Raw genomic sequence first — 57435 nt, forward strand, 5'->3', positions numbered from 1 at the left:
CTTTCCGGCCTTTCCGACTTTATCAGATCCGGGCCTCGCCGTTTCCGGTCGAATTTCGGTTCCGATTCCCCGTCGGAGGGGGCTGCCTTTCGGCTCTTCCGACTTTAGCAGAAGATGATCGGTCGAATTAATCGACCGGACTTCCGGTAAATGATCGGAGCGCCTCGCCGTATTGATTTTCCGGCCGAAGCGGAGAAGAGACTAACCGTTGCGGTCGAACCTGTCTAGTTCGTGGCAACCGTTTGAATCTACCTCCCCCTGCCACCCATGTCAATGGGTTTCTGGGGCGAAGAGGAGATTAGCAGGTCAGCGGCCCTGGACGCACATCAGGCGGCGGTCGGCAGACCGGCTTCGCGGTCGGTGGGGGCGAGGTCGCCGGTCTCGCCGGCGCGTATGGCGCGGCCGCCCAGGACGTAGACGTACAGGAGGAAGGCCAGCTCGGCGGTGGCGCCGATGGTGATGCGGGCCCAGGTGGGCAGGCCTGAGGGGGTGACGAAGCCTTCCAGAGCGCCGGATATGAAGAGGACGGCGGCGAGGCCGATGGCGACGCCCAGTGCGGAGCGGCCCTCCTCGGCCAGGGCCGTGCGGCGGGGGCGGGGGCCCGGGTCGATGAGGGTCCAGCCGAGGCGTAGGCCGATGCCTGCGGCGATGAAGACGGCGGTCAGTTCGAGGAGGCCGTGCGGGAGGATCAGGCCGAGGAAGGTGTCGAGGCGGCCTGCCGAGGACATCAGGCCGATGCCTGCGCCCAGGTTGAGCATGTTCTGGAAGAGGATCCAGAGGACAGGGATGCAGGCGAAGGCACCGAGGACGAGGCACAGGGCTACGGCCTGGGCGTTGTTCGTCCATACCTGGGCGGCGAAGGATGCCGCGGGGTGGCTGGAGTAGTACGTCTCGTACTCGCCACCGGGGCGGGTCATGGCGCGGAGGTCCTCCGGGGCGCCGATGGTGGCCTGGACCTCGGGGTGTGTGGCGATCCACCAGCCGAGGAGGGCGGCGACGGCGGTGGAGAGCACCGCGGTGGGGATCCACCAGTGGCGGAGGCGGTAGACCGCCGCCGGGAACCCCGTGGTGAAGAAGCGGGCGGCGTCGCGCCAGGAGGCCTTGCGGGCGCCGGTCACCGCGCTGCGGGCGCGGGCCACCAGGGAGGTGAGGCGGCCGGTCAGCGCGGGGTCGGGGGCGCTGGAGAGGAGGAGGGAGAGGTGGGTGGTGGTGCGTTGGTAGAGGGCTACGAGTTCGTCGGCCTCGGTGCCGGTGAGACGGCGCTTGCGCTGGAGGAGGGATTCGAGGCGGTCCCATTCGGCGCTGTGTGCCGTGATGAAGACATCGAGGTCCATGTGTCGGTCTCGCTCCTCGTAGCGCCGTGAGCTGGTGTGCGGCCAGCTTGGCAGACTGGGCGTGACCGGCGTGGGGCGGGCGGGAGTTGAGAGGAGTGGGGCGCGGTGAGTGAGCTCGTAACGGGTGAAGCAGTGGTGCTGGGGCTGCGGCCGGCGAGGTTGCCGAGTCGGGGGCTGGCGGTGCTGGTGGATCTGGCCGTGGCCTGGGGGACGTATATAGCGGTGTCGCTGGTCCTGGTGGGCGCGATGTCGTCGCTGGACAGTGCCGCGCTGGCGGCGGCATCGGTGGCGGCGTTCATTCTGGTGCAGGTCGGGATACCGATTGTGATCGAGACGCTGAGCCATGGGCGGTCGCTGGGGAAGCTGATCTGCGGGCTGCGGGTGGTGCGGGAGGACGGGGGGCCGATCCGGTTCCGGCATGCGTTGGTGCGGGGTGCCATGGGGGCCATCGAGATCGTGCTGACGATGGGTGTGGTGGCGTCCATCGCGTCGCTGGTGTCGGCGCGGGGGCGTCGGGTGGGGGACGTGTTCGCCGGGACTCTCGTCGTACGGGAGCGGATTCCGGTGGAGGAGCCGGGCGTGGCGTTGCCGCCGCCGGATGCGTGGCTGGCGGCGGAGGTCGAGGGGCTGGATCTGTCGCGGGTGCCGGACCGGTGGTGGCTGACCGTGCGGCAGTACCTCGCGCGGATGGGGCAGCTGGATCCGCAGGTCGGCGGGGCGATGGCCGGGCGGCTTGCCGAGGACCTTCGGGGGTTCACGGGGGTGACGGCGCCGGCGGGGGTGCATCCGGCGGCCTATCTGTCCGCGGTGATGGGTGAGCGGCAGGCACGCGAGGCACAGCGGGCGTTCGGGGCGTCTTGGCCGGTACCGGGTGAGGGGGACTCGGCGGCTCCGGCGGGGGTCACGGCAGCGGTCTCGGCGGGGGCGTCCTCGGTGCGCGCAGGTGATGCAGCTGGCGGGGGGCGGTGGGCGGCGCCCGGAGGCAGCGCGTCGGCGGCCGACGGACCGCCGGTGGCCGGGGGCGGGGCCGGGCGTATGGAGCCGGTGGCGGGAACGGGCGGGGCCGACGGGGCCGGTGAGGCATCGCGTACGGGGTTTGCGCCGCCTGCCTGAGGGGGCGGCGGGGCACCGGGGACGGGCTCGTACGAGGGTTTTACGGGAACGCCGACGGTGGGGATTCGAGGGATTCGAGTTCGATGCCGGGGGCGGAGAGGACGACGTCGCCGGCGATGTGGACGGTGTGCTGTTCACCGGTTTCCAGGTCGTTGACCTGGTATTCGTCGGCGATCAGCGGGGCGTTGTCAGTGGCGTGTGGTGTGCTGGATCGCAGGGCCCAGGACTGGTCGAGCGTGCGGGGGGCGAGGACGGGGGGCGTGAAGGCCACGAGGCGGGTGCGGACGGCTCCGGCGCCGAGGGCGGGGCGGAGCAGCCGGGCGGTGGCGACGAGGAATGCGGGGGACGCGCCGGTGAAGGCGTGGGCGGGAACGTTGCCTTCGGTGGCGTGTTCGCCGGTGGGGTCGGTGCGCACCCAGGTGACGCCTTCCAGGGCGGCGCCGCGGACCTGCCAGGCGGAAGCGTGGAGTTCGAGGCGGAGGGGTCGGCCGAGCTCGTCGAGGGTGAGGTCGACGGAGCCGGCGTGATCGCCGGAGGGGGTGGTGATCTGCGAGACATAGCGCCAGCCGGAGGGGCCGGTGGCGCAGTGGAAGTGCTCTTCACCGAGGGGGGTGTGATCGTGCGGGTCGTGGAGGGAGTAGTGGCCGCGGGGCATGGGGCTTGCAGTCCTTCGGGCGGGCCGGTGGGGGATGAGCTCGGTGGGCCTGGGGCGGGCCCCTTACGGACCAGGCCCCCGCCGCGAGAGGCGAGGGCCTGGCTTCCGGGGTTCACCGGCTGCTGGTGGTTGCCAGTCGCTGATCGCTGGGGATCAGCGGTCGGCTCAGTAGCGGTAGTGGTCGGGCTTGTACGGGCCCTCGACCTGGACACCGATGTAGGCGGCCTGCTCCGGGCGCAGCTCGGTGAGCTTGACGCCGAGGGCGTTGAGGTGGAGGCGGGCGACCTTCTCGTCGAGGTGCTTGGGGAGCACGTAGACGTCGGTCGGGTACTCCTCGGGCTTGGTGAACAGCTCGATCTGGGCCAGGGTCTGGTCCGCGAAGGAGTTGGACATCACGAACGAGGGGTGGCCGGTGGCGTTGCCGAGGTTGAGCAGGCGGCCCTCGGACAGCACGATCAGGACCTTGCCGTCCGGGTGGGTCCAGGTGTGGACCTGGGGCTTGACCTCGTCCTTGACGATGCCGGGGAGCGTGGCCAGGCCGGCCATGTCGATCTCATTGTCGAAGTGACCGATGTTGCCGACGATCGCCTGGTGCTTCATCCGCGCCATGTGCGACGCCATGATGATGTCCTTGTTGCCGGTCGTGGTCACGAAGATGTCGGCGGTCTCGACGACGTCCTCGAGGGTGGTGACCTGGTAGCCGTCCATCGCCGCCTGCAGGGCGCAGATCGGGTCGATCTCGGTGATGATCACCCGGGCACCCTGGCCGCGCAGGGACTCCGCGCAGCCCTTGCCGACATCGCCGTAGCCGCAGACCACGGCGGTCTTGCCGCCGATCAGGACATCGGTGGCGCGGTTGATGCCGTCGATCAGGGAGTGCCGGCAGCCGTACTTGTTGTCGAACTTCGACTTGGTCACGGCGTCATTCACGTTGATCGCCGGGAAGAGGAGGTCGCCGTCACGGTGCATCTCGTACAGACGGTGCACACCGGTGGTGGTCTCCTCCGTCACACCACGGATCTCCGAGGCCAGCTTCGTCCACTTCTCGGGGCTCTCCGCCAGGGTGCGGGTGAGCAGCTCCAGGATGGAGCGGTGCTCGTCGCTCTCGGCGGTCTCGATGGCGGGGACCTTGCCGGCCTTCTCGTACTCGACGCCCTTGTGGACCAGGAGCGTGGCGTCGCCGCCGTCGTCCAGGATCATGTTCGGGCCGCCGGTGGGCGAGTTGGGCCAGGTCAGCGCCTGCTCCGTGCACCACCAGTACTCCTCCAGGCTCTCGCCCTTCCAGGCGAAGACCGGGATGCCCTGGGGAGCTTCGGGGGTGCCGTTCGGGCCCACCGCGATGGCCGCCGCGGCGTGGTCCTGGGTGGAGAAGATGTTGCACGACGCCCAGCGGACCTCGGCGCCGAGCGCCACCAGGGTCTCGATCAGGACGGCCGTCTGCACGGTCATGTGCAGCGAACCGGTCACCCGGGCGCCGGCCAGCGGCTGGGTGGCGGCGTACTCCTTACGGATCGCCATCAGACCGGGCATCTCATGCTCGGCGAGGGTGATCTCCTTACGGCCGAAGGCGGCAAGGGACAGGTCGGCGACCTTGAAGTCCTGGCCGGTGGCTGCTGTCGTCATGCGGGCTGCTCCTCGAGCGTCGCGTGGTTTTGGGGCTGGGCAGTCTGCGGCGCGGGCAGGCAGGAGCGTACGCGGAAGCGCACACACCTCTCCCCCTGGCCGCAGCGCAGTCCGTCGGAGGCCCTCTCTCCCTCGGCCGGTCCGCGGGGCGGGCCGCCCGACCGCCATCAGCAGCGACGTCTGGCACTGGTCACGAATCTACACCGATCGGCCCAGTGAACCCCAGCCCGGATGGGCCGATGAGGGCCGCTTCCGTGCGGTCTCGGCCATGGCGGGGGGCGCCGCGGGTTCCCGGTGTCGCCGCGGTACGTGGCATGGAGACGGGGCCTGGGGGCTTTGACTGCGGTTCCGCGTGCTGCAGGATGCCCGGAGCGCGGGAGCACGAGAACGCCTGTACGGCCGCGCGTACGTTCGTAAGGAGAAACACGTGACGACGAGTCCAGCCGATCCCCCCGAGGGCGCGGGGAAGAGCGGGCAGGGGCTGAAGCTGCTCGCAGTGACCGCCTGCCCCACCGGTATCGCCCACACGTATATGGCCGCGGAGAAGCTGACGCAGGCCGCGCAATCCCTCGGGCATGAGATCAAGGTGGAGACCCAGGGCTCCATCGGGGCTGAGAATGTTCTCTCTGACAACGATGTCAGAGAGGCGGATGCGGTGATCATCGCCGCGGACAAGGATGTGGACCGCGGGCGGTTCGCCGGCAAGCGGGTCCTGGCCGTCGGGGTCGCCGAGGGCATCCACCATCCCGAGCAGCTGATCGAGCGGGTGCGGAGTGCGCCGGTGTACGAGGGAGGCGGTGCGGCGGCCCCGGAGAGCGGTGGCGGCGGCAAGGAGCGAAGCGTCGGGTACAAGGCGCTGATGAACGGGGTCAGTTACATGATCCCGTTCGTGGTGGTCGGCGGACTGCTGATCGCGATATCGCTGGCGCTGGGCGGCCATCCGACGCCGGAAGGGCTGCAGATCCCGCCGGGGTCGTTCTGGGCGGACGTCAACAACATCGGGACCATCGGGTTCACGATGATGGTGCCGATCCTGTCCGGCTACATCGCGTACGCGATCGGGGACCGGCCCGCGCTCGTACCGGGCATGATCGGCGGCTGGATCGCCACCCACGGCGAGCTGTACGGGATGAAGGGCGCCGGTGCCGGCTTCATCGGCGGGATCGTGACCGGCTTCCTCGCCGGCTATCTGGTCGTGTGGATCAAGAAGGTCAGGGTCCCCCGGTTCGTCCAGCCGATCATGCCGATCATCGTGATCCCGATCGTGGCGGCGTCGGCGCTCGGGCTCTTCTTCATCTACGTGCTCGGCAAGCCGATCTCGTGGGTGTTCACGCATCTCACGGGCTGGCTCAGCGGAATGACCGGGACCAGCGCGATCGTGCTCGGCGCGATCCTCGGGCTGATGATCGCGTTCGATATGGGCGGACCGGTCAACAAGACGGCGTTTCTGTTCGGTTCGGGGCTGATCGCGTCCGGCAACCAGACGGTGATGGGCATGTGTGCCGCCGCGATTCCGGTCATGCCGCTGGGGCAGGGGCTGGCCACGCTGATCCGCCGGCGGCTGTATACGGAGCAGGAGCGGGAGACCGGGATGGCCTCGCTGTTCATGGGGCTGTTCGGGATTTCCGAGGGCGCGATCCCGTTCGCGGCGGCGCGGCCCGCGCAGGTGATTCCGGCGAACATGCTCGGTGGCGCGGTGGCCGGTGCGATCGCGGGAATGGCCGGGGTGTCGGACGCGGTGCCGCACGGCGGGCCGATCGTGGCGGTGCTGGGCGCGGTCGCCGGGGTGCCGATGTTCTTTGTCGCCGTGCTGGCCGGGGCGGCGGTGACGGCGCTGGCGACGGTCGCGTTGGTGGATCGTGCGGAGCGGCGGAAGGGGCGGGCCACGGCGGCGGTGCCCGCTCGGCCGTTGGTGGCAGAGCCGGTGCCGGCGCCGGCGCCGGCTCCAGCGGGGGTCGGGGCTGGGGCCGTAACGGCGGGGGCCGGGGGCGTAACGGCGGGGGCCAGGGGCGTAACGGCGGGGGCCAGGGCTTCCGGTGGCGGGGCTTCCGGTGCCCCGGCGGGTTCCGGTGCCCCGGCGGGTTCTCGTACCGGGGACGACGACGCGTCCGAAGTCCTCTCCGGGTACCTGACCCGAGAGACCGTCAAGACCCGCCTGGCGGCCGCCGGCAAGGAGGCGGCCATCCGCGAGATGGCTGAACTTGCGGCCAATACGGGCAAGGTGACGGATGCCGCGGAGCTCGTACGGGTCGCGCTGGCCCGGGAGGCGCAGGGGACCACCGGGCTCGGCGAGGAGATCGCGATTCCGCATGCCAAGACGGATGCGGTGACGGCGCCGGTCGTCGCGTTTGCGCGGTCCGCGGAGGGCATCGACTGGGGTTCGCTGGACGGGACCCTGGCCAGGCTGGTGTTTCTGATCGCGGTGCCGGAGGCGGCGGCCGGGGACGAGCATCTGCGGATCCTGGCGATGCTGTCGCGGAAGCTGATGGATACGGACTTCCGGGCGCGGCTCCAGGCGGCGGAGGACGAGGCGGCGGTGCTGCGCGTCCTGGGCGAGATCCACTAGGGGGTGGGCGAACAGATCCCGTAGGGGGTGCGAGGGCCCCCTGCGGGTCCACAACGCGGCGGGGTCTGGGGGGTATTCCCGTGGGGCGCCTGGATGCGGCGGGTCCGGGTGGGGGAATTCCGTGGCTCGCCGCAACGTGGCGCGTCCTTGAGGAGGAACTCCTCGCCCCCGCATAGCCGGCACGTCCAAGAGGTCTCCCCCGCGCCTCCCCGCCTGATCGGCAAGGCGCTGGTCCGGCCCCCGATGGCACCGTGCGCAGTGCGGCGAAGGGCCCCCGCGCTCGCCAGGAGTGCGGGGGCCCATGTGCTTACGGGGCGGGGGTGGTTCAGTGGCCGCCCGGTGTTGCTTCCGGGGCGGGGCCGGCGGCGGCCGTGGCCTCGTTGTAGATGTCGGGCTCGAGGTAGATGACGCGGGCGATCGGTACGGCCTCGCGGATGCGGGCCTCGGCCGCGTCGATGGCCCTGGCGATCTCGGTGGCGGTGTCGTCGTGCTCGACCGCGATCTTGGCGGCGACCAGCAGTTCCTCGGGACCGAGGTGGAGGGTGCGCATGTGGATGACGCGGGTGACGACGTCGCCGTCGACGATCGCCTCGCGGATCTTGGCGACCTGCTCGGGGCCGGCCGCCTCGCCCAGCAGCAGCGACTTGGTCTCGGCGGCCAGGACCAAGGCGATCACGACCAGCAGCGCGCCGATGCACATGGTGCCGACGCCGTCCCAGACGCCGTCGCCGGTGGCGAGGGTGAGGCCGACGCCGCCGAGCGCGAGGACCAGACCGACCAGCGCGCCGAAGTCCTCCAGGAGGACGACCGGCAGCTCGGGGGCCTTGGCGCGGCGGATGAACTGGCCCCAGGTCTGCCGGCCGCGCAGCTCGTTGGACTCCTTGATGGCGGTGCGGAAGGAGAAGCCCTCGGCAATGACGGCGAAGATCAGCACGCCGACCGGCCAGAACCAGTTGTCCAGCGGATGCGGGTCGTGGATCTTCTCGTAGCCCTCGTAGAGCGCGAAGACGCCGCCGATGGTGAACAGGACGATGGAGACCAGGAAGCCGTAGATGTAGCGCTCGCGGCCGTAGCCGAAGGGGTGTTCCGCGGTCGCCGCGCGCTGGGCCTTCTTGCCGCCGAGCAGCAGCAGGCCCTGATTGCCGGAGTCCGCGATGGAGTGCACTCCTTCGGCGAGCATCGAGGACGAGCCGCTGAAGGCGAAGGCCACGAACTTCGCTACGGCGATCGCCAGGTTGGCGCCCAGCGCCGCAACGATCGCCTTTGTCCCGCCTGATGCGCTCATGTGTGCCGCGTGTCCCTTCCGTCGACGGAGCGCTACCGCTTTACCGCCCCTTTAATGCCGTGCGGCGGTCATTGTTGCAGCCCGGCGCGGGGGCGGTGCCAGGAGGCCGACATGCGGCCGTCCCGGCGGCGCTCCTAGAGCCTGTCGTCAAACTCCCGCCTGCCCCGCGACGCCTGGCACGCACGCTCGCTGCGTTGTCGGGCTCGCCCCGATACGCCCAGTATCGGGGCGGCCCTCCGCCTTGCGATCGCACGTACCAGACGCCGCGGGGCCCGCCCTTCGGGCGAACGGGAGTTTGACGACAGGCCCTAGGCCACGACCGTAGCGCGGAAGAGGGTGCCCTCTCCGGAGAGGGTGATCCGTTCGCCGGCCGGGACGAAGGCCGATGCGCCGGGGGTGAGGGTCAGGTCCTGTGAGGTGTCGCTCTCCAGGCGGACGGTGCCCGCCGTGCACAGCAGGACCTGTGGCGTACGGGGGTCCAGCGGGCGGGGCGCGGCCCCGGGGGCGAGGGCGAAGCGGGAGAGCCGGAATTCGTCGATCGGGGTCTCGTAGACCTCCTCGCCGTCGACCGCCTCGGGGCGCAGGACGCCCGGGTCGCCGGCTTCGAACCGGACGATGCGCAGCAGTTCGGGGACGTCGACGTGCTTGGGGGTGAGGCCGCAGCGCAGGACGTTGTCGGAGTTGGCCATCAGCTCGACGCCGAGGCCGTTCAGGTAGGCGTGCGGGATGCCGGCGCCGAGGAACAGGGCTTCGCCGGGCTGGAGTTGGACGTGGTTGAGGAGCATGGCGGCGATGACGCCGGGGTCGCCCGGGTAGTGGTGGGCGATGCCGGCGTACGCGGCATAGTCGGCGGCGTGCGGGCCTTCCTGGTCGCCGAGCTGTCCGGCCGCTGCGGCGGCGCGTTCGACGGTGTCGGCCATCGCGCCGTGCTCGGCGCTCAGGACGGCGGTCAGCACCTCGCGCAGCGCGGCTTCCTCGGGGCCGGCGCGCAGGATGTCGACGTACGGCTTGAGGTCGTCGGTGCCCAGGCCGTCCAGGAGGTCGGCGGCCTGGGCCGGGTGCCGGAAGCCGCACAGGCCGTCGAAGGGGGTGAGCGCGACGATCAGCTCGGGCTTGTGGTTGGCGTCCTTGTAGTTGCGGTGGCCGGCGGCTATCGGGACGCCGCGCCGCTCCTCGTCGGCGAAACCTTCCTGCGCCTGGGCGAGGTCGGGGTGGACCTGGAGGGAGAGCGGGGAGCCGGCCGCGAGCAGTTTGAGCAGGAACGGCAGCCGGGGGCCGAAGGCCCGGACGGTGTCGGCGCCCAGTTCGGTCTCGGGGGCGGCGTCGATCACCTCGGCCAGGGAGATGGGGCCGGCGCCGCGGTCGATACGGGAGGGGGCGCCGGGGTGGGCGCCCATCCACATCTCGGCCTGCGGTGCGCCGGTCGGCGCGACGCCGAGGAGCTCCGGGATGGCGGTGGCGGAGCCCCAGGCGTAGGGGCGCACGGTGTTGGCGAGGCGGTCCATGGAGCTGCTGCTTCCTGAGGTGTCGTACGTGCCGGTGGCTGGTCGGGCCGCGTGGCCCACCCCATGATCACTCGGTGTCGGCGAGCGCCAGGTAAACGGCGGCGAAATCCGTGATGGCGAGCAGTTCCGTGGCGCTTTCCAGTTCGGTGCCGCTCTCCGGCTGGAGCTCGGTGAGGGCGGTCTCGCTTTCGTCGGCGAGCTCGTTGGCGGCGCGGGTGGCGGAGTGCGCCCCCGGCTCCCGCCGGTCGCGCAGCAGCAGGATCCTGGCGTGCAGGGCGGCGGGCTGCTCGACGCGGTCGCGGAAGAAGTCGTCCGGATCGGCGCCGGCGGCCAGCGAGCCGGCCAGCAGCGGGCGGTGGGTGGTGAGCGCCTCGGGCAGCTCGGCGGCGAGCGCGGGCAGGCCCGCGAGTCCCGCGAGGACGGTGGCGAAGTGCCGGCCGACGGCTCCGGCGACGGTGCCTTCCGTCCAGATCAGCGGCAGTGCCTCGGCGAGGTCGGCGGCCAGGGTCTTGGCCGGGTTGGTGTAGGTGGCGATGGCCGGGCCGCAGCGTTCGGCGAGCTGGTCGAGGTGGTCGGCGAGGCGGCCGAGCTCCTCGGGGGGCGCGCTGAGCAGGCCGATCCGGTCGGCGAGCGCGAGCAGCGGGATCAGCAGCGACCAGAGGGTGCCGGGGGCGGCCGGGGGCGCGCCCTCGACGTCGAATTCGGCGTCGTACGGGGTGGTGGCTAGCGGGACGGTGAGGCCGCGGGCCTGGGTGACGGCGTCGGCGAGCGGGCCGCCGGCCGGGGTGACGGCGACGACCGCGCAGCCACGGCGGTAGGCCTGCTCGACCAGCTCGGCGAGGCCGGGGTCGGAGCCGTCGGGGCCGGCGAGCAGCAGCAGGTCCAGGGGGCCGGTCCAGCCGGGCAGCGTCCAGCGCAGGGCGCCGGGCAGCGGGGCCACGCCGGTGGGCGGGATGAGGGTGACCGGGGCGCTGCCGCCGCCGAGGGCGCTGAGGAGTTCGGCGATGGTGGAGGCGGCCGGGCCCGGTCCGGCGACGAGGACGGCGCGTGGCCGTCCGTCGGGCGTCAGGTCGGGGATGCCGGCCTCGGCGGCGCTGCGGGCGGCGGTACGGACCCGGGCGCCGGATTCGGCTACGCCGCGCAGCAGTCCGTAACGGTCGGCGCCGGACAGCGCCTCAGGAGTGTCCAGGAGCGACTCGTCGAGCATGGTGTGCGCGGCCTCCGTTCGCCGGTACGGGCGGGGGATCGCCGGGCGGCGCCGGGGCGGGCCCGGCGCTTCCCGGGTCAGGCGGGGCGGCGGGCCTCGTCGACGAGGAGTACGGGGATGCCGTCCCGGACGGGGTAGGCGAGACCGCAGTCGGCGGAGGTGCAGGTCAGCTCGGCGGAGTCAGACACGCGACCCGTAGGGTCTCCGGCCGGGGTGGTGGCGGGAGACGGGTGGGCCGCGGTGCGGTCCTCGAGCGGGGCGTGGCACGCCGGGCAGGCGAGGATCTCGATCAAGCTGGCTTCGACCGGCATGGGGGGCGCTCCTTCGGGGTGACTGCGGCTGTGCCAGCGTACCGCCGTACGGGGGGCGAGGTCCTGCTCGGAGGAGATGTACGGCGGTGGGCGGGGGTGGCGGCGGTGCGGCCGCCACCCCTCTGGGCCCCGGCCATGATCCACCGGACAGGTGCTAGGCGCGGATGATCGACAGGACCTCGTCGCGGACCCGGTCGACGGTGGCGGCGTCGCGGGCTTCGGCGTTCAGGCGGAGCAGGGGCTCGGTGTTGGAGGGGCGGACGTTGAACCACCAGTCGTCGGCGCTGACGGTCAGGCCGTCGAGCTCGTCGATGGTGACGCCCTCCCGCTTCTCGTAGGCGGCCCGGACGGCGGCGAGGCGGCCGGTCTGGTCGTCGACGGTGCTGTTGATCTCGCCGGAGGCCGCGTAGCGGTCGTACTGGGCGACGAGCTGCGAGAGCGGGCCCTGCTGGCCGCCGAGGGCGGCGAGGACGTGCAGGGCGGCGAGCATGCCGGTGTCGGCGTTCCAGAAGTCGCGGAAGTAGTAGTGCGCGGAGTGCTCGCCGCCGAAGATCGCGCCGGTCCTGGCCATCTCCGCCTTGATGAAGGAGTGGCCCACCCGGGTGCGGACCGCCTTGCCGCCGTTCTCCTTGACGACCTCGGGGACCGACCAGGAGGTGATGCAGTTGTGGATGATCGTGCCGCCGGGGTGCTTGGCGAGTTCGCGGGCGGCGACCAGGGCGGTGATCGCGGACGGGGAGACGGGGTCGCCGTTCTCGTCGACGACGAAGCAGCGGTCGGCGTCGCCGTCGAAGGCGATGCCGAGGTCGGCGCCGGTCTCGCGGACCCGGGCCTGGAGGTCGACGATGTTCTTCGGGTCCAGCGGGTTGGCTTCGTGGTTGGGGAAGGAGCCGTCCAACTCGAAGTACAGGGAGTCCAGTTCGAGGGGCAGGCCCTCGAAGACGGTGGGGACGGTGTGGCCGCCCATGCCGTTGCCCGCGTCGACGACGATCTTCAGCGGGCGGATGCCGGTCAGGTCCACGAGGCCGCGCAGATGGGCGGCGTAGTCGGCGAGGACGTCGCGCTGGGTGACGGCTCCGGTGGCGGCCACGGGCTCGGGGGCGCCGGTCTTGGTCCACTCCTCCACGAGCGCGCGGATGTCGGCCAGGCCGGTGTCCTGGCCGACGGGTGCGGCGCCCGCCCGGCACATCTTGATGCCGTTGTACTGAGCCGGGTTGTGGGAGGCGGTGAACATCGCGCCGGGCAGGCTCAGCGCGCCGCTGGCGTAGTAGAGCTCGTCGGTCGAGCAGAGCCCGATCTCGGTGACGTCGGCGCCGCGGGCGGCCGCGCCGCGGGCGAAGGCGCGGGAGAGGCCGGGCGAGGAGGGCCGCATATCGTGCCCGGTGACGATGGCGTCCGCTCCGGTGACCTGGACGAAGGCCGCGCCGAACAGCTCGGCCAGCGTCTCGTCCCACTGGTCGGGGACCACTCCGCGCACGTCGTACGCCTTGACGATCTGCGACAGATCAGTCACAGCCGGCCCTCCTGGGTTGCTGAGTCGCTACGGAGTCCCCAACCTACCCGCCCGTCCTGTGCGGAGGCCGGGAACCGGCCGGTGCCGGGACACGGCGTTCCGGCCGCCGCTCACGGCAGCATCCAGCCCAGTACGGCGGTGCTCTGGGCGACCACGATCAGGCACATCACCAGCAGCAGTCCCAGGCTCCACGGCAGTACCTTGCGCAGCAGATCCCCTTCCCGTCCCGCGAGGCCGACGGCCGCGCAGGCGATCGTCAGGTTCTGCGGCGAGATCATCTTGCCGAGCACGCCGCCGGAGCTGTTGGCCGCGGCGAGGAGTTCGGGGGAGAGTCCGGACTGCTGGGCGGCGGTGACCTGGAGGGCGCCGAAGAGCGCGTTGGCGGAGGTGTCGGAGCCGGAGACGGCGACGCCGAACCAGCCCAGGGCGGGTGAGAGGAAGGCGAGCCCGGCGCCGGCCGCGGCGACGAAGTGGCCGATGGTGGCGGCCTGTCCGGAGAGGTTCATGACGTAGGCGAGGGCCAGCACGGAGGTCACGGTGAGCACGGCGCGGCGCAACTCGTGGACGGTGGCGGCCCATTCCCGTACGGCGGCGCCGGCCCGTACGCCGAGGACCGGGGCGGTGAGGAGGCCGGCCAGCAGCACCAGGGTGCCGCCGGTCGCGATCAGCGGCAGGGAGAAGACATTGCCGCCCACGGGTGTGCCGTCGGGGCCCGCGACGTCCAGGAACGGCCAGTCGAAGGTCCGGGTCGCTTGTGCCAGCAGGTCCTTGACCGGCGGGATCTGGGCGAGCGAGAAGATCACGACGATCAGGGTGTAGGGCGCGTAGGCGCGGAGGACCTCGCGGCGTTCGTCGCGTACGTCCAGGTCCTGGCTGCGGGCGCCGGTGAGCACCGCGGCGCGTACCGGCTCGGCGGCCGGTCTGCGGGCGCTCGGCACGGCGACCAGGGCCGCGGCGCCCGCCAGCGCCGCCCCGATGTCGGCGAGCTGCGCCGAGACGAAGTTGGCGGCGAGGAACTGGACGGCGGCGAAGGCGGCTCCGCAGGCGAGGGCGGGCACCCAGGTCTCGCGCAGGCCGCGCCGCCCGTCGACCAGGACGGTCAGCAGCAGCGGCACGAGCAGTGCCAGCAGCGGGGTCTGACGGCCCACCACGGAGGCGACGGAGTCCAGTGGCAGCCCGGTGACCTGGGCGAGGGTGACGACCGGGGTGCCCATGGCGCCGAAGGCGACCGGTGCGGTGTTGGCGACCAGCGCGACGATCGCGGCCTTGACCGGGTCGAAGCCGAGCGCGACGAGCATCACCGCGCTGATCGCGACCGGTGCCCCGAACCCGGCCAGCGCCTCGAGCAGGGCGCCGAAGCAGAAGGCGATGACGAGGGCCTGGATGCGGGGGTCGGCGGAGAGCCGGGAGAAGGAGCGGCGCAGGACGTCGAAGTGCCGGGTGCGGACCGTCATCCGGTAGATCCACAGGGCGTTGACGACGATCCACAGGATGGGGAAGAGGCCGAAGACGGCGCCCTGGGCGGCACTGGAGAGCGTCTGGCCGGCCGGCATGCCGTAGCCGAGGCAGGCGACCGCGACGGCGGCGGCGAGGCCGATGAGGCCGGCGAGATGGGCGCGCATCCGTACGGCGCCGAGCAGCACGAGGACGGTGAGCAGGGGGAGGGCGGCGACGAGGGCGGACAGGGCGAGCGAGTCGGCTATGGGCTCCAGCTGTTGGACGTACACAGGGCCTCCCGGCGTGGGCGGCTCCCGTCGTCTGTTCCGCGATCTGGGTTGCACGATCTGGGTTCCACGATGCGAAAGCGGATCACGCGGGAGTGGAGGCATGGTCGTGTCCGCGCCAAGCCGGCGTCAATGCTCCGTCATCGACTGATCGCGAAGAGTTTCCGGCGCGGTGCCGGATCGGGCCGGTGCTCAGGAGACGGGCGAGCGGTGCTCAGGAGTCGGGCGAGCCCGGTGCTCAGGAGTCGGGCGAGCGCAGCACCCGCAGATGGCCGCGGCGGGCGACCTCCATGGGCCGGCCGTCGCGCCCGGTGGGACCGCCGGTCTGCGGTCCGTCGGCCCGCTCCTGGGGCCGGGCGGCCTCGCGCACGGCATTGGCGAGCGCTTCGAGGTCGTCGCCGCTGGGCTGGGCGGGGCCGGAGTCGATGGCGAGGCGGACGACTTCCCAGCCGCGGGGCGCGGTCAGCCGCTCGGAGTGCTCGGCGCACAGGTCGTAGCAGTGTGGCTCGGCGTAGGTGGCGAGCGGCCCGAGCACGGCGGTCGAATCCGCATAGACGTACGTCAGCGTTGCGACGGCGGGGCGGCCGCACGCAGTGCGCGAACAGCGACGTACAGGGCTCACGACGTTGGACGGTACCGCACTCTTGACCGGGCCGCGACGACTCTCCCCCGGCTCACCCAACCGTGTCGTCCCGCTTCGTCCGATGCGTCTGACCTGCACCCGCCCTCCCGTCGCCCGCCACCGCCCCGAGTGGAAGCGCTTCGCGCTGCTGCGACATCGCGCCGGAGCGGGCAGGCCGGGACGGGCGGCGCGCGGCACGGAAGACGCCATCAGTCGGCGCAATTCATGTCATTCTGCGGGCGATCCGCGATCCCATAGGGGGAGGCAAACGAACGGAACGCGGAGCGGACCGGTCACTCGGCGACATCGTGCGTCTTGTTGCGCTTCACGGTGCCACCTGGCCCGTGACGGTTACGCTCGATGCTGATGGACAGCCCCGTACCTCCCCGACCGTCGGAGCCGCGGCCGCGCCGCCGCGACCGGCACGGCCGCGGCATGCGCGGCCCGATCGCGCCTCCGCAGGTGCCGCTGTCGGTGAGCCGCGCCGACGCCTTCGTAGATCTTGTCTATGACTCCCGGGACCGCCTGGAGCGGCGCTGGCCGCAGCTCTCGGAGGTCGACTTCATGGTCCTGGAGGTGCCCGGTTTCGGCCCGGACGGATGGCCGGATGCGGACACGGACGGCGAGACCGTACCGCTGGGCCGGGTACTGCCGGCCGGCGGCGGATATCGCGACCGGATCGTGATCTACCGCAGGCCGGTGGAGATCCGCACCAAGAGCCGCGACGAGCGCGCGCTGCTGGTCCATGAGGTGGTGGTCGAGCAGGTCGCCGAACTGCTCGGGCTGGCCCCGGAGTCGGTGGACCCGCGGTACGGCCAGGACTGATCCCGTGCGGCGTGGTCGTCCGGGGCAGGAGCCGTTGGTGGTTTCGCCCGGTGGCCGGGAGTGCTCCCGCGCCGCGGCCGGCGGCCGCGGCGCGGGTACCCCGCGCGTCAGTCGTTGAGCAGCGACAGGTCCTGGCCCGCCGTCGGGACGACGACCGAGCCGCGGTCGTCCGGCAGGGTCTGCACGGTGAAGGCGGGGACTGCGCCCATCGGCTGCGCCAGGGTGCGCGCCGCGTAGACGGGGCCGCTGTCCGGCTGCGGCTCCACCGTCAGCGCGTAGGAGCCCTTGAGCCCCTGCGGGCGCGGCGGGTCGACGGCGAGCGTGCTGCCGCCCTTGACCGTGTACGTCTTGGACACCGGCGTACCGCCGTCGCTCCCGGCCGACGCGGTGACCTTGACCTTCGCGTCCTTGCCCTTCTCGGGGGCGACGAGCGAGAGGGTGGTGCCCTTGGCCCGGTTGTCGGCGACCGTGGCGCGTTTGTCCACGGGGCGGGTCGCCGGGATGAACGCCATCTCCTGATGGACGCCCTTGCCCCGGATCACCCGCAGCGCCGCCGCGACCGGGGCCTTGGAGCCGCCGTCGGCGGGCGTGAGGACCAGCGATCCGGCCTCGCCCTTGGTGAGGTCCTTGAGGTCGACCGCCGTGGTCATCCCGCTCTTGACGTGCAGCGTCTCCACTCCGGCCGGGGTGATCAGGCCGGTCGGGGTGGCGAGCTGCACCTTGAGGTCGGCGTCCGCCTCGCCGGGCGCGATGGCCACCAGGCGGACGGCGGTGGCGTCCTTGGGGATGCCGGGCAGCACCACGGTGGTGGCGGGATCGGCGGCGGGCGGCAGCCAGTCGCTGCCGAGCTTGGCGTCGGAGGCCTGGACGGCGGCGCCGACCCGGCCCTCGCGGGCGACGACATGCAGCGCGGCGTTGGTGGTCGGGCTGCCGGTCAGGGTGGAGAGCAGCCTGGTGACCGTGGTGTGCGCCGGAACGGTGATGCCCTCGGCCGTCGCGCCGCTCAATGCGCCGTCCTTGCCGCGCAGTTCGAGGTCGACCTCGGCGTCGTCCGGGCCGGGGTTGGTCAGATGGACGTAATCCTGGCGGTCCTTGTCGGTGCTCACCCCGGGGAACCAGAACGTGGTGTCCGGGGCGGTGCAGCTCAGCCCGAGCAGTCCGCGGCCGTTGCCGGCGGCGACGGACGTGGTCTGCTGGGCGGTCCAGCCAGGGGCGAGGGTGCCGTCGGCGTCGCCCACGAGGGCGGGCGCATCGGCGGCGTCGGTCGTCGCGGTGGCCGGTTTCCCGGCCTCCTGGAGGGGCGCCACGGGCTTGGTGTCGCGGGGCGGGACGGTCGTGGTGCCGGAGCCGCCCCCGCTGTCCCTGCCCTTGCCCTTGCCGTCCTTCTTGGACTTGCCGGACGTGCTGTCGTCGCTGCCTGCGTCCTGCACCGTCCCGGCCGGCAGCAGCTTCGCGGTGCCCTTCTTGGCGTCCGCGCCCGCCGCCGCCCCCGTGGGGGCGAAGGACGTGTACGTCGTGGTGCCGACCTCCGAGGATGTCGGGGCCGGGCAGAGCAGCGAGGACCGCTGGACGGGCAGCCGGGTGCCGCTCCCTGGCGCCGCCTTGGCCGCGCCGTCCGGGGCGGCGACGGCGGCGACACCGGTGACGGCGGCGAGCGCGGCCGCCGCGCCGATCAGGGACATCATCGTGCGCTTCACTGCTGGTCGCTCCCGTCACGGCGCGGCTCGGGGTAGGAGCCGGGGTACGTCGTGCCGTCGTCGTAGGGCTGCTGCTGGGGCTGCTGGGGCTGCTGCTGGGCGTAGCCGTACGGGTCGTAGGCGCCCGCCTGGTAGGGGTCCGCCGCGTACGGGTCGGGGGCCTGGTACGGGTCGGCCTGCGGGTACGGCGGCTGCGCATGCGGCTGCGCGTACTGCCCGCCCTGGTACGGGTCGGCGGGCGCGTAGGGCTGCTCGCCGGGCTGGGCTGTCTGCCACTGCTCGTACGACGGCTGCTGGGGCACGGCCGCGTACGGGTCACCGGTCTCCTGGCCCGGGACCGCCCCGGCCATCGGGTCGGCGGCCGGTGCCTGCGCCGCGTCCCCCGCCGCCGGAACGGCATCGGCCGAAGTGCCCTCGTGCGCCGCCGGCATGCCGGCCTCCGGCGCGGCCTGCTGACCGGCCGCCTCGGCGGCGGCTCGCAGCCGGCGGGCCCGGCGGCCGTCCCCGGTGGCCTCCTGGGTGGCGGCCACCACGGCGGCGTCCTCGGGCAGGTCGTCGTCGATCTCCCGGCGGCGGCCCGGCAGCGCCATCACCACCAGCACGACGGCCAGCAGGCCCTGTACCCACAGCCAGACGGTGTGGCCGACCGGGTTCTCGTGGGTGAGGTCGAGCCGGCCGCCGCTCGCAGGGAGCTGGAAGCCCTGCGCCCAGCCGTCGACCGTGACGGGCTTGAGCGCGGTGCCGTTCAAGGTGGCCTGCCAGCCCGGGTCGGCGGTGTCCGCGATGCGCAACACCCGGCCGGCGGGGCCGGCGGGCACCTTGTCGGTGTGCGCCTCGACGGGGCCGGAGGGTACGGCGACGGGGGCGGCGGCCTGGCCCGCGCGGGTGCCGTCGGTGGCCCCGCCCGGCACGATGGAGATCCGCGAGACGCGGCGGTCGACCCGCCACAGGGCGCTGCCGTCGTCCTGGCTGAGCCGGGTCAGGCCCGGGGTGGCGTCCAGTACGCGGCCCATCTCCCGGGGCGCGCCGTTGCGCACGAGGATGTAGCGGACGGCGTAGCCGCCGAGCTGGCTGGTCTGGTCGGCGCCGGAGCCCGCCACCAGGTGGGCGACGATGCCGCCGAGCCGCTGGTCCTCGCCGGCCGTGGCGGCCAGGTCGGCGTCGCCCAGCTGGGCGCCGGAGCCGCGGACCAGGGCGTAGTCGACATGGCCGGTGGTGCCGTCGAGCACCAGGGTGCGGGCCCGGTCGACGGTGCCGGACTCCTCGGCGACGAAGGCCGGGACCTGCGCGGGCGCGCGCCGCTCCAGCGGGCCGGCCGCGCCGGTGATCATCCAGCTGACGGCGGCGTAGAGCGGGGCGAGCAGGGCGGCCAGTGCGATCAGCACGGCGACCGGCTGCTTCCAGCCGAAGCCCAGGGTGGCCATCCGGGTGCGGATGCCCTCGGCGCCGACCGCCGCGGCGCACAGCAGCGCCAGCCCGTAGACCAGCATCGCGGGCCCGGTCCAGCCGGAGCCGTTGCCCAGCGCGGCGCACAGCAGTCCGGCGACGGCCACCACCCAGGCGGTACGGACCGCCGTCTGCCGCTCGTCGCGCAGTGTCGCCGCCAGCGCGGCCAGTACGACGCCGGTCAGCAGCAGCCCGCCGACCGCCTTCGGGCCGCCGGGACTCAGGCCGATCAGGTCCAGCACGGAGGCGGAGCCGGCGCCGTAGTCGAGTCCGGCTTCCTGGAAGAAGCGCGCGGGGCTGCCGAACAGCGACAGGGACCAGGGGGCGAGCACCACGACCGGCACGACGGCCACGGCGAGGAATCGCAGCACATAGCCGAACAGGAGGTCGCGGCTGCCGTCCATGGCGCGCCGCACCAGCAGGCCGACGCCGAGCAGGACGGCGACCGGCCACACGACCGGGGTGAAGGCCATGGTGAAGGTGACCAGCAGGGTGTACGCCCAGGTGGCGCGCCAGCTGGGGCGGGTGCCGGGGTTCAGGCGCAGCCCGCTCGCGGCGACCGCGGCGCGGGCCATGAGGGGCAGCAGGATGGCGAGGACGGCGGTGCCCAGCCGGCCGCCCGCGAGCGCGCCGGTGGCGGCGGGCAGGAAGGCGTACGCGATGCTCCCCCAGGCGCGCAGCAGCCGGGAGGTGACCAGCGGCCGGGAGGCGAAGTAGGCGGTGAGGCCGGCCAGCGGGACCGAACAGACCAGCAGCAGGGTGACGGTGAAGCCGGTGCTGCCGAGGAAGAGCGTGGAGACCAGGGCGACGACGGCGAGATAGGGCGGCGCGGAGGCGGCGTCGCCGGTGCCGACCGCATGCCAGCTGTCGAGATACGCCGACCACAGGTCGGACACGCTGCCCGGTGCGGGGAGCATCGCGCCGCCGGTCAGCGCCCCGGAGCCGAGCAGATCGCGGCAGGCGATCAGCGAGACCATGAGAAGGACGAGGAAGAGCACCGGGCCGGGCTTGCGGCCGATCCGCTTGAGCCGCGCGAACTGCTCGATCTCCAGGAAGTCGGCGTCGTCGCCGCCGGGCCCGGACTCGACGGCGCCGTGCCGGCCGGCCGATGCCACGTCCGGCGCGGCGCGGCCCGCGAGGTTGCCCGCGACCTGTTCGACGGTGGCCCGCACGGTCGCGCCGGGCGGCGGGAAGAGCGGCCGCAGCTCGCTCGCCTCCACCGCGGGCCGGCCTCTGCGTTTGCGTGCGGCGAGGATCTTGCCGGGCCGCAGCAGGGTGCCGAAGAGTCCGGCGAGCTCGTCGAGCGCCTGGCCGGGGACCTTGCCGACCAGGTACGCCAGGACCCGCAGGAAGGTGCCGAGCAGCAGCCGCAGCAGGACGTACGGGAGGAGCGCGCCGCGGGTGTTGGCGAGCAGGGTGTAGACGGCGCCGGACTTGTCCACCCGGTGGGGGTTGGCCACGAAGCGGCCGACGCAGTCGATGGGGCGGCGTTCGCGGGCGGCGGCCTCGGCGTGCCGCAGTATCGCGTCGGGCGCGATGAGGACCTGGTGGCCGGCCGCCTGGGCGCGCCAGCACAGGTCGACGTCGTCACGCATCAGCGGCAGCCGGCGGTCGAAGCCGCCCAGCTGCTCGTAGACGTCGCGGCGGATGAGCATCCCGGCGGTGGAGACGGACAGCACGGGACGGATCTGGTCGTGCTGACCCTGGTCCTGTTCGCGGCGGTCCAGGCCGGTCCAACGGCGGCCGCTGCGCGCGATGCTGACGCCCACTTCGAGGAGCTGGCGGCGGTCGTACCAGCTGCGCAGCTTGGGGCCGACGATGGCGGTGGAGGGGCCGGCGTCGGCGACCCGCAGCAGCTCGGCGAGTGCGTCCGGCTCGGGCGCGCAGTCGTCGTGCAGCAGCCACAGCCACTGGACCGGCTCGCCGTGTGGGAGTTCCGGCATGTCGTAGGCGTCGTCGCGCCAGGTGCGGCTGACCGGGTCCCAGCCGCTGGGGCGGCGCAGATAGGCCAGGTCGTCGGGGGTGAGTACGGGGGCCGTACGGACGGCTTCGTCGACGGCGGTGCCGAATCCGGAGCGGCGGGCGAGATGCAGCACCCGCTCGTCCCCGATGGCGTCGGCGAGCAGCTGGGCGGAGTGGTCCGCGCTGCCGGTGTCGGCGCCGATGACGTTCTGCACCGGGCGCTCCTGGCCGAGCAGCCCGGCGAGCGCGTCGGGCAGCCAGCGGGCACCGTCGTGGGAGACGATCACGGCGGTGACGACATGCCGTGGGAACTCTGGGGTGTCAGCTGTGTATGAGGCGGCCTGGGCCGCCGACTGGCTGTGCACGGACATCGAGGTACGGGCCCTCCGGACCCGGGAGTCCGGGGCCCGCGGCGAAGTCGCTCAAGGCCCCCGCCCCCGGAAACACTGCGACGGACTACGAGGCGACGCGCGCGTCCCGTAGGGCGGCGGCGCATCTCGGACGGTGCCCCACACTAATGGTTCCCTCCGGCCCGCCGACCGGGTCCGTACGCAGCAGTCCGCCTCCGGCGCTCAGGGCACTGGAGGCGGAGGGTTCGCTATAGGGGGATATGGGGAGTTGGCGTGGTACGGCGGCGGGCCGTGTGAAGCCGCGCGCCGCGGGCGTTGCGGGCTGCCGTGACATCGTCAGACGGCGGCCTTCTTCAGCCGGCGCCGTTCGCGCTCGGACAGACCGCCCCAGATGCCGAAGCGCTCGTCATTGGCGAGCGCGTATTCAAGGCACTCGGAGCGGACCTCACAGGCGAGGCAGACTTTCTTGGCCTCGCGGGTGGAGCCCCCCTTCTCCGGGAAGAAGGATTCGGGGTCGGTCTGGGCGCACAGTGCGCGCTCCTGCCAGCCGAGCTCCTCGTCCGCCTCCTCGACCAGCAATTCCTGGAACAGCTCGGTCATGTGCGCCCCTCGTCTGTCTTTACGTCCCCGTGATCCAGCCGTGATCGTTTTTGGCTGAACGACACGAGTGAAATTACAAGTGTGCTGATCCGGGCCAGTCAAGCCGAGATCTGCTATTGGGCCTCTTATTCACTCTGTGGAACCAAGCGTATGCGGAAAGTGTTCAAATCATCAAAAACCAGGACACTTCCCCGGGCGTGCCGCCCGGATCTTCCTTCTTGCCGTTCAAGACGCGATCGGACGCCCTCCGCGTTGCACCCCGCGCGCCGAAGCGGGAAAGATCACAGACGGATCACGAGACCGCAACGGCGTTTGGATGCGCGGTTGATGGGCGACATCTCCTGGTCAGCAGCTGCACAAACCTTTCGCCGGACACCGCAACCGGATGAGGTGAAACATCCGCGGCAAACCCGACATCCGGTTGACATCGCGCCGAGAACCCGGTCTCCTTGACCGCATGCCAGCGACTGCCGCGCCCCGACTGACCCGTGCCTACGGGTCGCTCTGCGCTGCGCAGGCTCGCTGTCGCTGTTCCAGCTGTTGAAGCCACTGAGCTCCAGCCACCCCCGCCCGCAGCGCCCATGCTCCCCAGGAGCCCGCGCCCTGTCGGCACCCCTCCCCCAGCGCGACACCCCAGCTCTTGTGCCGAGGAACCCGTAATCCCATGAACAGCGACGTCCAGATCGCCGGCGACCCGCTCGCCATCCCCCACCTGCTGCCGCCCGTCCCCGCCCACCCCACCACCGTCGCCGGCTTCGTGGGCCTGGCCCGCTCCCTCGCCGCCGACCGCGACGCCTGGGCCCCGCTCGTCCGCTACGACGCCACCACCCGCTGGTACCACCGGCTGCGCACGGGCCCTGGCTACGAGGTGTGGCTGCTGAGCTGGGTGCCCGGCCAGGGCAGCGGCCGGCACGACCACGGGCGCTCCTCGGGGGTGCTGACCGTCCTGGAGGGCGAGTTGACCGAGCGCGGAGGGGACTCCCACCGCACGCTGGCGGCGGGCGCCCAGCGGGTCTTCGCACCCGGGTACGTCCACGAGGTCGTCAACGACTCCCTGACGCCGGCCGTCAGCCTGCATGTCTACTTCCCGGGCCTGACCAACATGCCGATGCACCCGAGCCAGGCCGACTCCGTCGGGGCCGCGGCCGCCTCGCAAGAGGTGTCGGCCCCCTGACATGCTGGGGCCATGCGCATTGTGGTTCTGGCCGGCGGTATCGGCGGCGCCCGCTTTCTGCGGGGACTGAAGGCAGCGGTTCCGGACGCGGATATCACCGTCATCGGGAACACCGGTGACGACATCCATCTGTTCGGGCTCAAGGTGTGTCCCGACCTCGACACCGTGATGTACACGCTCGGCGGCGGCATCAACGAGGAGCAGGGCTGGGGCCGCACCGACGAAACCTTCCGGGTGAAGGAGGAGTTGGCCGCCTACGGGGTGGGCCCCGACTGGTTCGGACTCGGCGACCGGGACTTCGCCACGCACATCGTGCGCACCCAGATGCTGAGCGCCGGCTATCCGCTCAGCGCCGTCACCGAGGCGCTGTGCGCCCGCTGGAAGCCCGGCGTGCGGCTGCTGCCGATGTCCGACGACCGGGTCGAGACCCATGTCGCCATCCATGAGGAGGGCGAGCGCAAGGCGGTCCACTTCCAGGAGTACTGGGTGCGGCTGCGCGCCTCGGTGCCCGCGCACGCGGTGGTGCCGGTCGGCGCCGACCAGGCCAAGCCGGCGCCGGGCGTGCTGGAGGCCATCGCCGAGGCCGATGTGGTGCTCTTCCCGCCGTCCAACCCGGTGGTGAGCATCGGCACGATCCTGGCCGTGCCGGGTATCCGGGAGGCCATCGCGGACGCCGGGGTGCCGGTGGTCGGCCTCTCGCCGATCGTCGGGGACGCCCCCGTACGCGGGATGGCCGACAAGGTCCTGGAGGCGGTGGGGGTGGAGGCGACGGCCGCGGCGGTCGCCCAGCACTACGGCTCGGGGCTGCTGGACGGCTGGCTGGTCGACTCCGTCGACGAGGGCGCGGTGGCCGAGGTCGAGTCGGCCGGGATCCGCTGCCGGGCCGTGCCGCTGATGATGACGGATGTGGACGCCACGGCCGCGATGGTGCGCGAGGCGCTGACGCTGGCCGAGGAGGTAAGAGCGTGACCGGCGCCGCCGAGGTGCCCGGCTACCGGGTGTGGGCGCTGCCGGGGATTCCCGAGGTGCGGCCCGGCGACGATCTCGTCAAGCTGATCGCGGCCGCGGTGACCGGCAGCGGACTGCCCCAACTGGTGGACGGAGACGTCCTGTTGGTGACGTCGAAGATCGTCAGCAAGGCGGAGGGCCGGGTGGTGGAGGCCACCGACCGCGAGGCGGCGATCGACCAGGAGACCGTACGGGTGGTGGCGCGCCGTGGCACGCTGCGGATCGTGCAGAACCGGCAGGGCCTAGTGATGGCCGCGGCCGGGGTCGATGCCTCCAACACCCCTTCGGGGACCGTCCTGTTGCTGCCGCAGGACCCGGACGCTTCGGCTCGCGCCCTGCGTGCCGGGCTCCGCGAGGCGCTCGGCGTCGAGGTCGGCGTCGTCATCAGCGACACCTTCGGGCGGCCGTGGCGCGCCGGGCTCACCGATGTCGCCATCGGGGCGGCCGGGGTACGCGTACTGGACGATCTGCGCGGCGGCACGGATGCGTACGGCAATCCGCTCAGCGCGACGGTGGTGGCCACCGCCGACGAACTGGCCGCTGCGGGCGACCTGGTGAAGGGCAAGGCCGCCGGGCTGCCGGTCGCGGTGGTGCGCGGGCTGCCGCATGTCGTCGAGGAGGCGGGCGACGGCGACGGGGCGCGGGCGATGGTGCGGGCCTCCGAGGACGACATGTTCCGCCTGGGCACGTCGGAGGCCGTGCGGGAGGCGGTGACGGCGCGGCGTACGGTACGCGCCTTCACGGACGAACCGGTCGATCCGGGGGCGGTCCGGCGCGCGGTGGCGGCGGCGATCACGGCCCCGGCGCCGCACCACACCACACCGTGGCGGTTCGTCCTGCTGGAGTCGGCTCAGTCGCGGACGCGGCTGCTGGATGCGATGCGGGATGCCTGGATCGCGGATCTGCGCGATGACGGCAAGTCGGAGGAGTCCATCGCCAAGCGGGTGCGGCGCGGCGATGTGCTGCGGAACGCGCCGTATCTGGCGGTGCCGTGCATGGTGATGGACGGCTCGCATACGTATCCGGACGCGCGGCGCAATGCGGCGGAGCGGGAGATGTTCGTGGTCGCCGGCGGCGCCGGAATCCAGAACTTCCTGGTCGCGCTGGCGGGCGAACGGCTCGGCTCCGCCTGGATCTCCTCGACGATGTTCTGCCGGGACACCGTACGGGAGGTGCTCGGGCTGCCCGCCGCATGGGAGCCGATGGGGGCGGTGGCGATCGGGCGTCCGGCGGCGCCGCCGAAGGAGCGGCCGGCGCGGGACGGCGCGGACTTCATCGCGGTGCGCTGAGCGTCACAGCCGGGCGATGTCCCCCACCGGGAAGCGCGGGGCGCGGCGCGGTGGGGTGATGCCGGAGAGCAGGATCAGGCGGGCGGCGCGGTGCCGCTGGCCCTCGTAGGGCGCGAGGAGTTCGAGCATCTGCTCGTCGGTGGTGCCGCGGCGGCCGGTGAGGGCGTAGCCGATGATCTTCGGCAGGTGGAGGTCGCCGACGGTGAGGGCATCGGGGGCGCCGAGGGTCCGCTGCAGCGTTTCGGCGGCGGTCCAGGGGCCGATGCCGGGGAGGGCGGTCAGGCGGCGGGTGGCGTCGGCGAGGTCCATCAGGGCGGCCTCCTCCATGCGGCGGGCGACGCGTACGGCGCGCAGGATCGCGGCGGAGCGCTTGGCGTCGACGCCCGCGCGGTGCCACTCCCAGGAGGGGATCACCGCCCAGGTACGGGCATCCGGCATCACCCGCATCCGGTCCCACGGCCCGGGGGCGGGCTCGCCGTGCCGCGTCAGGAGCAGCCGCCAGGCGCGGTAGGCCTCGTCGGCGGTGACCTTCTGCTCCAGGATCGAGGGGATCAGCGACTCCAGGACCAGGCCGGTCCGGGCGAGCCGGACGCCGGGGTGGCGGCGGCGCGCCTCGTGGACGATGCGGTGCCGGGCGGTGAGCCGGTCCGGTTCGTCGTACTCCCCCAGCAGGGCGGGCAGCCGGTCCAGCAGCCAGTCGGCGCCCGGCCCCCAGGCCTCGGCCTCGACGGTGCCCGCGGCCGGGCGGGCCGCGAGGCGCAGCGTGCCGGGGCCCTGGGGCGTACGGCAGGAGCGCCACACCTCCTCGCCGCGCACCGCGTAGGCGGGGTCGCCGGGGCCGCGCTGCAGGACGCACAGGGTGCGGTGCAGGTCGTACGGGCCGGGCGGGACCCAGCTGCGGGCGGGCATGCGGCCAGGTTAGGCGATCCGGCCGGTGGCAGGGCGGCCGGGAACCGGGCAGCCGCTACTGGTCGGAGGAGAAGCGCACCGAGCCCGCCGGGATGTCGGCGCCGCACCAGATACGGATGCCGTCGCGCAGCTCGTTGTCGGCGCCGATCCGGGCGCCGTCGCCGATGACCGCGCCGTCCAGGACCGTACGGGCCCCGATGTGCGCCCCGGCGCCGATGAGGGAGTCGTGGACCTGGGCGCCCGGTTCGATCACCGCGCCTTCGAGGACCGCGCTGCCGTCGATGCGTGCGCCCGCGCCGATGACGGTGCGCGGGCCGACGACGGTGCCGCCGGTGAGCTTGGCGTCCGCGGCGACCTCGGCGGTCTCCAGGACGAGGCGGTCGCCGCAGCGGCCGGGCACGGCCGGGGACGGGGCGCGGCCCAGGACCAGGTCGGCGGAGCCGCGCACGAAGGCCTGGGGGGTGCCCAGGTCGAGCCAGTAGGTGGAGTCGACCATGCCCTGGAGATGGGCGCCGTCGGCGAGCAGTCCGGGGAACGTCTCGCGTTCGACGGAGACCGGGCGGCCGGCCGGGATGGAGTCGATGACGGAGCGGTTGAAGACGTAGGCGCCGGCGTTGATCTGGTCGGTGACGATCTCCTCGGGGGTCTGCGGCTTCTCCAGGAAGGCGGTGACCCGGCCGCTCCCGTCGGTGGGGACCAGGCCGAAGGCGCGCGGATCCTCGACCCGGGTCAGATGCAGCGAGACGTCCGCCCCACTGGTGCGGTGGGTCTGGACCAGGGCCTTGATGTCCAGGCCGGTGAGGATGTCGCCGTTGAAGATCAGCACCGGGTCGCCGGGGGCGGAGTGCAGCCGGGAGGCGACGTTGCGGATGGCGCCGCCGGTGCCCAGCGGCTCCTCCTCGGTGACGTACTCCAGGTGCAGGCCGAGCGCCGACCCGTCGCCGAAGTACGGCTCGAAGACCTCGGCGAGGTAGGAGGTGGCCAGGACGATGTGCGTCACGCCCGCGGCGCGGGCCCGCGCCAGCTGGTGGGTGAGAAAGGGCACACCGGCCGCCGGGACCATCGGCTTGGGCGTATGCACCGTCAGTGGGCGCAGCCTGGTGCCTTTGCCGCCGACCAGGAGGATCGCTTCAGTCACCTTGTCTTCTCTGCTTCCTGCTGGGGTCGGCGAACGGCCGACCAGTGTAGGCAGACGGGTATCGCGGCCGTGCTCCACGGGACGTGCCGGGGTGCGGATGCCCGCGCGGCCGGGGCCAGTAGGACGTCGTGCGCGCGGAGGTGGTTCATTGGGGACACAACCGGACGGTACCGGACGGTAACTGGCTGGGCCCGGTCAGCGGCCCTGAAGCTTGGCCGCGGCGGCGCGGGCGCCATCGAGCTGGTCGTAGAGGAGATCGCCGGGGCAGGCGGACTTGTAGCCGTCCCGGTGGCCGGAGATGACGTGCAGTTGGGCCACCTCGCCCCTGTCGTAGAGGTTGCTGCCGTCGGAGGTCAGGCGCACCGTGTCGCGCGGATCGACGCCGGCCAGGCCGAGCTTCCAGGCCGTCAGGGCGGAGATGGCTTCGAGGGCGGCGTTCGACGGTTCGGCGTCGGTGAAGGTGCCGAGGACGGCGATGCCGGTGGTGTCGGTGTTGAAGCCGAGGGTGTGCGCGCCGAGCACCGCTTTGCTGACGCCGCCCGCGCGGCCTTCGTAGATGACTCCGCACTTGTCGATGAGGAAGTTGTAGCCGATGTCCCGCCAGCCGCTGCTCTTGACGTGGTAGCGGTAGATGGCGCGGATCGCCGCGGGGGCGTCCGCGCAGGAGTAGTCGTTGCCGGTCGCGGTGTGGTGGACGAACGCGGCCTGTACGTCGCCGGTGTAGGTGGTGGTGGGCTCGCGCAATTGCTCGTCGGCGCCCCAGCCGGCCCGGGTGACGATCCGCGGGCGCGGCCCGATGTACGCCTTGCCGGCGGTGCTGCGGCCCTCGGCGGTCGGGTGGTCCGCCTGGGCTTCCGCCTGGGCCGCGGCCCGGCCGAGCGGCGGGAGTTCGGCGGTGCCCTGCGCGGCCTGCGGCGCCGCTCCCGGGTCGACGAGCTCCAGCTGCAGGCCGCCGGGGAAGGTGGCCGGTGCGCGGCTGCCGGTCTCGGGGACATGGTCGCGGTCGCCGGCCTCGGTCCCGGTGCCGGCCTCGGTCTCGGCCCCGGTTCCGGTCTCGGGTGCGATGCGCAGCTGTACGGCGTCGGAGGCGCCGACCCACAGGGGCGCGGTGCTGCCCCGTACACCGCTGTTGCGGCGTTCGGCGGAGTCCGGGTCGGGGAGGTCGTCGTTGTGGGCCTGGACGTCCTGCCAGCCGGACCAGATGTGGCCGGCGGTGGCGCGGGTGCGGACCTGGATCTTGCCGCGCAGCTGGACGTTGGGGTCGTCCCAGACGACGCCGAGGAGCGAGAAGGGGCGCGCTTCCCGGATGGGTGTGACCCGCGTTCCGGGCGCGGGTGCGGGCTCGGTGGCGCGCGGGGTGGCCGCGCCGAGGTCCGCCAGCGGTACGGACTGGGTGCTGCCCTGCACGTCGGTGGGTGCGGGGGCGGTGTGCGGGCGTTCGGCGGCGGCCGCACCGGCCGGCGGCTGGGCCGAGGGGAGGGACAGAGCGAGCCCGGCCGCGCACAGGGCACCGAGGGTCGTCGTCAGAAGAGGGCGCATGGGCCCCATCGTTGGCACGGCCGGAAGGTTGGCGCCATCGCTGATCTGACGGGGCATCGGCCGAACGGCGGCCTGCGTCTGGGCCGAACCGGTGGCCCGGCCTGCCGCGCCCCACTGACCGTCAGCCGCCGCCGCGCGTACCCTGTCCGCGATGAACGCCACCGATCGCACCCCCGCCGACCTGCTGCGTTCCGCGCTCGCCGCGGACCCGGCCCGCCCGCTGGTGACCTTCTACGACGACGCCACCGGCGAGCGTGTGGAACTGTCCGTCGCCACCTTCGCCAATTGGGTGGCCAAGACCGCCAACTATCTCCAGGGTGATCTGGCCGCCGGGCCCGGCGACCGGCTCGCGCTGCTGCTGCCCGCCCACTGGCAGGCCGCCGTCTGGCTGGTGGCGTGTTCCTCGGTCGGCGTGGTCGCGGAGGTGGGCGGCGATCCGGCCGCGGCCGATCTCGTCGTCAGCGGTCCGGACACCCTGCAGGCGGCGCTGGCCTGTTCCGGGGAGCGGGTGGCGCTGGCGCTGCGCCCACTGGGCGGCCGCTTCCCGCAGCCGCCGGCGGGCTTCGCGGACTACGCCGTCGAGGTGCCGGGCCAGGGTGACCGGTTCGCGCCGTTCGTGCCGGTGGATGCGGGCGCGGTGGCGCTGACCGTGGGCGGCGAGGAGCTGACCGGCGCCGGAATCGGTGAGCGCGCGCTGGCCGATGCCGCGGCGGCCGGGATGCCCGGGGCGCCGCGGGTGCTGTCGGGGCTGTCGTACGACACCTGGCAGGGCCTGTCGTACGGGCTCTACGCGCCGCTCGCGGCCGGCGGTTCCGTGGTGCTCTGCCGCCACCTGGAGCGGCTGGACGCGGACGGGGTGGCCGACCGCGAGGCCACCGAGAAGGTCACGTACACGGCGCCGCGCGGCCTTTCCTGAGCGCTCCCTCCCCCGTCCGGCGGATGCGATCCCGGGCTTGAGCGGGCCGCTCCGCCCGTTTCGGTCCAGGATTTTGAGTACGTACAACCATGCGCGGGTTCCGTCCGTCCCCATCGACCGGGCTCCGCGTGCGGGCGCGACGCCGACTCCGTGAGGGAGGGACGCACACGTGACCGAGAGCCCCGGGACTCCGTCCGCCCGTCAGGGCGGCCCCGCCGAGGGAGCCGGACGGGCGGACGAGGGGGCCGGTCCTGCGGCGCGCGGCGCGAGGTTCCCGGGCTGGGGGGCGCGCCCGCTGCGGTCGGGCGTCGCGGGCGACGGTCCCGGCCCGCCGCGCACCCCGCCCTCGCCCCTCCACTGGATGCGCCGGGCCGCGCTGGGGACGGCCGCCGCCGTGCTGGTCACGGCCGGCACCGGCTGGGGGCTGTACACCAAGCTCAACGGCAATATCCGGTTCGACAGCGACACCCAGAACGAGCTGGAGAAGTACGAGTCCGAGCGGCCCGACCCGGGCCCGCCCAACGCCGAGAACATCCTGCTGATCGGTTCCGACAACCGCGGCAACGGCAACGAGGAGTACGGCGCGGACAACGGCACCCAGCGTTCGGACACCACGATCCTGCTGCACCTGGCGGCGGACCGGAAGAGCGCCACCGCGGTCAGCATCCCGCGTGACCTGATGGTGCAGGTGCCGCACTGCAAACGCTCCGACGGCAAGGAGATCGCCGAGCAGACGGCGCAGTTCAACTGGGCGTTCCAGTTCGCCGGTGCCGCCTGCACGATCCGTACGGTCGAGAACATGACCGGGATCCGGGTCACCCACCACATGATCATCGATTTCGTCGGGTTCAAGAAGATGGTGGACGCGGTGGACGGCGTCGAGATCTGTCTGCACCGGCCCGTCAACGACGCCAAGGCGCATGTGGTGCTGCCCGCCGGCCGGCAGACCCTGCGCGGGGAGGAGGCGCTCGGATTTGTACGGGCACGGAAAAGCCTGGGTGACGGCAGTGACACGCAGCGTATGGAACGCCAACAGGAGTTTCTTGGCGCGCTCGTGAAGAAAGTGCAAAGCAATGGTGTGCTGCTCAATCCGACGCGGCTGTATCCGGTGCTGGATGCCGCGACGAGTTCACTGACCACCGATGCGGATCTGGCTTCGCTCACCGGCCTGTACGAATTGGTCCGCAGCATGCGCAGTATTCCGACCGACCGGGTGCAGTTCCTGACCGTGCCGCGGCAGGAGTACCGCTACAACCCCAATCGGGACGAGCTGGTGCAGCCGGACGCCGACCGCCTCTTCGGTGAGCTGCGCAAAGACCGGCCGGTGGCGGTGGCGCCCGCCAAGGCCCCCGAGGAGACCACCGCCGCCTCGGACGGCAGTTCCGACGACGCGCCCGCCGCGCCCTCCCCGCCCGCCGGTCCGGGGCCGGCCTTTCCCGGTACGACCGCGGAACGCGGGACCTGCGAATAAAGATGCCGCAAAGGAACACGCGGCGTCTTGAATGGATTGGGCGGATTGCCCAGTTGTAGGGAAGTGGAATTTGTCACGAGCGTCGCGGGGCGCTGAACTGGGCGGATAGTGTGAGCGATCCGGTCCGCCAGACCAGCGGCCGTTGACCATGCTCGCCATGTTCAGCAAGTTCAACAGGTATTGCACGATCGACCGACCGAGCGCCTTGAGGGGGAGGCGCCGCGCCACCGACGGAGGATTCAGGGCACCGTGGACGCGCAAGGCCGTGGGCGGGCGGGCGACGACAACGTCGACCCCGCCGATCAGTGGGTGTTCGATCCGGACACCGGCAACTACGAGCTGCGGCTTGACCCTGCCGGTCAAGCCGCGGACCGGCCCGCCGGCCGTAAGGCCCCCGGCCCCAGACGTGCCCGGAGAAAACCGGCGGAGCCCGGCGACGACACCGACACCCGTCCGCTGCCGACCCAGCGCGACCGGCGTGGCGACGCCCGGGACGGCGCGGGCAAGCGGCCCGCCGGCGGCCGGGCGGAGCGTCGCGCCGCCGCCAAGGCCACGGCGACCGCGATGGCTTCGGGCCCCGCGAGCCGTCGCCGGCCCAAGCCGAAGAAGTCCGGGAAGAAGAAGGCGCTGTACTGGACGTCGGGTGTGCTGGGGTTCGTGCTGGTGGCCGCCGCCACCACCGCGTACGTCATCTACCAGCAGCTGGACGGCAACATCTCCAAGGTCGACGTCGGCATCAACAACGACGCGGTCTCCAGCGGCCCGGTCAACCTGCTGATCATCGGCACGGACGCCCGCGACGGCAAGGGCGACTCGGGCTACGGTGACGCCGGCAGCGTCGGGCACGCGGACACCACGATCCTGATGCACATCTCCAAGGACCGGTCGAACGCGACCGCGTTGAGCATTCCGCGCGACCTGATCACCGACATCCCCAACTGCCCGACGAAGCAGAAGGACGATTCGGTCAAGACCATTCCCGGCCAGCAGCAGACGCGCTTCAACACCAGCCTCGGCCAGGAGGGCCGCGACCCGGGCTGCACTTGGCGCACCGTCGAGAAGCTGACCGGACTGAAGATCAACCACTTCATGATGGCCGACTTCAACGCGGTCAAGGAGCTGTCCACCGCGGTGGACGGCGTCGAGGTGTGCGCCGCCAAGAACATCAACGACCCCAAGTCACACCTGAAGCTGACGGCCGGCCGGCACATCGTCAAGGGCGAGCAGGCGCTGGCGTTCGTCCGTACCCGGCACGCCATCGGGTTCGGCAGCGACCTGGACCGGATCAAGATGCAGCAGCAGTTCCTCAGCTCGCTGATCCGCAAGCTGAAGTCCAGCGCGTTCAGCAGCCCGAGCAAGCTGCTGGACGTCGCCACGGCGGCGACCAAGGCGCTGACCGTCGACACCGGCATCGGCACCGCGAGCAAGCTGATGGACTTCGGCACCGATCTGAAGAAGGTGAACCTCAACAAGATCACCTTCGCGACGGTGCCGGTGCTGGACAACCCCAAGGACCCGGCCACCGTCATACTCAACCAGGCCAAGGCCGAGCCCCTGTTCCGGATGGTGCAGGCCGACCACGCCCTGGCCAAGGGGAAGTCCAAGGGCAAGAAGGCGCCGGTCAAGAAGGCCCCGCCGGAGCTCGTACGGGTCGATGTCACCAACGGCGGCGGGCCGATCGGCTCGGCCCAGGAGACCGTGGACTGGCTGCAGAACACCAAGGCCGCCCGGCTCTCCACCAACGCCGGCAACGCCCCGCAGAAGGTGGCCAGGACCACTCTCGAGTACGCCCCCAACCAAGCCGACCAGGCCGCCACGCTGGCCGACTGGATGGGTCTGCCCAAGAGCGCGCTGAAGAAGTCGTCGCAGGACGCCGGCGACCGCGTACCGATGAAGCTGACCCTCGGCAAGGACTTCCACGGAGCGGGCGAACCGATCGAGGCGCCGACGGAAACCCCGGACGGTGTTCAGAACGTCAATGCAGATGACAAGAACATCTGCGCCAAGTGACCTGAGCGGGATCCGGCCGCCTGCAAAGGCGCCGAGCGCACCACAGAAGTGACAACGGGGAGAGGGCCCAATGCGGCAGAGCAGTGTGCGCGGTGAGCGATCACGTGGGCAGCGCCGGTCCGGACCACAGAGACTGGGCTTCGACGACAGCCTGAACGACGGCGGGCTGCCGCCGGACGCACCCGGCTGGACACCGCCGGACGGCGACGGCGACGGGCCGCCCGCCCCCGACGAGGGCGGCCGCCGCAAAGGGCGCCAGCGCCGCCGCAAGAAAGGCGGCAAGGGCCGCAAGGTGCTGCGCTGGACCGCGCTCGGCCTCGGCTTCCTGCTGGTCGCCGGGGCGGGCGCCGGGTACTGGTATTACGAGCACCTCAACGCCAACCTCCGCAAGGCGCCGAGAACCCTGGGCGGCGGCGATCTGAAGAAGCCCGATCCCAATGCGTTCGGGCAGACGCCGCTCAACATCCTGCTGCTGGGCTCCGACGGCCGTAACAGCGAGGCGAACATCAAGCTGGGCGGCGCCCGCCAGGACCGGGACCGCAAGCCGCTGGCCGACGTCCAGATGCTGCTGCACGTCTCCGCCGACCGCAGCAACATGTCGGTGATCTCCATACCCCGCGACACCCGCGTCGCCATCCCCCAGTGCACCGACCCGAAGACCCACGAGGTCTACCGGCAGACCACCGCCGCCATCAACCAGTCGCTCCAGCACGGCGGTCCGGGCTGCACGCTGGCCACCTGGCAGGAGCTGACCGGCATCTACATCGACCACTTCATGATGGTCGACTTCTCCGGCGTGGTGGACATGGCGGACGCCATCGGTGGGGTCCCGGTCTGCGTCGACGGCAACGTCTACTCGCACGACAGCAAGGGGCACGGCAGCGGCCTGAAGCTGACCAAGGGCACCCACTCCGTCAAGGGCGTCCAGGCCCTCCAGTGGCTGCGCACCCGCTACGGCTTCGAGGACAACACCGACATCGGCCGGGCCAAGGCCCAGCACATGTACATGAACTCCATGGTCCGCCAGCTGAAGAAGGGCGCCAAGCTCACCAACCCCGGCCAGCTGCGCGATCTGGCCGAGGCCGCGACCAAGGCGCTGACCGTCGACAACGGGCTCGACACCGTCAAGAAGCTCTACGACCTGGGCGGCGACCTCAACCGGGTGCCCACCAAGCGCATCACGATGGTCACCATGCCCTGGGTATACGGCCCCGGCGAGGCATATGTCCTGCCCAAGCCCGGCGACGCGGAGCAGACCTTCGCGATGATGCGCAATGACACCGCGCTGGACGGCAAGGGCGCCAAGAAGAAGCCGGCGCCCGACCCCAAGCCGTCAACTCCCAAGAGCGACCTGAGAGTTGTCGTCCAGAACGGCACCAACAGCGGCGTGACGGGCCCGGTCTCCGGCCGCGCGACCGTCATCCAGCAGCAGCTGGCCCAGCTCGGCTACACCGCCGCCGGCACCGACTCCGCCCTCACCACCCAGGCCGACACCACCATCACGTACAAGGACAAGGCGCAGCGCGGCGACGCCCTCGCGCTGGCCAAGGCGCTCGGCCTGTCCAAGAGCGCGGTGAAGGAGTCGAGTTCGGCCTCGGGGATGCGCCTGGTGGTCGGCAACGACTGGCGCGCGGGAACGGAGTACCCGAAGAAGCCGGGCGGCGACAAGGCCGCGGACAAGGCACCGGACAGCGCGGACGCGCTCAATGGGGACGACAAGAAGGCGTGCATGAAGGTGAACCCCACCTACGCGTTCTGAGGGTTCTTCCCCACGTTGCCGGGTGCGGCGCCGTGTCTGTCCGGTGGTTTTGTGCCCCGCCCGGCGGCGGGACCGGGGGAGGGTGTGGGGCTGGTCGCGATGTGATGTGCGGGGTGGGGTCGGCCGTGGCTGATCCGACCCCACCCCGCCCGCCGAAGGCGGGCGAAGAGACAACAGACGGGGTACGGCGGTGTCACCCGACGACGTGGGGGGAAACAGAGGGTCGCCGGCTCGCAATGACCTTCCGGGCCAGTGACCGGGGGCTGGTGAGGAACCCGTAGCCCCACGACATGTGCATCGTGGCGAGCGCGACGGGGATCTGGGCGCGGGCCTTGAGCGACAGCCCCTTGCCGGCCGGGAGTGAACCCGCCGTGATGGCCGCCAGATAGCCGGCCGGGACGACAAGGCCCCAGGGCGTGACGGCCGCGCCGACGACGACACCCGCCGCGATGGCGCAGAGGGCGGTCGGCGGCGCCAGATAGCGCAGATTGATCGAGCCCGCGTGGTAGCGCGCGACGACATGCCGCCACTTGCCGTAGTCCTTGTACTGCTTGGCCAGCGCCTTGATGCTCGGGCGGGGGCGGTACTGGACCTTCAGCTCGGGGGAGAACCAGATCTGGCCGCCCGCCTCGCGGATGCGGAAGTTCAGCTCCCAGTCCTGGGCGCGGATGAACTCCTCGTTGTAGCCGCCCTGTTGCTCCAGCGCCTCGCGCCGGAACACCCCGAGGTAGACGGTCTCGGCGGGCCCCGCCTGCCCGCCCGTGTGGAAGGCGGCATTGCCCACGCCGACCTTGGAGGTCATCGCGGCGGCGACCGCGTCCTCCCAGGCGTTCTCGCCCTCGGCGTGCATGACGCCGCCGACGTTCTGCGCGCCGGTCTCCTCCAGGAGGCGCACGGCGGTGGCGATGTAGCTCGGGGAGAGCATGCCGTGGCCGTCGACGCGTACGACGATGGGGTGCCGGGAGGCCTTGATCGCGGCGTTCAGCGCGGCGGGGGTGCGGCCGGTGGGGTTGGGCACGGTGTGCACGCGGGCGTCTTCGGCCACCAGCTCGGCGGCGATCTCGTCCGTACGGTCCGTGGACGGGCCGAGGGCGATCACCACCTCCATCTCGCCGGCGTACTCCTGCTCCAGGATGTGCCGGACCGAATTGCGCAGGTGACGTTCCTCATTGAGCACCGGCATGATCACGGAGACGGCCGGGGGCTGCTGCTGCGGCATGGTTCCTCGGGGGTACGGCCCGCGGTGAGCCGCCATGGGCGGCAGCGCCCGCCGGGAGACTGCGGTATCACGCCTCACGTTACCGCGAACGGGGGACAGCGGCGGACGTCGGACGGGTGGCCGGGCGGCCGATGCCCGGCGTGTGATGCTTTGCAGTCGATCATATAGGCCTACGGTGTTCTCGCCGACTTCATCCCGACTTGTCCCGACCCATCGTTCCGACCCGCCGGCCACACCGGCTGCCCCTCGTTCCCGGCCGACCGTCCTGCCGTCCCGCCGCGGAGGTGTCCCCGTGACCGCCCCGTCCCGCTCCTCCCGCCCCACCGCCCGCCGGAATGCCCGGCCCACGGGGCACCGGCGCCCGCCGCGCAAGCGCTGGGGGCTGCGGTCCAGCGCCGTCGCCGCCGTTGTGCTGCTGGGCGCGGGCGCCGCGGGCCACGCCATGGTCACCGGCGTGGAGACCCGGATCGGCCGGGTGGACGCCTTCAAGGGCATGCCGACCGACGAGCGGCCCGGCGGCGGCAGCGGCCTGAACTTCCTGGTCGTCGGCACCGACGGCCGCGACAAGCTCACCAAGGACGAGAAGCGGACGTACCACCTGGGCGGCGTGCCCTGTCACTGCACCGACACCCTGATGCTGGTGCACCTCTCCGCCGAGCGGGACCGCGCCAGCATCATCAGCCTGCCGCGTGACTCCTACGCCGAGGTCCCCGACCACGAGGACGCCGCGACCGGCCGGCGGCACCGCGAGCACCCCGTCAAGCTGAACGCGGCGTACGCGGAGGGCGGCCCCAACCTCACCGTACGGACCGTCGAGCACATGACCGGCGTGCACATCGACCACTATCTGGAGGTCGACTTCACCAGCTTCATGCGGAGCGTGGACGCGGTCGGCGGAGTGGAGGTCTGCACCCCGCACCCGCTCAAGGACAGCTTCTCCGGCCTCGACCTCCCCGCCGGCAAGACGCTCCTCGGTGGCGGCCAGGCCCTCCAGTACGTCCGCTCCCGCCACATCGACGCCTCCGCCGACCTCGGCCGCATGCACCGCCAGCAGCGCTTCCTGGCGTCCCTGATCCACAAGATCACCTCCTCCGGGGTCCTGATGAACCCCATCCGCTTCAAGGACGTCGCCGAGACGATGCTCGCGTCCGTACGGGCCGACTCCGGCTTCGAGGCCAACGACCTGGTCGACCTCGGCCAGGCGATGCGCGGCTTCACCCCCTCCTCCTCGGAGTTCGTCTCCGTGCCCCTGACCAAGGAGAACCTGCGGCTGCCGGGCGGCGGCGAGGCCGTCCGCTGGGACCCGGCGGCCGCCCGGCAGCTCTTCCAGGCCATCCGCGAGGACAAGCCGATCGCCGAGCGCCCCGTCAGGAACAAGAAGCAGCCGCGCACGGCGGTCGTGGACGTGCCGCCGGCGCAGGTCAAGGTCCATGTCGACAACGGCACCGCCCGGCCCGGCCTCGGTGACACCGTCGCCAAGGCGCTGCACGCCACCGGCTTCGCCAATGCCGGCGTCCCCGGCAACACGGCGCACGGCGCCACGCCCCGTACGGTCATCGACTACGACCCGCGCTGGGACCGCTCGGCCCGCTCGCTGGCCGCCGCCCTGCCCGGCGCGCAACTGCGCCCGATGCCGGGCCGCGGCCCGGTGCTCCAGGTGACGGTCGGCGACGACTTCAAGGCGGTGACACCGGTCAAGGCGGAGCAGCCGCCGCAGGCCCCGGGCGGCGTGGGGGCGATCACCGGCGACCAGGCGGTGTGCCCATGACCGTTCCCGCGCCCCGCCGCACCCGGCCCCGGCAGCACGCGGACCGCCCGGCCGCCCACCGCTACGCCCCCCGGGCCGGCATCACCCTCGCCGCCCTGTGCCTGGCCGCCGCCACCGCCGCCGCGGCCCCGCCGGCCCCCGCCGCCCCCACCGGCTGCGGGGACCTGGCCAACGGCCGGCTGTGCCTGCGCGGCCCGGTGGGCACGACAGGGAGGTATACGGCGGCCTACCGGCGGCACGAGGGCGCCGGGCCGATCACCGTGCGCCTGGGCTATCAGCGCAAGAACGCAAGGATCACCGCCTTCCCCGGCTGGTTCGGCACCGGCCGCATGCGGCACGGCGTCCTCACCGGCGGCGGCCGGGTGGAAGTGCTGCCGGACGAATGCATCCGCGGCGTGATGGAGCACGCCGGAAAGGTCTTTGTCACCAAGTGGAGCTGCGCCTGAACCCCAGGTCCAGGTCCCGGGTCCTCGCAAGGAGCGCAGCATGTGGCAGGCAGCGGTACTGGCCCTCACCCCCACCACCGTGACGCTCTTCCTCACCGCCATGGTGGCCCTGGCCCTGTCCCTCGCCACCTGGAGCGCCCGCGCCCCCACCGGCCCCGCGCCCCGCACCACGGCCGCCGTGCTCCTGGCCCTCTGGCTTCTCGTGCTCCTCGCGGTGACCCTCGCCCCCACCCAGCCCATCGGCTCCGGCGACGCCACGCTGTGGTGGCGGCCCGGCGAGGGACTCTTCGACCCGGGCGCCCCGCTGCAGCCCCAGGAACTGGAGATGCTGATCCGCCAGCAGATCGCCAACGCCGCGCTGTACGTACCGGGACCGCTGCTGCTGCGCTTCGCGGCACCGCGCTGGTCGGCCGCCGCGGCGTTCCTGCTGGGGGTGGGCCTTTGTACGTCCGTCGAGACCGCCCAGCTGCTGATGCGCGCCGGGCGGATCGCCGATATCGACGATGTGCTGTGCGCGGCGGCCGGGACGGTGACCGGGGCGGGGCTGGGGCTCCTGGCGCGGCTGGCGGCGGCCCGGCTGTGGTCCGGCCCTACGCGGCCGGAGCGTCCACCAGCCGCAGACGCAGCGACTTCAGACCGTTGATGAAGTTCGACACGAGGCGCTGCGGCGGCTCGGCGACCGCCAGCGTGGGCAGCAGGCTGCACGTCTCCTCGTAGAGCACCCGCAGCTGCAGCCGGGCGAGGTGCGCGCCCAGGCAGACGTGCGGGCCGTCGCCGAAGGAGACATGGGGATTGGGGTTACGGGCCAGGTCCAGCCGGTGCGGGGCGGCGAAGACCCGCTCGTCGTAATTGGCCGCGCCGTGGAAGACGACCACCTTGTCGCCGGCGCGTATCGCACGGCCGGCCAGTTCGGTGTCACAGGCCGCGGTCCGGCGGAAGCTGAGCACCGGCGGGTGCCAGCGCAGCAGCTCCTCCACACACGTCGCCGTTCCCACCGCGCCGCTGCGCAGCGCGCGGTAGGCGTCCGGGTGCCGGGCCAGTGCCAGCAGGCCGCCGGGGGCCGCGCTGCGTACCGTGTCGTTGCCCGCGATGGTCAGCAGGAAGAAGAACATCTCCAGCTCGGCCGTGGCCAGTTCGCCGTCCGCGGCGAGGACGGTCATGATGTCGTCGCCCGGATGCCGTCGCTTGTGGGCGGCCAGCTCCCGTGCGAACGCGAACATGTCCTGGAGCATCGCCGGGGAGCGGGGGTTGGCGGGACGCCCGTCGGGTCCGGATGCGGGCGGGCCCGCCTCGTCCGGGTCCTGGTAGCCGATGACGCGCCGGGTCCAGCCCAGGAGCAGGCCGCGTTCACCGGCCGGCACACCGAGCAGGTCGGCGAGGTTGAGCAGCGCGAAGTCGTCCGTGACATGGGTGACGAGGTCGCACTCGCCGCTGCCGGCGCGGGCCGCACCGGCCGCCGCCGTCAGCAGGCCGCGGGCCCGCCCGCGCACGACGGCCTCGAAGTGGCCGACCCGGCTCCGGGTGAAGGCACGGCTGACCAGCCGCCGCAGCCGCCCGTGGTCATTGGGGTCTCCCCTGCGCAGGGGATCCTGATTGAGCATCATGCGGCGGATGAACGGCAGGTCGGCGGGGTCGGGATCGCGGATCTGGGTGGCGCCCAAGCGGGAGGAGAAGGTGCGTGCGTCCTTCAGGACCCGTACGACGTCGTCGTGCCGGGTGACCGCCCAGAAGCCGGGTCCTGCGGGCCAGCCGAGCACCTCGGGCTCTTCCTGCCAGGCCACCGGATGCCGGTCGCGCAGGAGCCGGTAGGCGGCGTGCGGCAGCCCGTCGGCGTAGCCGCGTGGGTCGAAGACGTCCGGCACATCCGGCGCGTGGGGTGCGGCCGGATCCGTGGGATCCGTGGCACCGGCTGCGGGCCCGGTCATCCGGCGTCCGGCCGCTCGCTCGTGCCGTCGGCGCGCAGGAAGTCCTCCACGGCCCGGATCAGCTCAAGGGGCGTCTCGTCCATGGCGTAGTGCCCGGCCGACGGCAGTTCGACCAGCACGCTGTTGGCGTACCAGCGCATCCATGTCTGCCGGGTCAGTTCGGCGGTCAGCGCGGGATCCAGCGCCCCGGCCACCGCCAGCGCCGGCACCGCCGAGCCCTCGACCTCGGCCGCGAAGCCCTCCCCGGCCCAGGAGTCCAGCCAGGCCCGGAACGCCTTGGGTTCGCTGCACTCCAGTGACCGCCGCACCATCCGGTCGAGCCAGGCGGCCGGGCGCCGCCCGCCGGTGGTGAGGTCGATGATGGTCCGCCGGTTCCGCGGGGTGTGGGCCGCGGCGGAGAACAGCTCCCACTGCTGTGGTGGCAGGGGCAGCCCGGAAGCGGGGACCGGTGAGATGCCGACGAGCCTGCGGACGCGGTGGGGTGCCGCGGCCAGTACCCGTTGGATGACACTGCCGCCCATCGAATGACCGATCAGCGAGAACCGGTCCCAGCCCAGCCGGTCGGCGAGCGCCAGCACATCGGCCGCCCCCTCGCCGGTGGTGTAGGCGCCGGCCGTGTCCTTGGCCTCGCCATAGCCGCGGAGGTCGACCAGCGCGTACTGGAACGCGTCCCGGTCCAGGTCCGGCAGGACCGGGTCGAAGGTGGACCGGTCGGCGAACCAGCCGTGTACGGCGATGACCTTGTGCGGCCCCCGGCCGTGCAGGGCATGGGGCAGGACGAAGGAAGCCACCCTCACTCCAGACGTGTGACGGAACACGCCGACGGCCGTCGGCCGTGCCCGACCAGACTGGCCGTGCCCACCGCGCCCGGCAAGGGCGCCACGGCCTCCCGCGGGGCTCCCCTTCGGGTTCCCTTCGGCTTTCCTACCCCTCGTCGAGGCCCTCGGCCGCCCGCCGCTCCCGCAGTTCCATGATCGCGCGCCGTCGGGCGAGCCGATGGGTGCGGCGGATCTGGGCCTCCTGATAGCGGCGCTTGTCGCGCTCGGTCTCGGGGAGGACCGGCGGTACCCGGCGCGGCTTGCCGTATTCGTCGACGGCCGCGAAGACGAGGTAGGCGGAGCCGACCTGCTGGGCCGGGGTGGATTCGTTCCAGCGCTCGGCCAGGACCCGCACGCCGACCTCCATGGAGGACCGGCCGGTCCAGTTCACCTGGGCCTTCACATGGACGAGGTCGCCGACGCGGACCGGTTCGAGGAACGCCATCTCGTCCATGGACGCGGTCACCGCCGGGCCGCCGGAGTGGCGGCCGGCCACCGCGCCCGCCGCGTCATCCACCAGTTTCATGATCACGCCACCGTGCACGGTCCCGAGAAGATTGGTGTCTCCGGCGGTCATGATGTGCGACAGCGTCGTACGGGAGACGGACGTGGGCTTGCCCGAGAGCTCGCCCTCCGGGCTGTGGGTGACGAGTTCGGTCATGCAGCCAGCCTAAGCGGGGCGGCCGCGGACCCGCCCCGGACGGTACGTGACGCCCGTCTCGTGACGACTGTCTCCCTGCGTGATGCTCGTCTCCCTGCCCCCGTCGGAAACCATCGGGAAGGGTGGGTTCCGACGGCCGCGCCGGAATGGTCACAGCCCCTTGCGGTATGGCCCGGAAGGCCGTCGTCGCTTTGCATCAGGTCTGCAACAGCCCTGGTCCTATCCCGCACCTGCTCTATTGGGCGGCCCCTGCCGGCGTGCACACTCTCCCCTATGAATGAGTGGCCCAATGGGTGGTCCGGGGACCAGAACGGCAACCGGTACGGACGCGGCAGCGGCGCCGATCCGGAGGGTGCGCGCGCCATGCCGCAGGTGCGGCGCGACGCGGGGTCCGGCTACCCCCGGAGCGAACCCCCGCTGCCCCCGGGGATGTCCCCGCGCCGAGGGTCCGTACCGCCGCAGCAGTCCCAGGGCTACGACGACTACGACAGCGGCTACAACACCGGCCAGGTCTACGGCGGTGGCGGTGGCGGCCGCGGCGGCGACGACGGCTATGACGACTACGGCCCGCAGGGCCGCGGCGCCCGGCCCCGTCCCAACTGGGGCCGCCGCATCAAGTGGACCGTGCTGACCGTGGTCGTGGTGCTGGCCGTCGCCTCCGTCGCCACGTACTTCTGGGCGGACGGCAAGCTGCGCCGCCAGGTGGACCTGAGCAAGGTCATCGACCGGCCGGCGACCGGGGACGGCACCAACTACCTGATCGTGGGCTCGGACAGCCGCGAGGGCATGACCGCCGAGCAGAAGAAGAAGCTGCACACCGGCTCCGCCGAGGGCAAGCGCACCGACTCCATGATGATCCTGCACGACGGCTCCAACGGCCCGACGCTCGTCTCGCTGCCCCGTGACTCGGACGTCGAGATACCCAGCTTCGTCGGTTCGGACTCCGGCAAGAAGTACCCGGGCACCGGACGGCACACCAAGCTGAACGCGGCCTACGCCGAGGACGGCCCCGAGCTGCTGGTGCGTACCGTCGAGTCCAACACCCATCTGCACATCGACCACTACGTCGAGATCGGTTTCGCCGGTTTCGCCAACATCGTCGACTCGATCGGCGGTGTCGAGATGGACATCCCCAAGGCGTTCAAGGACAAGTGGTCGGGCGCCGACTTCCCGGCGGGCAAGCAGACCCTCAACGGCCAGCAGGCCCTCGCCTTCGTCCGCACCCGGCACGCCTTCGCGGGCAGTGACCTGGACCGTACGAAGAACCAGCAGAAGTTCCTGGGCACCCTGGCCGGCCAGGTCGCCACCCCGGGTACGGTCCTCAACCCCTTCAAGCTCTACCCGACCATGAGCGCCGGCCTGGACACGCTCGTCGTCGACAAGGACATGAGCCTGTGGGACCTGGGCCAGATGTTCTTCGCGATGAAGGGCGTCATGGGCGGCGACGGCAAGTCGATGAACATGCCGGTCTCCGGCTCGACCGGCGGCAACCTGGTCTGGGACAAGACCAAGGTGCAGCAGCTGGTACAGCAGCTGAACAACGACGAGAAGGTCACGGTCAGCGGGAACTGACCGGCGGCCCGGCAGCAGACCGGTGCAAGAGGGGCCCCGGACCGCCACTGCGGTCCGGGGCCCCTTCTTTTCCGGTCTTTTCCGGCTGCGTTTCCGGTGCTCTTCCGGCTGCTCTTTTCCGGTCCCTGCTTACTGCGGCAGGTTCCGCGCCATCACGATCCGCTGCACCTGGTTCGTGCCCTCATAAATCTGCGTGATCTTGGCGTCGCGCATCATCCGCTCGACCGGGTAGTCGCGGGTGTAGCCGTAGCCGCCGAGGAGCTGGACGGCGTCCGTGGTGATCTCCATGGCGGCGTCCGAGGCGTAGCACTTGGCGGCCGCGCCGAAGAAGGTGAGGTCCTCGTCCTTGCCGCCGGCCGAGATGCGCTCGGACTTGGCGGCCGCGGCGTAGGTGAGCTGGCGGGCCGCCTCCACCTTCATAGCCATGTCGGCGAGCATGAACTGCACGCCCTGGAAGTCACCGATCGGCTTGCCGAACTGCTTGCGCTCCTGGACGTAGCCCTTGGCGTAGTCCAGGGCGCCCTGGGCGATGCCGAGCGCCTGGGCCGCGATGGTGATGCGGGTGTGGTCCAGGGTCTTCATGGCGGTGGCGAAGCCGGTGCCCTCGGCGCCGATCATGCGGTCGGCGGGGATGCGGACGTTGTCGAGGTAGACCTCGCGGGTCGGCGAGCCCTTGATGCCGAGCTTCTTCTCCGGGGCGCCGAAGGAGACGCCCTCATCGCCCTTCTCGACGACGAAGGCCGAGATGCCCTTGGAGCGCTTCTCGGGGTCGGTGACGGCCATCACCGTGTAGTACTCGGAGACGCCGGCGTTGGTGATCCAGCGCTTGACGCCGTTCAGCACCCAGTAGTCGCCGTCGCGCACGGCCTTGGTCTTCATGCCGGCCGCATCCGAGCCCGCGTCCGGCTCGCTCAGGCAGTACGAGAACATCGCGTCGCCCTTGGCGAGCGGGCCCAGGTACTTCTTCTTCAGCTCCTCGGAGCCGGAGAGGATGACGGGGAGCGAGCCGAGCTTGTTGACCGCCGGGATCAGGGAGGACGAGGCGCAGACGCGGGCGACCTCCTCGATGACGATGACGGTGGCCAGCGCGTCGGCGCCGGCGCCGCCGTAGGCCTCTGGTACATGGACGGCGTGCAGGTCGTTGGCGACCAGCGCGTCGAGCGCTTCCTGGGGGAAGCGCGCCTCCTCGTCCACCGCGGCGGCGAACGGTGCGATCTTCGCCTCGGCGAGGGCGCGCACCGACTCGCGGAGCATGTCGTGCTCCTCCGCCGGCCGGTACAGATCGAAATCAGCGGTTCCCGCCAAGGTTTCTCACTCCCCTGTGAGCTGATGACTACAGTGCTAACTACCGTTAAGTAACCCGTTACCTCATCGGATTCTAGGCCTCGGCCGGGCTCACGGATACGTGAGGTTGCCGACAGCCTCCCGGAGAGGGGGCGAGCGGCCGGGAGGGGCGCGGGGGGCGCGACTATGCTCGGTCAGCGCCATTTTCTTCCTCAGCGTCTGGAGCGTCCATGGCCCTCAAGATCACTGTGATCGGCACCGGCTACCTCGGTGCCACCCACGCCGCCGCCATGGCCGAGCTGGGTTTCGAGGTGCTGGGCCTGGATGTGGTGCCCGAGAAGATCGAAATGCTGCAGCGCGGCGAGGTCCCGATGTACGAGCCGGGGCTTCAGGATCTGCTGGGCCGGCATGTCGCCGGGATCGAGGGGGCCAGCGGCCGGCTGCGCTTCACCACCTCCTACGAGGAGGCGGGGGCGTTCGGTGATGTGCATTTCGTGTGCGTGAACACGCCGCAGAAGCATGGTGAGTATGCGTGCGACATGTCGTACGTGGAGAGCGCCTTCGATGCGCTGGCGCCGCATCTGACGCGGCCCGCGCTGGTCGTCGGCAAGTCGACGGTGCCGGTGGGCAGCGCGGCCCGGCTCGCGGTACGGCTGGCGGAGCGGGCCCCGGCCGGGGAGGCCGCCGAGCTGGCCTGGAACCCGGAGTTCCTGCGCGAGGGGTTCGCCGTCCAGGACACCCTGCACCCCGACCGGATCGTGGCGGGTGTGGCGAGCGAGCGGGCCGAGAAGCTGCTGCGGGAGGTCTATGCGACGCCGATCGCCGAGGGCTCGCCGTTCGTGGTGATGGACTACCCGACCGCCGAGCTGGTGAAGACCTCCGCCAATTCCTTCCTGGCCACGAAGATCTCGTTCATCAACGCCATGGCGGAGGTGTGCGAGGCGGCCGACGGCGATGTGGTGAAGCTGGCCGAGGCCATCGGGCATGACGAGCGGATCGGCAAGAAGTTCCTGCGGGCCGGTATCGGCTTCGGCGGCGGGTGTCTGCCCAAGGACATCCGGGCGTTCATGGCGCGCGCCGGCGAGCTGGGCGCGGACCAGGCGCTGACGTTTCTGCGCGAGGTCGACTCCATCAATATGCGGCGCCGCGGCCATATGGTCGAGCTGGCCCGGGAGGCGGTGGGCGGCGGCTTCCTGGGCAAGCGGGTCGCCGTACTGGGCGCGACGTTCAAGCCGGACTCGGACGACGTACGGGACTCGCCCGCGCTCAATGTCGCCGGGCAGATCCATCTCCAGGGCGGCCAGGTGACGGTCTACGACCCGAAGGGGATGGAGAACGCGCGACGGCTGTTCCCGACGCTGGCCTATGCGGACAGTGCGCTGGAGGCGGTGCGGGGCGCGGATGTGGTGCTGCATCTGACGGAGTGGCGCGAGTTCCGCGAGCTGGACCCGGCCGCCCTGGGCGAGGCGGTCTCCGAGCGCCGCATTCTGGACGGCCGTAACGCCCTCGATCCCGCGCTGTGGCGGAAGGCCGGATGGACGTACCGGGCGCTGGGCCGCCCCCGCGCCTGACGCCACCACGGACAAGGCCCACCGGGCATGACGTCGCTCGGCCGTCAGGACTCCGCGCGCCGGGCGCGGTAGGTCCGCATCTTCGCCCGGCTGCCGCAGACCGCCATGGTGCACCAGCGGCTGCGGCCGGCCGGGCTTCTGTCGTAGAAGACCCAGCGGCAGTCGTGGGCCTCGCAGGCCTTGAGCCGGGTCCAGGTGCCGTCGGCGGCCGCGGTCGCGATGCCGGCGGCTATCCGGGCCGTGAGCTGCCCGGCGCCCCGGAGCGCGGCGGCCGGGCGGAGCGCCGCGCCGCCGTCGGGGCCGACGGCCAGGACCAGGGGCGCGCGGGACAGCAGCCGGTCCAGGGTCCGGGCCGCTTCCGCGTCCACCCCGGTACGGGTCGTATGGGCCGCACAGACCGCGCGCAGCGCCTCGCGGAGGCCCCTCAGCTCCGCCAACTCCCCTTCATTCAGGGTGAGTTCAGGCACTCCGTACTCGCGGAAGAAGGCCCGCGGCCCGCCCTCCGCCGTCAGCGCGTCCTCCCCTGTCTCGACGTCGAGGGTGTTCACCAGGCCCTGCACCAAAAGCAGGGCATCCGGAGCTGTTCGGTCGGTCACCCTTGTCACGTTACCGGCAAAGGGCCATCATGCAGTAACCACACGAAGTTACCGGTTGATGCGACAAGGGGGTAACGCCATGGCTCTGATCGATCTCGGCGTCACGGTGCTGGACTGTCCCGACCCACGGGCGCTCGCAACCTTCTACGCCGAGGTGCTCGGCCGGCAGGTCGAGGGCGCGGACGACGCGGAATGGGTCGAGGTCGTAGGACCCGGCGGCCGCGCGCTCGCCTTCCAGCGGGTGGACGAGGGGTACCGGCCGCCGCGCTGGCCCGGCCAGGACCAGCCGCAGCAGCTCCACCTCGACTTCGACGTGCGCAGCGCGGACATCGAAGAGGCCGAGGCCAAGGTCGTCGGGCTGGGGGCGAAGCTCGTTCAGCACGACGAGGGCAAGCGGGACTTCCGGGTCTATCTCGACCCGGCCGGGCATCCCTTCTGCCTGTGCATGAAGTAATCCGCGCGGCCGCCCGGGGCGCTCATACCCGCGCCCCGTCCAGCCGCTCTATGGTCGCCGTGGACGGCATCCGGCGGCCCCGGACCGAACGCGCGACACTTTCCGCACCGCGCACCGCCCGTAGCGCATTGCCCCAGGTCAGAGCGGCCAGATCGCGGACCGACCAGCCCCGGTCGATGAGTTCGGCGATCAGCAGCGGATAGCCCGCGACATCGGGCAGCGGGCTGCGGTGCGCGGTGGCCGGATCGGTGTCGAAGCCGGCGCCGAGGCCGATGTGGTCGGGTCCGGCCACCGTCCGCACATGGTCGAGGTGGTCGGCGATGTCCTGGACGGAGGCGGGGTCGCCGCCTTCGGTGAGGTGTTCCGGGGTGAAGGTGATCATGCAGATGCCGCCGTTGCGGGGCAGCAGCGAGAGCACCTCGTCGGGGACGTTACGGGGGTGCCCGGTGACCGTACGGGCCGCGGTGTGGCACAGGAGCACCGGGGACTTGGTGATCTCCAGGGTGTGCCGCATGGTGTCGGCGGAGGACCAGGAGAGGTCGATGAGCATGCCGAGGCGGTTCATCTCGCGGACCACCTCCTCGCCGAACCCCGTGAGCCCGCCGGCCTTCGGGGCGTCGGTGGCGGAGTCCGCCCAGGGGGTGTTGCGGTCGGCGGTGAGCGCCAGGGAGCGCACGCCGAGCCGGTAGAAGGACCGCAGCACGCCCAGCGAGCTGTCGAGGGCGTGACCGCTGGCGGATCCGAGCAGCGAAGCGATCCGGCCGCGGTTGCGGGCCTCGGCCATATCGTCCGCGGTGAGCGCCAGGTGCAGCGTCTCGGGGTAGGTGCGGACCAGCGCGTGGACGAAGTCGATCTGCTCGAGGGTCGCGCTGAGGGCCACGTCGCCGGTCAGCTCGGTCGGCACCTGAAGGGACCAGAACTGGCCGCCGACGCCGCCGGCCCGCAGCCGCGGGATGTCGGTGCGCAGGCCCGTCTCGCCGTGGTCGAGGTCGAAGCGGTGGCCGGGCGTCAGGTCGTGGCCGGTGCGCTGCCGCAGTGCCCAGGGCAGACCGTTACAGCCGTCGACGACGGGGTGTGCGGCAAGCAGGGCGCGGGCTCGGGCGAGCGGGCCGCGCAGATTGAGCGGCAGCGGGCCGAGGGGCTCGGCGTCGGGGGCGGCATCGGGGGCGGCGGCCTCCGGGGCGGCGGTCCCGTCAGGGTCCGCGAGGCCGGATATCTCCGGGACGCCGGTGGGGTCGGTCAGCTCGGCAGGGGCGAGATCGGCCATGGCGTACTTCCTGGACGGAGGGGCGCGCGCCAGTGCTCGTTGAGGGGCGACGGGCGGGCAGTGGTGACGCCACCGTCGCACGCGGACCCGTACGGTTCACGGTGAGCGATGCGTACGGGTTACCACCCTGCGTCGTGGTGGACCGGGGCAGGAGCCGTTGTGGGTTGCGGTGGGCGGTGGGCCGGGACGCTTGGTTGCCCGCCAGGGCCTTCCGCCCCGGCCCCTCGGACAGGCCCTAGCCGTCGAGCTGCTCGATCGTGGCGTTGGACGGGCCGCGCCGGGCCTGCTCCTCGCGTGCCACGTCCTCGGCGGCGCGCAGCGTGCGGACCGCGTTCTGCCAGGTGAGCTTGGCGAGGTCGGCCGTGGACCACTTGCGGTCCAGCAGTTCGGCGATCAGGTTCGGGTAGCCCGCGACATCGGCCAGGTCGGCCGGGGTGAAGGCGGTGCCGTCGAAGTCGCCGCCGATACCGAGGTGGTCGACGCCCGCGACCTCACGCATATGGTCGAGGTGGTCGGCGATGGTGGCCGCGGTGGCCATCGGGCGCGGGTGGGCGGCTTCGAAGGCCCGCTGGACGGTCATGCCCGCCTCGGTGGTGTCGAGGTGGTGCAGGCCGTGGGCGCGCATGTTCTCGTCCGCGCGCAGCGTCCATTCCACCGCGGCGGGCAGCACGAACTTCGGGACGAAGGTGGCCATCGCGATGCCGCCGTTGGCGGGCAGCTGGGCCAGGACGTCATCGGGGATGTTGCGGGGGTGGTCGCAGACCGCGCGGGCGGAGGAGTGCGAGAAGATCACCGGCGCGCGGCTGACCCGGAGGGCGTCCCGCATCGTTGCGGCGGCGACATGCGAGAGGTCGACGAGCATGCCGAGGCGGTTCATCTCGCGGACGACCTCCTCGCCGAAGGCGCTGAGGCCGCCGGCCCGCGGCTCGTCGGTCGCCGAGTCGACCCAGGCCAGCGAGTCGTTGTGGGTGAGCGTCATATAACGCACACCCAGCTGGTGCAGCGCGCGCAGGGTGGCCAGCGAGTTGTTGATGGAGTGGCCGCCCTCGGCGCCCATCAGGGAGGCGATACGGCCTTCCGCGCGGGCCGCCTCCATGTCGCCGGAGGTGAGCGCCAGGCGCAGATCACCGGGGTAGCGGGTGACCAACTGCCGTACGGCATCGATCTGTTCCAGGGTGGCGCTGACCGCCTTGTCGCCCGCGTAGTCGGCCCGTACGTAGACGGACCAGAACTGGGCGCCGACGCCGCCGGAGCGCAGCCGCGGGATGTCGGTGTGCAGATGCGCGGACTGGTCGTCGGCGATATCGCGCCGGTCGAGGTCGTAGCGGACCTGCTCGCGCAGTGCCCAGGGCAGGTCGTTGTGCCCGTCGACGACGGGCCAGCGGGCGAGCAGGTCCCGCGCGGCGTCCTCCGCGGAGCTCACTTGCCGCCGCCGAAGCCGAAGCCGGCGGGGGCGGCGACCTTGTTGCGCAGCCGCTTGCCCTTCTCGGTGGCCTGGTCATTCAGCTCCTGCTGGAACTCGCGCATGCGGCCCAGGAGCTCGGGGTCGTGGGCGGCGAGGATACGGGCGGCGAGCAGTCCCGCGTTACGGGCGCCGCCGACCGAGACGGTGGCGACCGGGACCCCGGCGGGCATCTGCACGATGGACAGGAGGGAGTCCATGCCGTCCAGGTACTTCAGCGGGACGGGGACACCGATGACGGGCAGCGGGGTGACCGAGGCGAGCATCCCGGGGAGGTGGGCGGCTCCCCCGGCGCCCGCGATGATCGCCTTGAGGCCGCGCCCGGCGGCGTCCTCGCCGTACGCGATCATTTCGCGCGGCATCCGGTGCGCCGAGACGACATCGACCTCGTAGGGGATCTCGAACTCGGCGAGCGCCTGGGCGGCGGCCTCCATGACGGGCCAGTCGGAGTCGGAGCCCATGACGACGCCGACCAGGGGGCTTGAGGAGCTGGAGGTCATTCGGTGATCGTTCCTCGCAGATAGCCGGCGGCGTGCGCGGCGCGCTCGCGCACGTCGGCCAGGTCGTCGCCGTAGGTGTTGACGTGGCCGACCTTGCGGCCGGGCTTCACGTCCTTTCCGTACATATGGATCTTCAACTGCGGGTCGCGCGCCATGCAATGCAGATACGCCGCGTACATGTCGGGATAGTCGCCGCCGAGGACGTTGGCCATCACCGTCCAGGTGGCGCGCGGGCGCGGATCACCCAGGGGGAGGTCGAGCACGGCACGGACGTGGTTGGCGAACTGCGAGGTGATCGCGCCGTCCTGGGTCCAGTGGCCGGAGTTGTGCGGGCGCATCGCGAGTTCGTTGACCAGGATCGCGGGCTTCCCGTCGGGTCCGGCGGTCTCGAAGAGCTCGACGGCCAGGTGGCCGACGACGTCCAGCTCCTTGGCGATGCGCAGCGCCAGCTCCTGGGCCCTGACCGCCAGCTCGGGGTCGAGACCGGGCGCCGGGGCGATCACCGTGTCGCAGACGCCGTCGACCTGTATCGACTCCACGACCGGATAGGCGACGGCCTGGCCGTGCGGCGAGCGGACGATGTTGGCGGCCAGTTCCCGGACAAAGTTGACCTTCTCCTCGGCCAGAACGGGCACGCCGGCACGGAACGGCTCGGCCGCCTCCTTGGAGGAACGTACGACCCAGACTCCCTTGCCGTCATAGCCCCCTCGGACGGTCTTGAGGACCACCGGGAAGCCGGCCCCCTCCGCCGCGAAACGCTCCACATCCTCGGGATCGGAAACGATGCGGTGCCGCGGGCAGGGCGCGCCGATCGCGTCCAGCTTCGCGCGCATCACCCCCTTGTCCTGGGCGTGCACCAGAGCCTCGGGGCCGGGCCGTACGGGGATACCGTCGGCCTCCAGTGCCCGCAAGTGCTCGGTGGGGACGTGCTCATGATCGAAGGTGATCACATCGCAGCCACGGGCGAAGGCGCGCAGCGTCTCCAGGTCGCGGTAGTCGCCGATGACGACTTCACTCACCACCTGGGCCGCCGAGTCCTGCGGAGTGTCGCTGAGGAGCTTGAACTTGATGCCGAGGGGGATACCCGCCTCGTGGGTCATACGGGCGAGCTGACCGCCGCCGACCATGCCGACTACCGGGAACGTCACGCTCCCCAGGGTATCCGCACCTCAGTGCTGCCCTCACCGCTCCTTGGATGATCCTCCGAATACGGACGTTCGAGGATCACCGGTGAAGACCGGCCGATGAAGATCGACCGGCGAAGACCGGCCGGTGACCGCCGCCGGGGCTGCGGATCGGCGAGGCTGCGTGTCGGCGAGGCCGCGAACCCGCCAGGCTGTGGACGGCAAGACGTAAGGAGAGGCCGGATGGGGACCGGTGACATATCGAAGAACTCCCGGCTGCTGGTGATCGCCGTCGCGATCGCCGCACTGCTGATAGCGGCCCATTCCGTGATCAGCCAGCTGTCCGGGCCGAAGGTCTACGACGCCGGCAGCACCGAGATTTCCGTCAGGGCCGGCGACCACTTCGAGGTGCGGGTCCCGGACGACCCCGCCGACGGCTTCCGCTGGATCATCGCCGGCCCGCGTCCGGATCCGGCCGTTCTGAAGGCAATCGGAAACCACCTCGAAGCGGACGAGCCGCCGCCGTCCGGCGCGGGCGGCTCCCGCTATCTGGACTTCGAGGCGGTCAGCGCGGGCCGTACGGATCTGCGGCTGCTGCACTGCCGGCGGTGCGCCACCGGGGCGGCCGGCGAAAACGGCGCCCGGAGCCTCAATTTCCGTGTCACCGTCGGCTGAGGAGCCTTTGGCCGACGGGACTGTGGCCGGAGTCGACAGGGGGCAGGCACCGCTTGATACCCGTGGTTAGCATGAGAGAGCGGACCAGGGTGACCGGCCGCGGACATCCGCCCACGACAGGAGCTGAACGATCACCATGAGTGAACGGAGCGCGCTGCGGTCGAGGCTGGAGGCGCTCACCCGGGAAGTGGTGAAGTTCGGAGCGGTCGGCGGCGCGGGTGTCGTCGTGAACTTCGTGGTGTTCAACCTCGTACGCCATCTCACCGAGATCCCCGTCGTACGGGCCAGCATCGTGGCGACGGTCGTGGCCACCGCCACCAACTACCTCGGCTACCGCTACTTCACCTACCGCGACCGGGACAAGCAGGGCCGCACCAAGGAGCTCACGCTCTTCCTGCTGTTCAGCGTGATCGGCCTGGTCATCGAGAACGGCGTGCTCTACGCCGCGACCTACGGATTCGGCTGGGACAGCCCGCTGCAGAGCAACATCTTCAAGTTCGTCGGCATCGGCATCGCGACGCTCTTCCGCTTCTGGTCCTACCGCACCTGGGTATTCCAGGCGCTGCCCGCCCGGAAGGCCGTGGCGACCGCCGAGTCGTTCCTCGCCGAGGGCGCGGAACACCCGCCGCGGGCCCGTAGCGCCGCCCGCAAGTAGCGGACCGCCGCCTCACTCCTCGACGCTCTCCGCCTCCCGCGCCAGGAACAGCGCGAACACCGGCGGATGCTGCTGCAACAGCTCCAGGCGGCCGCCGTCCGCCTCCGCCAGATCGCGGGCGACGGCGAGCCCCAGACCGGTGGAGTTACGGCCGGAGACGGTCCGCTCGAAGACCCGCGACCCGAGGTCCGGCGGGACTCCGGGCCCGGCGTCGGTGACCTCGACGACCGCCTGGTTGCCGGTGACGCGGGTACGCAGCGCGACCGTTCCGGCACCGTGCATCAGTGAGTTCTCGATCAGCGTGGCCAGCACCTGGGCGACCGCACCGGGCGTGCCAACAGCCCGTAGCCCCTTCTTGCCGGAGCGGACGATGGCCCGCCCCGCGCTGCGGTAGGCCGGCCGCCACTCCTCGATCTGCTGCTTGACCACCTCGTCCAGGTCGAAGGCGACCGCGGAGCCGCTGCGCGGGTCCCGGGAATTGGTCAGCAGCCGCTGTACGACGTCGGTCAGCCGCTCCACCTGGGCCAGCGCGATGGTGGCCTCTTCCTTCACGGTGTCCGGGTCGTCGGTGACGGTGATCTCCTCCAGCCGCATGGACAGCGCGGTCAGCGGCGTACGCAGCTGGTGGGAGGCGTCGGCGGCGAGCCGGCGTTCGGCGGTCAGCATCCGCGCGATCCGCTCGGCGCTGGCGTCCAGCACATCCGCGACCCGGTCCAGCTCCTGGACGCCGTAGCGGCGGTGGCGCGGGCGGGGGTCGCCGGAGCCCAGCCGCTCGGCGGTCTCGGCGAGGTCGGTGAGCGGTGCGGTGAGCCGGCGGGCCTGGCGTACGGCCAGGATGACGGCGGCGATGATTGCCAGCAGCGCGACGGCCAGGATGACCAGCAGCGTCCGGCCGATCTCCGCGCTGACCGTGGAGCGGGATTCCTGGACCATGACGGACTCGCCGCGGTCGCCCTTGACCTCCGACGCGATCACATCGCCCGACGGGCGCCGGCCGATCTCCAGCGGCGCGGCCTTGCCCGGCACCCTGATCTCGGCGTACCGGTGGGCCGTGATCTGCTCGGAGAGGATCTCGGGGGTGATCTTCTCCTTGCTGCCGAGCCGGCTCTCGACTATCCCCACCAGCCGGACCGCCTCGGACGCCACGCTCTCCTGTGCCCCCGCCTGGATCGTGCGGGTCTCGACGATGACGAGCGAGACACCGAAGACGGCGATGACGACGAGCACCACGGCGAGCGTGGAGTTGATCAGGCGGCGGCGCACGGGCCCCTAGCTCTTTTCGAAGCGGAAGCCGACACCGCGGACGGTGGCGATGTAGCGGGGGTTGGCGGCGTCGTCACCGAGCTTCTTGCGGAGCCAGGAGATATGCATGTCGAGCGTCTTGGTGGACGACCACCAGGTGGTGTCCCAGACCTCGCGCATCAGCTGGTCGCGGGTGACGACCCGGCCGGCGTCCCGTACCAGGACCCGCAGCAGGTCGAACTCCTTCGCGGTCAGCTGGAGTTCCTCCTCGCCCATCCATGCCCGGTGCGACTCGACGTCGATCCGTACGCCGTGGGTGGCGGGCGGCTGCTGGGGCTCGGCGGTGGAGCCGCGGCGCAGCAGGGCCCGTACCCGGGCCAGGAGTTCGGCGAGCCGGAAGGGCTTGGTGACGTAGTCGTCGGCGCCGGCGTCCAGGCCGACGACGGTGTCCACCTCGTCGGCGCGGGCGGTCAGCACCAGGATCGGGAAGGAGTGGCCTTCGTTGCGCAGCCGGCGGGCGACCTCCAGGCCGTCCATGCCGGGCAGCCCCAGGTCGAGCACGAGCAGGTCGATATTGCCCTGGAGACCGGCGTCGAGCGCCGTGGGGCCGTCCTCGCGCACCTCGACTTCGTAACCCTCGCGGCGCAGTGCGCGGGCGAGCGGCTCCGAGATGGACGCGTCATCCTCGGCGAGCAGTACACGGGTCATGGGCCGATGGTAGTCCGAGGTATGGGGACCTAGGGGCGGACCAGCACCGACGGGCGACGACTGGCCGCTCCCGCACGGGTCGTCGCCGTGAGCCGCGCACCCGCGACGGGGCGGGGCCAAACGGTTCCCCACGGCAGTGTGAGCGTTGTCTCACGACTCCCAATGGCGACGGAACGAGACGTATGGTGTCGACACGTCCATCGCACAACCTTCGGGCCGCTGACTCCGAACTGGCGTCATCGGTCCCTGTTGTGTGCGGAGCTGGAACCACCAGCCCCGATACACAGTGACTGACCTGTCGACCGGGTCCACCGCGCTAGCAGCACGGGGGGCGTGGATCCCGGTGTAAGACCGTCCTGCCGGCGCCGCTTTGCGTGGCGTCGAACCCCCCGGACGTGGGGGCGGGCATGTCTACGCCGGTGCCGGTCAACCCCCACCCGGGCGCGTAACGACTCTTCGAGCGCGTCCCGAGCAGACCAAGGAACCACCATGGCGTCCAGCCTGACGAAGGACGCGGCCCGGCAGGGGAACCCTGCAGACGGCGGCAAAACCTTCTTCGGCCACCCCCGCGGACTGGCCCCTCTCTTCATGACCGAGATGTGGGAGCGCTTCAGCTATTACGGCATGCGCGCCCTGCTCGTGGTCTATCTGATCTCCGGCGGCCCGGACGCCGAAAAGGGCGCCCAGGGCGGCGGTCTGGCCATGAATGTGGCCACCGCCTCGGCCATCTACTCCATCTATGTGGCGATGGTCTATCTGCTGGCCATGCCCGGCGGGTGGATCGGCGACCGCATCTGGGGCCCGCGGAAGACCGTCGCCATCGCGGCCGGTGTCATCATGACCGGCCACCTGGCGCTGGCCATTCCGGGTCAGGCCGGGTTCTTCGCCGGTCTGGCGCTGGTCGCGGTGGGCTCGGGCCTGCTGAAGGCCAATATCTCGACGATGGTCGGCCACCTCTACGACGGTCCTCAGGACCCGCGCCGGGACGGCGGCTTCACCCTCTTCTACATGGGCATCAACATCGGTGCCTTCGCGGCGCCGCTGGTCATCGGCACCGTCGGCCAGAGCGTCAACTGGCACCTGGGCTTCGCGCTGGCCGCGGTCGGTATGGGCCTGGGCCTGGTGTCGTTCCTGATCGGCACCCGCCACCTCAGCCCGCAGTCCAGCGTCGTGCCGAGCCCGCTCCAGGCGGAGGAGCGCGCCATGTGGCTGCGCAAGGGCCTGATCTGGTTCGCCGTCGCCGCGGTCTTCTACGGCGTGGTCGCCTTCACCGGTCACTTCACCCTGAACTGGGCGGTGATCCCGCTCGCGCTGCTCGGCCTGATCATTCCGATCACGGTCCTGGCGCGCATCAAGCGCGACAAGGACCTGAGCAACACCGAGCAGACCAAGGTCAGCGGCTACATCTGGTTCTTCGTGGCCGCCGCGCTCTTCTGGATGATCTTCGACCAGGCGGGCTCGACGATGTCCGTCTTCGCGGAGAAGAAGACGAACGGTCAGGTCTTCGGGCTGGACTTCCCGTCCTCGTGGTTCCAGTCCGTGAACCCGCTGTGGGTCATGGCCCTCGCCCCGGTCATGGCCTGGCTGTGGCTGCGGCTGGCGCGCCGCGACCGCGAGCCGAGCACCACGGTGAAGTTCTCCATGGCGATGTTCTTCATCGGCGCCTCGTTCGTCGTCTTCATCGTCCCGATGCTGATGGCCTCGGACGGCACGAAGGTCAGCCCGATGTGGCTGCTGTCCATCTACATGATCCAGACCATCGGCGAGCTGTGCCTGTCCCCGGTCGGCCTGTCGGTGACCACCAAGATGGCGCCGCAGAAGTACGCCAGCCAGATGCTGGGCGTGTGGTTCCTGGCCGTCACCGCGGGCGACTGCATCACCACTCTGCTGTCCACCGGCGGCGCGGACCTGAGCGGTCCCCCGGTGCTGGCCGTCGA

General features: G+C 71.8%; 47 protein-coding genes (1 of these 47 only partly in view). 19 read left to right on the forward strand and 28 right to left on the reverse strand.

Features of this window, described 5'->3' with window-relative positions:
* Positions 1–326 precede the first annotated feature (326 nt).
* A complete protein-coding gene (locus ACZ4S3_RS25860; RefSeq protein WP_467938080.1) occupies positions 327–1334 on the reverse strand; it encodes a stage II sporulation protein M in 1008 nt (335 codons plus the stop codon).
* 105 nt (positions 1335–1439) lie between these two features.
* Between ACZ4S3_RS25860 and ACZ4S3_RS25865 the strand changes: the two genes are divergently transcribed.
* Positions 1440–2447: an RDD family protein gene (locus tag ACZ4S3_RS25865; RefSeq protein ID WP_467938082.1), complete on the forward strand. Its 1008-nt coding sequence runs from the start codon at positions 1440–1442 to the stop codon at positions 2445–2447.
* Positions 2448–2487: 40 nt separating this feature from the next.
* On the opposite strand, the gene ACZ4S3_RS25870 is transcribed toward ACZ4S3_RS25865, so the two are convergent.
* Both ACZ4S3_RS25870 and ahcY read right to left on the reverse strand, forming a co-directional pair.
* Positions 2488–3102 (reverse strand): hypothetical protein, encoded by a 615-nt coding sequence (locus tag ACZ4S3_RS25870; protein ID WP_467938084.1) that lies wholly within the window; start codon positions 3100–3102, stop codon positions 2488–2490.
* Positions 3103–3267: 165 nt separating this feature from the next.
* On the reverse strand, positions 3268–4725 hold the full coding sequence (gene ahcY / locus ACZ4S3_RS25875) for an adenosylhomocysteinase (RefSeq protein ID WP_467938086.1): 1458 nt from the start codon (positions 4723–4725) through the stop codon (positions 3268–3270).
* Positions 4726–5221: 496 nt separating this feature from the next.
* Between ahcY and ACZ4S3_RS25880 the strand changes: the two genes are divergently transcribed.
* On the forward strand, positions 5222–7291 hold the full coding sequence (locus ACZ4S3_RS25880; protein ID WP_467938511.1) for a fructose-specific PTS transporter subunit EIIC: 2070 nt from the start codon (positions 5222–5224) through the stop codon (positions 7289–7291).
* 325 nt (positions 7292–7616) lie between these two features.
* On the opposite strand, the gene ACZ4S3_RS25885 is transcribed toward ACZ4S3_RS25880, so the two are convergent.
* From ACZ4S3_RS25885 to ACZ4S3_RS25915, 7 genes are all read right to left on the reverse strand, one after another.
* Positions 7617–8576: a cation diffusion facilitator family transporter gene (locus tag ACZ4S3_RS25885; protein WP_467938088.1), complete on the reverse strand. Its 960-nt coding sequence runs from the start codon at positions 8574–8576 to the stop codon at positions 7617–7619.
* A gap of 308 nt (positions 8577–8884) precedes the next feature.
* Entirely contained in the window at positions 8885–10081 is a 1197-nt protein-coding gene (gene manA, locus ACZ4S3_RS25890; protein WP_467938090.1) for a mannose-6-phosphate isomerase, class I, read from the reverse strand.
* A 67-nt stretch (positions 10082–10148) separates the two neighbouring features.
* A complete protein-coding gene (locus ACZ4S3_RS25895; RefSeq protein WP_467938092.1) occupies positions 10149–11288 on the reverse strand; it encodes an SIS domain-containing protein in 1140 nt (379 codons plus the stop codon).
* Positions 11289–11365: 77 nt separating this feature from the next.
* On the reverse strand, positions 11366–11599 hold the full coding sequence (locus ACZ4S3_RS25900; protein WP_467938093.1) for a Trm112 family protein: 234 nt from the start codon (positions 11597–11599) through the stop codon (positions 11366–11368).
* 154 nt (positions 11600–11753) lie between these two features.
* A complete protein-coding gene (locus ACZ4S3_RS25905; RefSeq protein ID WP_467938094.1) occupies positions 11754–13112 on the reverse strand; it encodes a phosphomannomutase/phosphoglucomutase in 1359 nt (452 codons plus the stop codon).
* A gap of 110 nt (positions 13113–13222) precedes the next feature.
* Positions 13223–14839 (reverse strand): L-lactate permease, encoded by a 1617-nt coding sequence (locus tag ACZ4S3_RS25910; protein WP_467938095.1) that lies wholly within the window; start codon positions 14837–14839, stop codon positions 13223–13225.
* A 235-nt stretch (positions 14840–15074) separates the two neighbouring features.
* Positions 15075–15518, reverse strand: a complete 444-nt coding sequence (locus tag ACZ4S3_RS25915; RefSeq protein WP_467938097.1) for a DUF3499 domain-containing protein — start codon at positions 15516–15518, stop codon at positions 15075–15077.
* A 306-nt stretch (positions 15519–15824) separates the two neighbouring features.
* Between ACZ4S3_RS25915 and ACZ4S3_RS25920 the strand changes: the two genes are divergently transcribed.
* Positions 15825–16283 (forward strand): metallopeptidase family protein, encoded by a 459-nt coding sequence (locus ACZ4S3_RS25920; protein WP_467938099.1) that lies wholly within the window; start codon positions 15825–15827, stop codon positions 16281–16283.
* Between the two features lie 107 nt (positions 16284–16390).
* Here the strand turns inward: ACZ4S3_RS25920 and ACZ4S3_RS25925 are convergent, their stop codons facing one another.
* The 3 genes from ACZ4S3_RS25925 to ACZ4S3_RS25935 all read right to left on the reverse strand — a co-directional run bounded on the left by ACZ4S3_RS25925 (position 16391) and on the right by ACZ4S3_RS25935 (position 22338).
* Positions 16391–17980 (reverse strand): DUF5719 family protein, encoded by a 1590-nt coding sequence (locus ACZ4S3_RS25925; protein ID WP_467938100.1) that lies wholly within the window; start codon positions 17978–17980, stop codon positions 16391–16393.
* Positions 17977–21759 (reverse strand): glycosyltransferase family 2 protein, encoded by a 3783-nt coding sequence (locus ACZ4S3_RS25930; protein WP_467938102.1) that lies wholly within the window; start codon positions 21757–21759, stop codon positions 17977–17979. Before ACZ4S3_RS25930 ends, ACZ4S3_RS25925 begins: the two co-directional genes overlap by 4 nt.
* Positions 21760–22074: 315 nt before the next feature.
* Positions 22075–22338, reverse strand: coding sequence for a WhiB family transcriptional regulator (locus tag ACZ4S3_RS25935; RefSeq protein WP_003983763.1), 264 nt, complete (start codon positions 22336–22338; stop codon positions 22075–22077).
* Positions 22339–23002: 664 nt separating this feature from the next.
* On the opposite strand from ACZ4S3_RS25935, the gene ACZ4S3_RS25940 reads away from it, so the two are divergent.
* Genes ACZ4S3_RS25940 through ACZ4S3_RS25950 form a run of 3 tightly spaced genes read left to right on the forward strand, consistent with a single transcriptional unit; the run spans position 23003 to position 25809 of the window.
* Positions 23003–23512, forward strand: a complete 510-nt coding sequence (locus tag ACZ4S3_RS25940) for a cysteine dioxygenase (RefSeq protein WP_467938103.1) — start codon at positions 23003–23005, stop codon at positions 23510–23512.
* 12 nt (positions 23513–23524) lie between these two features.
* Positions 23525–24481, forward strand: coding sequence for a 2-phospho-L-lactate transferase (gene cofD, locus ACZ4S3_RS25945; protein ID WP_467938104.1), 957 nt, complete (start codon positions 23525–23527; stop codon positions 24479–24481).
* Entirely contained in the window at positions 24478–25809 is a 1332-nt protein-coding gene (locus tag ACZ4S3_RS25950; protein WP_467938106.1) for a coenzyme F420-0:L-glutamate ligase, read from the forward strand. The genes cofD and ACZ4S3_RS25950 overlap by 4 nt, the downstream gene beginning before the upstream one ends.
* Positions 25810–25812: 3 nt before the next feature.
* On the opposite strand, the gene ACZ4S3_RS25955 is transcribed toward ACZ4S3_RS25950, so the two are convergent.
* The 3 genes from ACZ4S3_RS25955 to ACZ4S3_RS25965 all read right to left on the reverse strand — a co-directional run bounded on the left by ACZ4S3_RS25955 (position 25813) and on the right by ACZ4S3_RS25965 (position 29395).
* Complete coding sequence (locus ACZ4S3_RS25955) at positions 25813–26718, reverse strand: DNA-3-methyladenine glycosylase family protein (RefSeq protein ID WP_467938108.1); 906 nt, start codon at positions 26716–26718, stop codon at positions 25813–25815.
* 55 nt (positions 26719–26773) lie between these two features.
* Positions 26774–27856: a mannose-1-phosphate guanylyltransferase gene (gene manB / locus ACZ4S3_RS25960; protein WP_467938110.1), complete on the reverse strand. Its 1083-nt coding sequence runs from the start codon at positions 27854–27856 to the stop codon at positions 26774–26776.
* 195 nt (positions 27857–28051) lie between these two features.
* The gene (locus tag ACZ4S3_RS25965) at positions 28052–29395 is read right to left on the reverse strand and encodes a peptidoglycan recognition protein family protein (protein ID WP_467938111.1); all 1344 of its coding nucleotides are present in this window, start codon (positions 29393–29395) and stop codon (positions 28052–28054) included.
* Between the two features lie 151 nt (positions 29396–29546).
* Here ACZ4S3_RS25965 and ACZ4S3_RS25970 point away from each other — a divergent pair, with 151 nt between their 5' ends.
* From ACZ4S3_RS25970 to ACZ4S3_RS25985, 4 genes are all read left to right on the forward strand, one after another.
* On the forward strand, positions 29547–30311 hold the full coding sequence (locus ACZ4S3_RS25970) for a TIGR03089 family protein (protein ID WP_467938112.1): 765 nt from the start codon (positions 29547–29549) through the stop codon (positions 30309–30311).
* A 169-nt stretch (positions 30312–30480) separates the two neighbouring features.
* Positions 30481–31782 (forward strand): LCP family protein, encoded by a 1302-nt coding sequence (locus ACZ4S3_RS25975; RefSeq protein WP_467938114.1) that lies wholly within the window; start codon positions 30481–30483, stop codon positions 31780–31782.
* Between the two features lie 249 nt (positions 31783–32031).
* Entirely contained in the window at positions 32032–33792 is a 1761-nt protein-coding gene (locus ACZ4S3_RS25980) for an LCP family protein (protein WP_467938116.1), read from the forward strand.
* A gap of 70 nt (positions 33793–33862) precedes the next feature.
* A complete protein-coding gene (locus ACZ4S3_RS25985; RefSeq protein WP_467938118.1) occupies positions 33863–35551 on the forward strand; it encodes an LCP family protein in 1689 nt (562 codons plus the stop codon).
* Between the two features lie 193 nt (positions 35552–35744).
* On the opposite strand, the gene ACZ4S3_RS25990 is transcribed toward ACZ4S3_RS25985, so the two are convergent.
* Complete coding sequence (locus ACZ4S3_RS25990; RefSeq protein ID WP_467938120.1) at positions 35745–36770, reverse strand: glycosyltransferase family 2 protein; 1026 nt, start codon at positions 36768–36770, stop codon at positions 35745–35747.
* A 292-nt stretch (positions 36771–37062) separates the two neighbouring features.
* On the opposite strand from ACZ4S3_RS25990, the gene ACZ4S3_RS25995 reads away from it, so the two are divergent.
* Genes ACZ4S3_RS25995 through ACZ4S3_RS26005 form a run of 3 tightly spaced genes read left to right on the forward strand, consistent with a single transcriptional unit; the run spans position 37063 to position 39627 of the window.
* Complete coding sequence (locus ACZ4S3_RS25995) at positions 37063–38538, forward strand: LCP family protein (protein WP_467938122.1); 1476 nt, start codon at positions 37063–37065, stop codon at positions 38536–38538.
* The gene (locus ACZ4S3_RS26000; RefSeq protein WP_467938124.1) at positions 38535–38984 is read left to right on the forward strand and encodes a hypothetical protein; all 450 of its coding nucleotides are present in this window, start codon (positions 38535–38537) and stop codon (positions 38982–38984) included. The genes ACZ4S3_RS25995 and ACZ4S3_RS26000 overlap by 4 nt, the downstream gene beginning before the upstream one ends.
* A gap of 40 nt (positions 38985–39024) precedes the next feature.
* Positions 39025–39627, forward strand: a complete 603-nt coding sequence (locus tag ACZ4S3_RS26005; protein ID WP_467938126.1) for a VanZ family protein — start codon at positions 39025–39027, stop codon at positions 39625–39627.
* Here the strand turns inward: ACZ4S3_RS26005 and ACZ4S3_RS26010 are convergent.
* From ACZ4S3_RS26010 to ACZ4S3_RS26020, 3 genes are all read right to left on the reverse strand, one after another.
* Positions 39575–40909, reverse strand: a complete 1335-nt coding sequence (locus ACZ4S3_RS26010) for a cytochrome P450 (RefSeq protein WP_467938128.1) — start codon at positions 40907–40909, stop codon at positions 39575–39577. The two genes, ACZ4S3_RS26005 and ACZ4S3_RS26010, sit on opposite strands and share 53 nt — an antisense overlap.
* Positions 40906–41700, reverse strand: coding sequence for an alpha/beta fold hydrolase (locus ACZ4S3_RS26015; RefSeq protein ID WP_467938130.1), 795 nt, complete (start codon positions 41698–41700; stop codon positions 40906–40908). The genes ACZ4S3_RS26010 and ACZ4S3_RS26015 overlap by 4 nt, the downstream gene beginning before the upstream one ends.
* A 133-nt stretch (positions 41701–41833) precedes the next feature.
* On the reverse strand, positions 41834–42388 hold the full coding sequence (locus tag ACZ4S3_RS26020; protein WP_467938132.1) for an acyl-CoA thioesterase: 555 nt from the start codon (positions 42386–42388) through the stop codon (positions 41834–41836).
* Between the two features lie 273 nt (positions 42389–42661).
* Here ACZ4S3_RS26020 and ACZ4S3_RS26025 point away from each other — a divergent pair, with 273 nt between their 5' ends.
* Complete coding sequence (locus ACZ4S3_RS26025) at positions 42662–43960, forward strand: LCP family protein (protein WP_467938134.1); 1299 nt, start codon at positions 42662–42664, stop codon at positions 43958–43960.
* Between the two features lie 129 nt (positions 43961–44089).
* Here ACZ4S3_RS26025 and ACZ4S3_RS26030 read toward each other — a convergent pair whose 3' ends face one another.
* Positions 44090–45265, reverse strand: coding sequence for an acyl-CoA dehydrogenase family protein (locus ACZ4S3_RS26030; RefSeq protein ID WP_467938136.1), 1176 nt, complete (start codon positions 45263–45265; stop codon positions 44090–44092).
* Between the two features lie 209 nt (positions 45266–45474).
* Between ACZ4S3_RS26030 and ACZ4S3_RS26035 the strand changes: the two genes are divergently transcribed.
* Positions 45475–46815: a UDP-glucose dehydrogenase family protein gene (locus tag ACZ4S3_RS26035; RefSeq protein ID WP_467938138.1), complete on the forward strand. Its 1341-nt coding sequence runs from the start codon at positions 45475–45477 to the stop codon at positions 46813–46815.
* Positions 46816–46859: 44 nt separating this feature from the next.
* Here ACZ4S3_RS26035 and ACZ4S3_RS26040 read toward each other — a convergent pair whose 3' ends face one another.
* Positions 46860–47411 carry a CGNR zinc finger domain-containing protein gene (locus tag ACZ4S3_RS26040; protein WP_467938140.1) on the reverse strand — a complete coding sequence of 184 codons (552 nt, stop codon included), beginning with the start codon at positions 47409–47411 and terminating at the stop codon, positions 46860–46862.
* 79 nt (positions 47412–47490) lie between these two features.
* Here ACZ4S3_RS26040 and ACZ4S3_RS26045 point away from each other — a divergent pair, with 79 nt between their 5' ends.
* Entirely contained in the window at positions 47491–47865 is a 375-nt protein-coding gene (locus ACZ4S3_RS26045; RefSeq protein ID WP_467938142.1) for a VOC family protein, read from the forward strand.
* A 22-nt stretch (positions 47866–47887) separates the two neighbouring features.
* Here ACZ4S3_RS26045 and ACZ4S3_RS26050 read toward each other — a convergent pair whose 3' ends face one another.
* The 4 genes from ACZ4S3_RS26050 to ACZ4S3_RS26065 all read right to left on the reverse strand — a co-directional run bounded on the left by ACZ4S3_RS26050 (position 47888) and on the right by ACZ4S3_RS26065 (position 52242).
* Entirely contained in the window at positions 47888–48982 is a 1095-nt protein-coding gene (locus ACZ4S3_RS26050; RefSeq protein ID WP_467938513.1) for a dipeptidase, read from the reverse strand.
* Between the two features lie 385 nt (positions 48983–49367).
* The gene (locus tag ACZ4S3_RS26055) at positions 49368–50555 is read right to left on the reverse strand and encodes a dipeptidase (RefSeq protein ID WP_467938144.1); all 1188 of its coding nucleotides are present in this window, start codon (positions 50553–50555) and stop codon (positions 49368–49370) included.
* Positions 50552–51094, reverse strand: coding sequence for a 5-(carboxyamino)imidazole ribonucleotide mutase (gene purE, locus ACZ4S3_RS26060; RefSeq protein WP_467938146.1), 543 nt, complete (start codon positions 51092–51094; stop codon positions 50552–50554). Before purE ends, ACZ4S3_RS26055 begins: the two co-directional genes overlap by 4 nt.
* Positions 51091–52242: a 5-(carboxyamino)imidazole ribonucleotide synthase gene (locus ACZ4S3_RS26065; protein WP_467938148.1), complete on the reverse strand. Its 1152-nt coding sequence runs from the start codon at positions 52240–52242 to the stop codon at positions 51091–51093. Before ACZ4S3_RS26065 ends, purE begins: the two co-directional genes overlap by 4 nt.
* A gap of 219 nt (positions 52243–52461) precedes the next feature.
* Here ACZ4S3_RS26065 and ACZ4S3_RS26070 point away from each other — a divergent pair, with 219 nt between their 5' ends.
* Together ACZ4S3_RS26070 and ACZ4S3_RS26075 are read left to right on the forward strand one after the other, a co-directional pair.
* Positions 52462–52893, forward strand: a complete 432-nt coding sequence (locus ACZ4S3_RS26070) for a protease inhibitor I42 family protein (protein ID WP_467938150.1) — start codon at positions 52462–52464, stop codon at positions 52891–52893.
* A 136-nt stretch (positions 52894–53029) separates the two neighbouring features.
* Positions 53030–53548 (forward strand): GtrA family protein, encoded by a 519-nt coding sequence (locus ACZ4S3_RS26075; protein WP_467938152.1) that lies wholly within the window; start codon positions 53030–53032, stop codon positions 53546–53548.
* 12 nt (positions 53549–53560) lie between these two features.
* Here the strand turns inward: ACZ4S3_RS26075 and ACZ4S3_RS26080 are convergent, their stop codons facing one another.
* The gene (locus tag ACZ4S3_RS26080; protein ID WP_467938154.1) at positions 53561–54811 is read right to left on the reverse strand and encodes an ATP-binding protein; all 1251 of its coding nucleotides are present in this window, start codon (positions 54809–54811) and stop codon (positions 53561–53563) included.
* 6 nt (positions 54812–54817) lie between these two features.
* Positions 54818–55498, reverse strand: coding sequence for a response regulator transcription factor (locus ACZ4S3_RS26085; RefSeq protein WP_467938156.1), 681 nt, complete (start codon positions 55496–55498; stop codon positions 54818–54820).
* A gap of 489 nt (positions 55499–55987) precedes the next feature.
* Between ACZ4S3_RS26085 and ACZ4S3_RS26090 the strand changes: the two genes are divergently transcribed.
* Positions 55988–57435, forward strand: partial view of a peptide MFS transporter gene (locus ACZ4S3_RS26090; protein ID WP_467938158.1) — the 5' portion only. 82 nt of this gene lie beyond the right edge of the window; the window shows 1448 of its 1530 coding nt (coding positions 1–1448); its start codon is at positions 55988–55990; its stop codon lies beyond the right edge, outside the window.

The organism is Streptomyces sp. NPDC028368, assembly GCF_055565615.1.

Coding starts and splice junctions, on each gene's coding strand:
- ACZ4S3_RS25860 (WP_467938080.1), bottom strand. CDS start 1,334: ATGGACCTCGATGTCTTCATCACGGCACACAGCGCCGAATGGGACCGC.
- ACZ4S3_RS25870 (WP_467938084.1), bottom strand. CDS start 3,102: ATGCCCCGCGGCCACTACTCCCTCCACGACCCGCACGATCACACCCCC.
- ahcY (WP_467938086.1), bottom strand. CDS start 4,725: ATGACGACAGCAGCCACCGGCCAGGACTTCAAGGTCGCCGACCTGTCC.
- ACZ4S3_RS25885 (WP_467938088.1), bottom strand. CDS start 8,576: ATGAGCGCATCAGGCGGGACAAAGGCGATCGTTGCGGCGCTGGGCGCC.
- manA (WP_467938090.1), bottom strand. CDS start 10,081: ATGGACCGCCTCGCCAACACCGTGCGCCCCTACGCCTGGGGCTCCGCC.
- ACZ4S3_RS25895 (WP_467938092.1), bottom strand. CDS start 11,288: ATGCTCGACGAGTCGCTCCTGGACACTCCTGAGGCGCTGTCCGGCGCC.
- ACZ4S3_RS25900 (WP_467938093.1), bottom strand. CDS start 11,599: ATGCCGGTCGAAGCCAGCTTGATCGAGATCCTCGCCTGCCCGGCGTGC.
- ACZ4S3_RS25920 (WP_467938099.1), top strand. CDS start 15,825: ATGGACAGCCCCGTACCTCCCCGACCGTCGGAGCCGCGGCCGCGCCGC.
- ACZ4S3_RS25930 (WP_467938102.1), bottom strand. CDS start 21,759: ATGTCCGTGCACAGCCAGTCGGCGGCCCAGGCCGCCTCATACACAGCT.
- ACZ4S3_RS25935 (WP_003983763.1), bottom strand. CDS start 22,338: ATGACCGAGCTGTTCCAGGAATTGCTGGTCGAGGAGGCGGACGAGGAG.
- ACZ4S3_RS25940 (WP_467938103.1), top strand. CDS start 23,003: ATGAACAGCGACGTCCAGATCGCCGGCGACCCGCTCGCCATCCCCCAC.
- cofD (WP_467938104.1), top strand. CDS start 23,525: ATGCGCATTGTGGTTCTGGCCGGCGGTATCGGCGGCGCCCGCTTTCTG.
- ACZ4S3_RS25955 (WP_467938108.1), bottom strand. CDS start 26,718: ATGCCCGCCCGCAGCTGGGTCCCGCCCGGCCCGTACGACCTGCACCGC.
- ACZ4S3_RS25965 (WP_467938111.1), bottom strand. CDS start 29,395: ATGCGCCCTCTTCTGACGACGACCCTCGGTGCCCTGTGCGCGGCCGGG.
- ACZ4S3_RS25970 (WP_467938112.1), top strand. CDS start 29,547: ATGAACGCCACCGATCGCACCCCCGCCGACCTGCTGCGTTCCGCGCTC.
- ACZ4S3_RS25985 (WP_467938118.1), top strand. CDS start 33,863: ATGCGGCAGAGCAGTGTGCGCGGTGAGCGATCACGTGGGCAGCGCCGG.
- ACZ4S3_RS25990 (WP_467938120.1), bottom strand. CDS start 36,770: ATGCCGCAGCAGCAGCCCCCGGCCGTCTCCGTGATCATGCCGGTGCTC.
- ACZ4S3_RS26000 (WP_467938124.1), top strand. CDS start 38,535: ATGACCGTTCCCGCGCCCCGCCGCACCCGGCCCCGGCAGCACGCGGAC.
- ACZ4S3_RS26005 (WP_467938126.1), top strand. CDS start 39,025: ATGTGGCAGGCAGCGGTACTGGCCCTCACCCCCACCACCGTGACGCTC.
- ACZ4S3_RS26010 (WP_467938128.1), bottom strand. CDS start 40,909: ATGACCGGGCCCGCAGCCGGTGCCACGGATCCCACGGATCCGGCCGCA.
- ACZ4S3_RS26020 (WP_467938132.1), bottom strand. CDS start 42,388: ATGACCGAACTCGTCACCCACAGCCCGGAGGGCGAGCTCTCGGGCAAG.
- ACZ4S3_RS26025 (WP_467938134.1), top strand. CDS start 42,662: ATGAATGAGTGGCCCAATGGGTGGTCCGGGGACCAGAACGGCAACCGG.
- ACZ4S3_RS26035 (WP_467938138.1), top strand. CDS start 45,475: ATGGCCCTCAAGATCACTGTGATCGGCACCGGCTACCTCGGTGCCACC.
- ACZ4S3_RS26045 (WP_467938142.1), top strand. CDS start 47,491: ATGGCTCTGATCGATCTCGGCGTCACGGTGCTGGACTGTCCCGACCCA.
- purE (WP_467938146.1), bottom strand. CDS start 51,094: ATGACCTCCAGCTCCTCAAGCCCCCTGGTCGGCGTCGTCATGGGCTCC.
- ACZ4S3_RS26070 (WP_467938150.1), top strand. CDS start 52,462: ATGGGGACCGGTGACATATCGAAGAACTCCCGGCTGCTGGTGATCGCC.
- ACZ4S3_RS26075 (WP_467938152.1), top strand. CDS start 53,030: ATGAGTGAACGGAGCGCGCTGCGGTCGAGGCTGGAGGCGCTCACCCGG.
- ACZ4S3_RS26085 (WP_467938156.1), bottom strand. CDS start 55,498: ATGACCCGTGTACTGCTCGCCGAGGATGACGCGTCCATCTCGGAGCCG.